At 53.7% G+C, this 57671-nt stretch carries 43 protein-coding genes, 1 pseudogene and 1 riboswitch (2 of these 45 cut by a window edge); of the genes and pseudogenes, 32 read left to right on the forward strand and 12 right to left on the reverse strand.

Annotated elements, in window-relative coordinates; genetic code table 11:
* On the reverse strand, nt 1-552 hold the 5' portion of the coding sequence (locus KQI79_RS06510) for an AraC family transcriptional regulator (RefSeq protein WP_216537418.1). The gene continues 285 nt to the left of window position 1, outside the view; only the first 552 of its 837 coding nucleotides appear in the window; its start codon is at nt 550-552; the stop codon falls past the left edge of the window.
* 356 nt (nt 553-908) lie between these two features.
* On the opposite strand from KQI79_RS06510, the gene KQI79_RS06515 reads away from it, so the two are divergent.
* Complete coding sequence (locus KQI79_RS06515; RefSeq protein WP_253297975.1) at nt 909-6944, forward strand: glycosyl hydrolase family 8; 6036 nt, start codon at nt 909-911, stop codon at nt 6942-6944.
* A 529-nt stretch (nt 6945-7473) separates the two neighbouring features.
* Here KQI79_RS06515 and KQI79_RS06520 read toward each other — a convergent pair.
* Complete coding sequence (locus tag KQI79_RS06520) at nt 7474-8853, reverse strand: DEAD/DEAH box helicase (RefSeq protein ID WP_216537419.1); 1380 nt, start codon at nt 8851-8853, stop codon at nt 7474-7476.
* 276 nt (nt 8854-9129) lie between these two features.
* Here KQI79_RS06520 and KQI79_RS06525 point away from each other — a divergent pair, with 276 nt between their 5' ends.
* From KQI79_RS06525 to KQI79_RS06540, 4 genes are all read left to right on the forward strand, one after another.
* Nucleotides 9130-10419: a sodium-dependent transporter gene (locus tag KQI79_RS06525; RefSeq protein ID WP_216537467.1), complete on the forward strand. Its 1290-nt coding sequence runs from the start codon at nt 9130-9132 to the stop codon at nt 10417-10419.
* A gap of 3 nt (nt 10420-10422) precedes the next feature.
* Nucleotides 10423-11766: a sodium-dependent transporter gene (locus KQI79_RS06530; RefSeq protein WP_216537420.1), complete on the forward strand. Its 1344-nt coding sequence runs from the start codon at nt 10423-10425 to the stop codon at nt 11764-11766.
* A 157-nt stretch (nt 11767-11923) separates the two neighbouring features.
* Nucleotides 11924-12883, forward strand: a complete 960-nt coding sequence (locus KQI79_RS06535) for a hypothetical protein (protein WP_216537421.1) — start codon at nt 11924-11926, stop codon at nt 12881-12883.
* A gap of 107 nt (nt 12884-12990) precedes the next feature.
* Nucleotides 12991-13170, forward strand: a complete 180-nt coding sequence (locus KQI79_RS06540; RefSeq protein ID WP_367398144.1) for a helix-turn-helix domain-containing protein — start codon at nt 12991-12993, stop codon at nt 13168-13170.
* Between the two features lie 78 nt (nt 13171-13248).
* On the opposite strand, the gene KQI79_RS06545 is transcribed toward KQI79_RS06540, so the two are convergent.
* Entirely contained in the window at nt 13249-13989 is a 741-nt protein-coding gene (locus KQI79_RS06545) for a YheC/YheD family protein (protein ID WP_216537468.1), read from the reverse strand.
* Nucleotides 13990-14198: 209 nt separating this feature from the next.
* Here KQI79_RS06545 and KQI79_RS06550 point away from each other — a divergent pair, with 209 nt between their 5' ends.
* From KQI79_RS06550 to KQI79_RS06565, 4 genes are all read left to right on the forward strand, one after another.
* Nucleotides 14199-15257 (forward strand): SIS domain-containing protein, encoded by a 1059-nt coding sequence (locus KQI79_RS06550; protein ID WP_216537423.1) that lies wholly within the window; start codon nt 14199-14201, stop codon nt 15255-15257.
* 23 nt (nt 15258-15280) lie between these two features.
* A complete protein-coding gene (locus tag KQI79_RS06555; RefSeq protein ID WP_216537424.1) occupies nt 15281-16249 on the forward strand; it encodes an ROK family protein in 969 nt (322 codons plus the stop codon).
* A 488-nt stretch (nt 16250-16737) separates the two neighbouring features.
* Nucleotides 16738-18135, forward strand: a complete 1398-nt coding sequence (locus KQI79_RS06560) for a sensor histidine kinase (RefSeq protein ID WP_216537425.1) — start codon at nt 16738-16740, stop codon at nt 18133-18135.
* Nucleotides 18098-18751 carry a response regulator transcription factor gene (locus tag KQI79_RS06565; protein WP_216537426.1) on the forward strand — a complete coding sequence of 218 codons (654 nt, stop codon included), beginning with the start codon at nt 18098-18100 and terminating at the stop codon, nt 18749-18751. The genes KQI79_RS06560 and KQI79_RS06565 overlap by 38 nt, the downstream gene beginning before the upstream one ends.
* 6 nt (nt 18752-18757) lie before the next feature.
* Here the strand turns inward: KQI79_RS06565 and KQI79_RS06570 are convergent, their stop codons facing one another.
* Nucleotides 18758-19660, reverse strand: coding sequence for an MBL fold metallo-hydrolase (locus tag KQI79_RS06570; protein WP_216537427.1), 903 nt, complete (start codon nt 19658-19660; stop codon nt 18758-18760).
* A 178-nt stretch (nt 19661-19838) separates the two neighbouring features.
* On the opposite strand from KQI79_RS06570, the gene KQI79_RS06575 reads away from it, so the two are divergent.
* The gene (locus KQI79_RS06575) at nt 19839-22112 is read left to right on the forward strand and encodes a YcdB/YcdC domain-containing protein (RefSeq protein ID WP_216537428.1); all 2274 of its coding nucleotides are present in this window, start codon (nt 19839-19841) and stop codon (nt 22110-22112) included.
* Nucleotides 22113-22149: 37 nt separating this feature from the next.
* Here the strand turns inward: KQI79_RS06575 and KQI79_RS27460 are convergent.
* A pseudogene (locus KQI79_RS27460) lies at nt 22150-22293 on the reverse strand (IS110 family transposase); the annotation flags it as partial.
* 1115 nt (nt 22294-23408) lie between these two features.
* A complete protein-coding gene (locus KQI79_RS06580) occupies nt 23409-24161 on the reverse strand; it encodes a MerR family transcriptional regulator (protein WP_216537469.1) in 753 nt (250 codons plus the stop codon).
* 317 nt (nt 24162-24478) lie between these two features.
* Between KQI79_RS06580 and KQI79_RS06585 the strand changes: the two genes are divergently transcribed.
* Both KQI79_RS06585 and KQI79_RS06590 read left to right on the forward strand, forming a co-directional pair.
* Nucleotides 24479-26026: a glycoside hydrolase family 76 protein gene (locus KQI79_RS06585; RefSeq protein ID WP_216537429.1), complete on the forward strand. Its 1548-nt coding sequence runs from the start codon at nt 24479-24481 to the stop codon at nt 26024-26026.
* Nucleotides 26027-26056: 30 nt separating this feature from the next.
* Nucleotides 26057-27106, forward strand: a complete 1050-nt coding sequence (locus KQI79_RS06590) for a glycoside hydrolase family 76 protein (protein WP_253297976.1) — start codon at nt 26057-26059, stop codon at nt 27104-27106.
* Nucleotides 27107-27563: 457 nt separating this feature from the next.
* Here the strand turns inward: KQI79_RS06590 and KQI79_RS06595 are convergent, their stop codons facing one another.
* The 3 genes from KQI79_RS06595 to KQI79_RS06605 are packed head-to-tail and all read right to left on the reverse strand — an operon-like array spanning nt 27564 to nt 31383.
* Complete coding sequence (locus KQI79_RS06595) at nt 27564-28577, reverse strand: ABC transporter substrate-binding protein (protein ID WP_216537430.1); 1014 nt, start codon at nt 28575-28577, stop codon at nt 27564-27566.
* 28 nt (nt 28578-28605) lie between these two features.
* On the reverse strand, nt 28606-29673 hold the full coding sequence (locus KQI79_RS06600; protein WP_216537431.1) for an ABC transporter ATP-binding protein: 1068 nt from the start codon (nt 29671-29673) through the stop codon (nt 28606-28608).
* Nucleotides 29674-29724: 51 nt separating this feature from the next.
* Nucleotides 29725-31383: an ABC transporter permease gene (locus tag KQI79_RS06605; protein WP_216537432.1), complete on the reverse strand. Its 1659-nt coding sequence runs from the start codon at nt 31381-31383 to the stop codon at nt 29725-29727.
* Between the two features lie 204 nt (nt 31384-31587).
* Between KQI79_RS06605 and KQI79_RS06610 the strand changes: the two genes are divergently transcribed.
* From KQI79_RS06610 to KQI79_RS06620, 3 genes are read left to right on the forward strand one after another with little or no spacing between them, the layout of a single operon-like run.
* Nucleotides 31588-33666 carry a BglG family transcription antiterminator gene (locus tag KQI79_RS06610; protein ID WP_216537433.1) on the forward strand — a complete coding sequence of 693 codons (2079 nt, stop codon included), beginning with the start codon at nt 31588-31590 and terminating at the stop codon, nt 33664-33666.
* Nucleotides 33663-33971 (forward strand): PTS sugar transporter subunit IIB, encoded by a 309-nt coding sequence (locus KQI79_RS06615; RefSeq protein ID WP_216537434.1) that lies wholly within the window; start codon nt 33663-33665, stop codon nt 33969-33971. The genes KQI79_RS06610 and KQI79_RS06615 overlap by 4 nt, the downstream gene beginning before the upstream one ends.
* On the forward strand, nt 33968-35236 hold the full coding sequence (locus tag KQI79_RS06620; protein WP_216537435.1) for a PTS ascorbate transporter subunit IIC: 1269 nt from the start codon (nt 33968-33970) through the stop codon (nt 35234-35236). Before KQI79_RS06615 ends, KQI79_RS06620 begins: the two co-directional genes overlap by 4 nt.
* A 61-nt stretch (nt 35237-35297) precedes the next feature.
* On the opposite strand, the gene KQI79_RS06625 is transcribed toward KQI79_RS06620, so the two are convergent.
* Nucleotides 35298-36383, reverse strand: coding sequence for an ABC transporter substrate-binding protein (locus tag KQI79_RS06625; RefSeq protein ID WP_253297977.1), 1086 nt, complete (start codon nt 36381-36383; stop codon nt 35298-35300).
* A gap of 268 nt (nt 36384-36651) precedes the next feature.
* Between KQI79_RS06625 and KQI79_RS06630 the strand changes: the two genes are divergently transcribed.
* The 10 genes from KQI79_RS06630 to prmC all read left to right on the forward strand — a co-directional run bounded on the left by KQI79_RS06630 (nt 36652) and on the right by prmC (nt 50057).
* The gene (locus KQI79_RS06630) at nt 36652-38415 is read left to right on the forward strand and encodes a sensor histidine kinase (protein WP_216537436.1); all 1764 of its coding nucleotides are present in this window, start codon (nt 36652-36654) and stop codon (nt 38413-38415) included.
* Entirely contained in the window at nt 38412-39977 is a 1566-nt protein-coding gene (locus KQI79_RS06635; protein WP_216537437.1) for a response regulator transcription factor, read from the forward strand. The genes KQI79_RS06630 and KQI79_RS06635 overlap by 4 nt, the downstream gene beginning before the upstream one ends.
* Nucleotides 39978-40117: 140 nt before the next feature.
* Entirely contained in the window at nt 40118-41395 is a 1278-nt protein-coding gene (locus KQI79_RS06640; RefSeq protein WP_216537438.1) for an ABC transporter substrate-binding protein, read from the forward strand.
* 65 nt (nt 41396-41460) lie between these two features.
* The gene (locus KQI79_RS06645; RefSeq protein WP_216537439.1) at nt 41461-42354 is read left to right on the forward strand and encodes a carbohydrate ABC transporter permease; all 894 of its coding nucleotides are present in this window, start codon (nt 41461-41463) and stop codon (nt 42352-42354) included.
* The gene (locus KQI79_RS06650) at nt 42351-43184 is read left to right on the forward strand and encodes a carbohydrate ABC transporter permease (protein ID WP_356709398.1); all 834 of its coding nucleotides are present in this window, start codon (nt 42351-42353) and stop codon (nt 43182-43184) included. The genes KQI79_RS06645 and KQI79_RS06650 overlap by 4 nt, the downstream gene beginning before the upstream one ends.
* 28 nt (nt 43185-43212) lie before the next feature.
* Nucleotides 43213-45021 (forward strand): metallophosphoesterase family protein, encoded by a 1809-nt coding sequence (locus KQI79_RS06655; RefSeq protein WP_216537440.1) that lies wholly within the window; start codon nt 43213-43215, stop codon nt 45019-45021.
* 364 nt (nt 45022-45385) lie between these two features.
* The gene (locus KQI79_RS06660) at nt 45386-46105 is read left to right on the forward strand and encodes an MgtC/SapB family protein (RefSeq protein WP_216537441.1); all 720 of its coding nucleotides are present in this window, start codon (nt 45386-45388) and stop codon (nt 46103-46105) included.
* Nucleotides 46106-46865: 760 nt separating this feature from the next.
* Complete coding sequence (gene ychF / locus KQI79_RS06665) at nt 46866-47966, forward strand: redox-regulated ATPase YchF (RefSeq protein WP_216537442.1); 1101 nt, start codon at nt 46866-46868, stop codon at nt 47964-47966.
* Between the two features lie 86 nt (nt 47967-48052).
* The gene (prfA, locus tag KQI79_RS06670) at nt 48053-49120 is read left to right on the forward strand and encodes a peptide chain release factor 1 (RefSeq protein ID WP_216537443.1); all 1068 of its coding nucleotides are present in this window, start codon (nt 48053-48055) and stop codon (nt 49118-49120) included.
* A gap of 52 nt (nt 49121-49172) precedes the next feature.
* Nucleotides 49173-50057: a peptide chain release factor N(5)-glutamine methyltransferase gene (prmC, locus tag KQI79_RS06675; RefSeq protein WP_216537473.1), complete on the forward strand. Its 885-nt coding sequence runs from the start codon at nt 49173-49175 to the stop codon at nt 50055-50057.
* Nucleotides 50058-50217: 160 nt separating this feature from the next.
* On the opposite strand, the gene KQI79_RS06680 is transcribed toward prmC, so the two are convergent.
* Nucleotides 50218-51153, reverse strand: coding sequence for a dihydroorotate dehydrogenase (locus tag KQI79_RS06680; protein WP_216537444.1), 936 nt, complete (start codon nt 51151-51153; stop codon nt 50218-50220).
* Complete coding sequence (locus KQI79_RS06685; RefSeq protein WP_216537445.1) at nt 51134-51835, reverse strand: dihydroorotate dehydrogenase electron transfer subunit; 702 nt, start codon at nt 51833-51835, stop codon at nt 51134-51136. Before KQI79_RS06685 ends, KQI79_RS06680 begins: the two co-directional genes overlap by 20 nt.
* 259 nt (nt 51836-52094) lie before the next feature.
* Between KQI79_RS06685 and KQI79_RS06690 the strand changes: the two genes are divergently transcribed.
* The 7 genes from KQI79_RS06690 to KQI79_RS06720 all read left to right on the forward strand — a co-directional run.
* On the forward strand, nt 52095-52616 hold the full coding sequence (locus KQI79_RS06690) for a hemerythrin domain-containing protein (RefSeq protein ID WP_230190899.1): 522 nt from the start codon (nt 52095-52097) through the stop codon (nt 52614-52616).
* A 242-nt stretch (nt 52617-52858) separates the two neighbouring features.
* The gene (spoIIR, locus tag KQI79_RS06695; protein WP_216537446.1) at nt 52859-53587 is read left to right on the forward strand and encodes a stage II sporulation protein R; all 729 of its coding nucleotides are present in this window, start codon (nt 52859-52861) and stop codon (nt 53585-53587) included.
* Between the two features lie 217 nt (nt 53588-53804).
* On the forward strand, nt 53805-55010 hold the full coding sequence (locus KQI79_RS06700; RefSeq protein ID WP_216537447.1) for an L-threonylcarbamoyladenylate synthase: 1206 nt from the start codon (nt 53805-53807) through the stop codon (nt 55008-55010).
* A 102-nt stretch (nt 55011-55112) separates the two neighbouring features.
* A complete protein-coding gene (locus KQI79_RS06705) occupies nt 55113-55673 on the forward strand; it encodes a manganese efflux pump MntP (RefSeq protein ID WP_216537448.1) in 561 nt (186 codons plus the stop codon).
* A 37-nt stretch (nt 55674-55710) separates the two neighbouring features.
* Entirely contained in the window at nt 55711-56295 is a 585-nt protein-coding gene (locus KQI79_RS06710) for a low molecular weight protein arginine phosphatase (RefSeq protein ID WP_216537449.1), read from the forward strand.
* Between the two features lie 85 nt (nt 56296-56380).
* Nucleotides 56381-56463, forward strand: a riboswitch (ZMP/ZTP riboswitch).
* A gap of 170 nt (nt 56464-56633) precedes the next feature.
* Complete coding sequence (gene rpiB / locus KQI79_RS06715; protein ID WP_216537450.1) at nt 56634-57092, forward strand: ribose 5-phosphate isomerase B; 459 nt, start codon at nt 56634-56636, stop codon at nt 57090-57092.
* Nucleotides 57093-57128: 36 nt separating this feature from the next.
* Nucleotides 57129-57671, forward strand: partial view of a TIGR01440 family protein gene (locus KQI79_RS06720; protein WP_216537451.1) — the 5' portion only. It continues 27 nt past the right edge of the window; the window shows 543 of its 570 coding nt (coding positions 1-543); its start codon is at nt 57129-57131; the stop codon falls past the right edge of the window.

Consider the following 57671-nt stretch of genomic DNA (forward strand, 5'->3'; position numbering starts at 1 on the left):
ATGATTGATATAATTGACGATGCGGGAAATTTGTTTATGCGTGCGGTTCGATTCGATGTAAAGGCCGCGATGCCCGCTATGTTGTTTGCGCCCGATGAAAATGAGCAGCTCGATGAGGAGCAATTTCAGGTAAAGATCGGACTGCGGCGATTGGTTCGTATGTTCGGCAATCATTTTATGAAACAGCCCTTCGACAAAACCTTGCTCTTGAGCCCGCAGCTTGATCGCACTCGATCCGGATTGGAAGCAGGAACAAGGATCGAAAGCTTCCTCCGCCGGCAAGAAACCTTCGAGAAACTCCTTCTTGAACTGCAGCGTCACTCTCTCGTACATTGAACCGTTCGAATTGATTAGTTTATGGATATCGTTCATATTAATCAGCAGGAGAACGCCGCCAACGACCTGGTACGTTCGATCCCCGATAAAATAATAGAGCTCGCCGGAAATGATATATAGAATTTCGTAAGCGTCATGATAATGATCGGAAGGGATGCTGGAATGCGTTTTCCGTTCGCGGCTAATGCCAAAAAGATCCGATTTGTAAAATTTCATTGCCCAAACAACCCCCTGTAATACAAGAATGCGCTTTCATTGATCATATCATGCGGCATGATGGATTGAATACTGTTTTACAATCTTTTACTTGGCGTTTATATCTAGCTAACATTCGCAACGGATAATGGAGGGGCATCATTTTCGCAATAAACGTTGAAAATCGAAGTTTTTGAGAAAATATGTAGAGAATGTTTGCGAATGATTGCGCTATAGTAAACTCAGATTCGGCTGGTTGGTTGACCGAATACTTCGGCAAAGGGGGAGATCGACGTTCGGCGATTGAAAATGAGCGTTTTTTGCACTACAAAAGTTTAAGCGCTTTAATTAATGAGAAAGCGAGGTACGAAGTTCAAATGAAAAGCAAAGTAACGAAGAAATGGCAGCGAACGATATCTCTATTGCTCATCCTGATGTTGTTGCCGTTCCAAACGGCGGGAATCGTATCCGCCAACGAGCCCGACGGCGGGGGGGAGGCATCCGGTCCGGAAGTCATTGCGGAATGGGGCTTCGGCCGGGACTACGCTTACGATGAAGGGGTCGTGTCCGCTACATACGGAGCTTACCGAACAGCCTCGACGATTCGGGCGATAGGCGGTCCGCAGAAAGAATATGTGAGCGGCGACGGACTTCAATATCAAGGTTGGGACAAAGGAACAGGCGCCAAATATTGGCTGGCGGCAATCTCGACCAAAGGCTTCAAGCATATTACGTTATCGTCCCAGCAGAAATCTTCGGGATCGGGACCGCGCGATTTCAAACTCGAAATCAGCAGCGACGGACAGAATTGGGTAACGGTCGAAAATCTAGTGCTGGAAAAAGGAAGCTATACCTGTAATGAATGCAAGCTAGACGAAACGCCGCTTCCAGAGGCTGCCGATAATCAGGATTTGCTGTTTATCCGCTGGATCGTCGCTTCCACGACTGCAACCGACTCCAACGCGAACGCCGAAGTGGGACCGTACGGTTCCAGCTATTTAAAGGACATTCGCGTGCAAGGCGAGAGACAGGCCGGCGCGATCATCGAAGCTCCGACGGCGGCAATTTCGACAACGCCGCGGGACGGGGAAGAAGTAGCCGTCCATACGGCAATCCATGTAGAGTTCAATAAAGCGATCAAGACGGTTCCGGGCTACAAAGCGAAGATCGTCGATAGCGGCGGTCGCGAGGTGGAGGGTGTTACGGTTGCGCCGAACCGTAGGACGCTCCAAATCGGCCATCCCGGCTTGGAAAGCGAGGAAACCTATACCGTAACCGTACCGCGAGGGCTTGCGGCCGGCGAAGACGATGTTGCGCTCGCCCATGATATCGTCTGGAGTTTTAAGACCAAGAAGCAAGATCAATCCGTCATTGCGGAATGGGTATTTCAGAACGAGGGGGACAACGGAACGTTTGTCGCTACGGGCGGACAATATCAAGCGGCGTCGATCTTGAGCAATGTAGGCGGCGTATTCGAAAGCTATAACAGCGGCAAGAAAGAAATCAGCTATCAAGGTTGGGACGAAGGCGAAGGCAAGAAATATTGGCTCGCAGCGGTCTCCACGGCCGGTTACCGGAACATCGCGTTATCTTCCGAGCAAAATTCGTCGGGATCGGGCCCGAACGATTTCAAGGTGCAGATCAGCACCGATTATCGGCAAACGTGGTCCGATGTCGAGGGCGGCATTGTGCAAATGAACGTCACCTCCAGTTACGATTGTCCGGACAATAGCTGCAAGCTGATCAATGTGCCGCTTGCGGGTGCGGACGATAAAGACTTGATCTACATTCGCTGGATCGTAAATTCCAATAAGGCGACGAACACGAAGGATAATCCATCCGGCATCGGCGGGGGAGGCTCCAGCAGAATACGGGACATTCGCGTAACAGGGGACCGCATCGCCGGGACCAATCCCGTGATGCCTACAATTGACCTCGTCCGGCTGCCTAAGGATGGCGCGGAAGAAGTTTCGGTCGCCGCGCCTGTGACGGTGAAGTTCAATAAACCGATCTCGGTTGCCGAAGAACAAGCCATCGCGATGATCGATAACGAGAATCGTAAGTTGGACAATGTAACAACGAAAATCGTTAACGGCAATACGTTGCAATTGGACCATCCGGCATTCGCCTACGGCAAGACGTATACGGTCACGATTCCGAAAACGGCGATCCAAGGCGACGATAACGTTGCGCTCGTGCGGGATATTTCCTGGAGCTTTACCGTTCAGGACTCGCCTTACACGCCGAAATTAATCAATATGAGCTTTAACGCGGATCCTAGAACGGGCATTGCGTTTGCCTGGTATACGGATGCGATGACCGATACGAAAGTGCAAGTTGCCCAAGCTGCCAAGGCCGCCGGAGCGGCATTCCCGGAGCAAGAAGCGCTGGAGTTCACAGGTACCGGGGAAGAGATCGAGACGTTTATGGCGAAAGCCGACCGCTCGACCGGGAAGAAGGCGAAATTCATCAGCCATAAAGCGATAGCGGATGGGTTGACGCCGGGCACGAAATATCTATTCCGCGTCGGCAACGGCCAAGAGTGGAGCAACATCGGTTCCTTCACCACCGATGCGGCGGAACATCAGCCTTATCGTTTTATTGTCGGATCGGATTCGCAAGCGTCGAGCAAGGCGAATTTCGAGCCTTGGGCGGATACGTTCAAGAAAGCGCGCGATTATATCGGCGATCCGAAGTTTCTGATCAGCGCCGGGGACTTGGTCGATAACGGCGATTTGGAGGAACAATGGCAATGGATGCTGGGCCTGGCGCAGGATGAGCTTCTGCACGTTCCGTTCGTGCCTGTGCTCGGAGGGCATGAAGTTCAAGATTACGACGGGGACGAAACGACCCCTAACAACAATTTCTACAATCATTTCAACTTGCCGAAGCAAGTCGTGGAGAACACCCATGAAGGATCCGTCTATTCTTTCGAATACGGCGACGCGCTTTATATGGTATTCAATTCGCAATATGAGGGCGGCCTTGCCGAGAACGGAACGGATGTCGAATGGGCGGACAAACAATTTTGGGATCAAGTGGCCTGGATGAAGAACACCGTTGCGAAAAGCGACAAGAAGTGGAAGTTCGTTACCTTTCACAAAGCTCCGTATGCGGCGGGCGACAATTCGGCGCAATGGGAAGACGAACGAGTTCAATTTTACAAAAAATATTTAATTCCCGCCTTCGACGAAATGGGCATCGATATGGTGTTCGAGGCGCATGATCATATGTACATGAGATCGTTCCAAATGTACGGGGACGAAATCGTACCCGCGGATCGGTTGTCGAAGGACGAGGACGGCAACGTTCTCAATCCGAAAGGTACAGTCTACCTGATGTCCAATGCGTTCGGAAATAAATTTTATACAAAAAACAATCAATACTACTTGGATGAAAACTGGGAGCCGCATGAAGTATTGGACGAAAACGGAAATCCGATTCCGTACGACGATTATTTCGCCGCGGTGGACGAACAGCCGTTCAAAAAAATGTTTACCGATGTGTCCGTCTCGGATCAAGTGATGAAGTTTACCGCTTATACGGCGGCGGTTGAAGACGAAGGCAAACAAGAAGCGGTCGGCAACGGATTAATCGCTTACGATCGCTACGGCATTAAGAGAACGGATACCAAACCGGCCAAGGTGGAGCAAGCGAAGGTGGAACTGAACGGCAATCAGGCGGTTCTCGCCTGGAAAGCTCCCACCGATAGCGAGGAACCGGTAAGAGGTTTCCGGATCTATGAGAAAAACGACAAAGTAAAAACGCACTGGAGCGAATATATCCCGGTTGTCGAAGGGGCGCAGGAGTATCGTTATATTGTTGAAGGCATCAATCCCGGCAAAAATTATGACTTTATTATTAAGGCCGTAGGAAGAAGGGATAATTCCGCGCCGATCGAAGTCAGTACGCTGGGAGGACCTGTCGAGCATGAACCGCCTTCCGCGCCGACGGATTTGCAAGGAACGGGAGTATCGGCTTTCCAAATTAATTTGACCTGGACTGCGTCGCCGGGCGCGATCGCGCCTTCGGGATACCATGTCTACCGCAACGGCGCCAGAATCGGAACGACAACCGGGACATCCTATAACGATCTCGGTTTGCAGCCGGATACGTCGTACCGGTATGTCGTGAAAGCCTTTAATGCCGAGGACATCGAATCGCTGGCAAGCAATGAAGCCGTCGTGAGGACGAAACAGGCGCCGGCGGGCGAAGGCCCTCATAAAGCGTTCCCGCAGCATACCGCCTATGCCGGAGGTTCGATTAAACCGAACCATGTGACGCAGGAACAAATGGATCGGACCGTCGCCCGGTTGTACGATGAGTGGAAAGCGAAATATTTGAAAAAGCACCCGTATCTTCCGGAGTCGGAACCCGATCAATACTATGTATGGTATGCCGACGGAGATTGGTTTGAAGAAGAGTATGACGAAGACTTGGGCGTGAACTATTGGGCCACCACCGTATCCGAAGCGCATGGCTACGGAATGCTGATCACCGCCTTGATGGCCGGGCACGACCCGGACGCGAAGCAATATTTTGACGGCATGTTCCGTTATTTCAAAGCGCATCCGAGCGAGATCAATCCGAATTTGATGGCATGGAGGCAAGGCGATACAGGCACGGCCATCATCGATGTTTCCGGCGTCGATTCGGCTACCGACGGAGATATGGATATCGCTTATGCGTTATTGCTGGCCGACAGCCAATGGGGCAGCGGCGGAGAGATCGATTATTTGGCGGAAGCCAAAAAAGTGATTATTGCAATTATGGAAAGCGAAGTGAACCGCAGCGATTGGATGCTTAGAATCGCCGATTGGGCTTCGAGCGGGAAATGGGCTTCCGCAACCCGCCCTTCCGACTTCATGCTGCAGCATATGAAGGACTACCGCAATGTGACGGGCGACAGCAATTGGGATCGGGTCGTCGATACGACGTATACGATCATTAACGATTTGTATCGTAATTACAGCCCGAATGCGGGCTTGCTGCCCGATTTCGTCTTGAAGAGCGGCGGCAAGTTCGTTCCTGCGGAACCGTATTTCCTGGAATCGGAATATGACGGGGATTATAACTACAACTCTTCCCGCACGCCTTGGCGAATCGGCACCGATTATCTCGTGACGGGAGATGCGCGGGCGAAGGAACAGCTTCGTACGCTGAACGGCTGGATTCGCGGCATCACGGGGGGCGAACCGAATCGGATTCGGGCCGGATATAAGCTGGACGGTTCGGAAGCGATTGCGGATTACGAGGATATTACCTTCTCCGCTCCGCTCATGGTGAGCGCGATGATCGATTCGTCCAATCAGGAATGGCTGAACAAATTATGGGATTACAATGCGGCGGTGCCGACGGAAGAAGACGTCTATTTCGGCAACAACCTGCGTTTGCTCAGCATGATTGTCGTATCCGGCAACTGGTGGTCGCCGACGGTTGTGGATACCGAGGCGCCTACGGAACCGACCATCGAAAGAGCGGAGGCGGTATCCGGTACGGCGGTCGATTTGAAGTGGACCCCGGCCACCGACAATTTGGGCGTCGCGGGCTACAAGATCTACCGCAACGACGTTGAGATCGCATCGACGTCGAAGACGGAATATCGAGACACGGGACTGACCCCTGGCACAACGTATAGATATTTTGTCGTCGCGTACGATGCGGCGGGCAACATGTCGAAAATAAGCAATGTGAGAATCGTGACGACATGGAAGTCTTCTAGCGGTGGAGGCGGAGGCAGCGGAAGCAGCGGCGGAACCGGCGGCGGAAGCGGGTCGGCGCCGAAACCGTCCGATCCCGGGAAAAAGCCGGAAGTAACGCCGGAGCCGGGTACGAAACCGGAAACGCCGAACCCGGCGAAGAAAAGCTTCCATGATGTAGGCGATCGATACGCATGGGCGAAAGAAGCGATCGAAGAACTGGCTGCCGCAGGGATTATCAAAGGAACGTCGGACACCACCTTCGAGCCCGGCAAACGCATTACGAGAGCCGACTTTATTTTGCTGCTGGTGCGACTTTTCGGTCTCGAGGCCGATTTCGACAGCAATTTCGATGATGTCGGTTCGGACTCATATTATTACGATGCATTAGGCATCGCCAAGAAACTGGGCATTGCCAAAGGAGTCGGCGGCAACAATTTCAATCCGAACGCGGAAATTTCCAGGCAGGATATGATGGTGCTGACCGCAAGATTGTTGAAGCAAGCCGGGGAATTGACCGGCAGCGGATCCGCCGCCGACTTGGGCCAATTTGCGGATGCCGCCAAGGTGGCGGAATATGCCGCGGATAGTGTGGCGGCTCTAGTCAAGGAAGGCATCGTCGAGGGCGACGGCAACGCCATTCGTCCGAAAGAAACGGCAACGAGAGCGGAAGTGGCGGTCTTCATTTATAGAATCTATAAAAAATATCTTTAAATCCAAAGGACCCGGGACTTGATCTCGGGTCCTCAGTCTGTTGATATACGCGGACGGGCTAAACGTATGATGTACAAAATACAACATTTCCTCCTCTTTTCGCTCAGTGAATGCGCCTATGTTGTACCAAATACAACATTTTGGAGAAAAACAAAGGGAAAGGGGCCTCCCTGTTGCGATTATGTTGTATAAAATGCAGGATACTCCCCTGTTCCGGCTGTTCAACCCCATTAATGTTGCACTTTATACAACTTAGCCATCCGGATTCAGGTTGTTCGGAGAACGGAAAGCGTCTCATAGTCGGGTTTTAGGCTTTTTTGTAACTTGGTCTTCCTTCCGCTAAGATTCACTTTTTATCCGACCCTTGCTATTGTTGTTGCATCCCTTCCCTTCTGTCGATATCCCTCTCGTTCAGATCATCCTGATTGACCGGGATATCGACAGAAGGGGGGAGAAAGAAGATGCCGGGAACGTCAAAAAGAGCCCCGAGAGGCTCTTTCCTTGTCCGGGCTGCACGGCATGCGCGTGCCTAGCGCCGTCCGCCGCGCTCGCCGCCTCGGCTGCGGCTGCGGCGCTCGCTTGCGCGCGGCATTCCGCCGCCGCGCGCATCCCCGCGGGCAGCGCCGCGCTTGCCCGCGCCCCGGCCCGGCGCGGCGCCTGCGGCATCCCGCGCCCGCGCCGTTTGCGTCAGCGCCTGCGGCCGCTGACGCACCGTCTTGCGCCCGGCCGCAGGACCGGGCGCATTCGCGCGCCCCGCCTTCGGCGCAGGGGCGCCGTCCCGCTCGGCCGCGTCCGGGCCGAGCTTGCGCCGCGGCAGCGTCATGCGGATGCCGCGCTCGATCGTCTCGAGCGCTGCCCGGTCTTTCGCTGCCGCGAACGTTACCGCCATGCCGGTTTGCCCGGCACGGCCCGTGCGCCCGATGCGGTGTATGTAGCTTTCCGCATCCGGCGGAATATCGTAGTTGAAGACATGCGTTACGCCTTCAACGTCAAGTCCCCGTGCCGCCACATCGGTGGCGACCAATAATTGCAGTTTCGCTTCGCGAAACCGCTTCATCACCTGTTCGCGCTTCGCCTGCGACAGATCGCCGTGCAATTCGTCCGCGGCGTAGCCCCGCTCCTGCAGCGCCTGATTCAGCGTGCTCGCGCGCCGCTTCGTCCGGCAAAACACGACCGCCAGATACGGCCGGTACTGGTCGATCAGCTTGCACAAATCGTCTTGCTTCGCCCGATCCGTTGTCTGGACGACGATTTGTTTAATTTCCGAGAGCGTCACCTGCTTCGCGCGGATTCGCACCTCCTGCGGGTTGCGCAGCACTTGCTGCGCCAATTGGCGCACCTGCTGCGGCATCGTCGCCGAGAACAGCAGCGTCTGCCGCTTGGCGGGCGTCTGGGCGAGAATCGCCTCCACTTCGGGGAGGAAGCCCATATGCAGCATCTGATCCGCTTCATCGAGCACCAGCACTTTCAGCTTGCCGAGCGAGATCGATCCGCGGCGCAAATGGTCGAGCAGACGGCCCGGCGTCGCCACGACGAGATGGACTGCGCCTTCAAGCTTGCGCAGCTGCCGCTCCACATCTTGGCCGCCGTATGCGGCCAGAACGCGCGCGCCAACGGCCGGGGCAAGCTTCTTCAGCTCTGCCGTAATCTGAATGGCCAATTCCCGCGTCGGCGTCAGAATAAGGCCTTGCACCGCATCGCTTCCCGGATTGATTCGCTCCAGCATCGGCAGCGCGAAGGCAAGCGTTTTCACCGTTCCGGTCTGCGCTTCCGCGATCAAATCGGTGCCGGCAGCGGCGTAAGGTATGGCCTCCCGCTGAATCGGCGTCGGCTGCACGATGCCGTTCGCGCGCAGAACCTCCGCCAATTCATCGCGGACTCCCAAAGATTGAAAAGTTGTACTACTCATGAATTAGCTCCCTCATTAGGTTATTTGTTCGTTGTTCATCAAGAAGTCCTTTCGCATCGCAAGCACATTCTATTTTATCATTGTACCATGAAGGGGCGAAAAACATGACGGCAAGTCAATGTGAAGTGATTCACAGACTATTTTTAGCCGGAAAGGGCACAATGAAACAAAAACCGAACGCAAAGGGAAGAATACAACGTGGCGACCGACTCTACGAATCAAGCCAGGAAGAAACAGGCTCAAGGTGCGGACACCTTCAGTTCATTCGGATTTATTATGGCGGCCATCGGCAGTGCCGTCGGGTTGGGCAATATGTGGAAATTCCCCTATATTACCGGCATGTACGGAGGGGGCGCTTTTCTCGTTTTATTTATCGTTTGCCTGCTGCTGATCGGCCTTCCGATTTTGCTGGCGGAAATGGCGCTCGGCCGCGCAGGGCGAGGAGATGCCGTCACCTCATATCATGCGCTTGCCAAGAAAGGACAGAAGATTTGGGGAGTGTTCGGACTTCTCTCCGTCATCGCTTCCTTCCTCATTCTTTGCTATTATTCCGTCGTAACCGGGTGGACGATGCATTATGCGGTCGCTTCGCTTACAGGCAATTTATTTCGGGGCGGCCAGCAGTATGCCGAGCATTTCGCCTCGTTCACCGCGGGAACGAGTCCCCTGTTGTATCAGCTCCTTGCCGTTGCGGGAACCGGATGGGTCATCGCCAGAGGGGTCACGAGCGGGATCGAGAAATTCAATAAAATTATGATACCGAGCCTGGGCATCATTTTACTATTATTAATGCTTCGAGCGTTATGGCTGCCGAATGCCGGCGCAGGCGCATCCTTCTTCCTGCAGCCCGATTTCTCGAAATTATCGGTAATATCGGCGCTTGTTGCGCTCGGACAAGCTTTCTATTCGTTATCGCTCGGCATGGGAGCGATGGTGACGTACGGCAGCTATGTCGATGCGAAGCAATCGCTCGGCAGAGCGGCGATTGCGGTCGGAGCCGGGAATATCGTCTATGGGCTGATCGCGGGCCTAATCATATTTCCGACAACGTATGCGTTTGGCCTGCAAGCGGCCCAAGGGCCCGGGCTTGTTTTCATCGTTTTGCCTTCCGCCTTTTCCGGCATGCCCTTCGGCTATCTATTCGGCGGATTGTTTTTCATATTACTTGCCACCGCAGCTTTCACTTCGCTCGTATCGCTGCTTGAGGTCCCCGTCGCCTTTACGATCAAGCATTGGGGCTGGAGCAGGAAGACGTCCGTACTCGTGCTATGCGTCACGATTTATGCGATCAGCGTTCCAACCTCCTTATCGGTCGGCGGGGCGCTCTCGAACTGGATGCTTGCAGGCAAGCCGCTGTTCGATTTCCTCGATTTCTTCGCCTCCAATTTGCTGCTGCCGATTGCCGGCTTGGCGGTCACTTTATTTATCGGCTATGCCGCCCGCAAAGGCGCGGAGGAGCCAAGGCTCGGGCCCGGAACGTTCCGGCTGTGGATGTTTCTCCTCCGGTATATCGTTCCGGTCTTCGTGACACTCATTTTCCTTTATTCGATGGGAGTGTTTGGGTAACCCGTGGGACATTCGAAGAAGCAACATAAAGGATCGGCCGGCGAGCGTTTCAGCTCGGCCGGATTTATATTGGCGGCGATCGGAAGCGCGGTCGGCCTCGGCAACATGTGGAAATTCCCTTATATTACCGGGCAGAACGGAGGAGCCGCCTTTTTCCTCATTTTTCTTGCGTTCCTTGCCATCATCGGGCTTCCGGTCTTGCTCGCGGAGCTGACGATCGGCCGCGGAGGCCGCGGGGATGCCGCCGCATCGTTCCGCAATTTGAGCAACCGTCCCTTTTGGCATTCCATCGGCCTTTTGCTTGTGCTCGGGTCGTTTTTCATTTTGACGTTTTATAGCGTCGTCGCAGGCTGGACCATTCATTACGCCGTACAATCGCTCGGCGGCGGGCTGTACCGCAGCGCGGATTACGGCGCCGTATTCGAACGGTTTACAGGCGGAGCGATGCCTGTCGTCTGGCTTGTCGTCGTCCTTGCAGGAACATGCTGGATCGTCATGCGCGGCGTGTCGGGCGGGATCGAAAAATTCAACAATGTCGTCATCCCCGGCCTATTCATACTTTTGCTGCTGTTAATGGGGTACGCGCTGACGCTTCCCGGGGCGGGCGCGGGGATCCGTTTTTTTCTAAAGCCGGAATTTTCCGAATTGACAGTTCAATCCGTTCTGATGGCGCTCGGGCAAGCGTTCTTCTCGCTCTCCGTCGGATCGGGGGCGATGATGACCTACGGATCCTATACGGACCAGAGGCAGTCATTGGGCGGGGCGGCGATCGCTATCGGAAGCGGGAATGCGCTGTACGCTCTCATGGCGGGGCTCATTATTTTTCCGACGACGTTCTCCTTCGGCATCGAGCCGGCTTCCGGACCGGGGCTCGTCTTTATAGCGCTGCCGGCCGCGTTCTCGTCGATGCCCTTCGGCAGCTTGTTCGGCGGTTTATTTTTTGTTTTGCTCGCGATCGCAGCGCTGACATCTGCCGTTTCGCTGTTGGAAGTGCCGGTCGCATATGCGATGAACCGGTGGGGCCGGACCCGCGGCAAAACGGCGGTGGCCGTTACCGCCGCTTGCTTTGCCGTTGCGCTGCCTTGCGCTTTGTCGGCCGGGGGAGTCTGGAGCGGGGTCAAGGCGGGAGGAAGAACGATATTCGAGTGGGTCGATTTTATTACCTCGAATATAATGCTGCCGGCAGGAGGCCTCATCATTACCGTGTTCGCCGGCTACGTCTGGGACCAAGCGGGCAAAGAGGCGGGATTGACCGCCGTATGGTACCGGCTTTGGATTGTTACGCTTCGTTATATCGCGCCGGTGCTGATCCTTCTTATTTTTTTATATTCCACCGGAATCATATAATCGTCGCTTCTTCTCCTTTGGTTCACTTCCGGATTCGTATAAGCTGCAACTTTTCCCGAAACGATTTCGTTTAATAGATTGGGTAAGGACAGAACAACATAGAGAGGCCGTTTCCTTGGCGGAAGCGGGCATAGCAAACAACGAAGGAGGTTTCATCATGAAGAAAGTGAACAAAGTACTTACGTTAGGCGCGCTGCTGGCGATGACAGCGATTCCTATGGCCGCGCAAGCTCAAGGGCCGGTTCAAGCGCCGGCCAATCAGGCGGCGAGCCAGGCGATTGTGGATACGAAGCTATCCGGAACCGAAGGGAAGATTTCGGACGTTAACTTTACGAAAGACGGCAAACGCATCACGGTCAAAGGCCAAGGCTTAACGCCGCAGGATCCGGGCGAAATTATACTTAACATTACGAAAGACACCGTGATTGTAGACGAGAACGGGAAGAAAATATCTTTGCAGAAAATCGTGAAAAAAGATATGAAAGTGAAAGCATACTATGGGCCGAAAATGACGAGAAGCCTTCCGCCGATCGGTACGGCGGACAAAATCGTAGCGGTCAAGGATAAGAAGGAAGAAGATAAAGACTTGGGAACGAAAGGCGTCATCGTGAACGCGAACAACGGCCGTTTGACGGTGATGGGTTCCGGTTTGACGGAGTCGAGTCAGGAGGTCATCATCCTGGGCGTTACGGACCAAACGAAAATCGTCGACCGCGACGGCAAAGAATTGCCGAAAGAAGCTTTGAAAGAAAATACGAAAATCAAAGCGTACTACGGTCCGATGCTGGCGCTGAGCATGCCGCCGATGGGAACGGCCGAGAAAATCGTCGTGCTGGACGAAACGGATAAAGTCGAAGGAAACGTCGTTTTCGCCGCGCAAAACGAGAAACACGCCATCGTGCATGTCGATGCCAAAGCGGACGGCAAAATCGACAACGACGTTGTGTTGAACGTAACCGGCAAAACGAATATTTTCAAAGTGAACGGCGAAAAAGTGGAATTGTCCGACTTGAAGCCCGGAACGAAAGTCGTCGGCTACTACGCTCCTGTTTCCGACAAAGCGACGAAACCAGCGCTAAGCAAGGCCGAAGTGATCATCGTGCAAGAGAACAATTAACTCGTATGCGCAAACTGCCTCAGGTCCGAACAGGACTTGGGGCTGTTTTTTTACCTGCTTGCAGCATCGCAATCGGGTGAAGAGCGAAAGACGGAAGTGCTTGAGGAATTTTACCAGAGCGGGTGACAACGGCTGAAAAAATGAAAATCGTCTGGGACCTTGCTAATCAGGGGATTCCTCGTATGAAAGGGGCCATTGCGGAAATTGCAGAGCGGCTGAAGTTGTCAGATTTCACGGTGTACCGCTATATTAGCCTGTGGGAGAAAGCCTCGGATAAGAAATCATAATCTTAATGCGATGCGTAATACACAAACAAAAACCCGCTCCATAAGCGAGTTTTCTTTATTGTCTTTTTAAATATCAGCTTAAATGGGATATTGTACGGCCATTTTTCGTTTGTTTTCTATAATGGTTGAGTACATTGTCTGATCGGCGAGTTGAGTGAACAATCTATGGCCGGGATGCGAATTCGCTTCAAGGATCCAAATATATCCGTTCTTGTCCAAGGCAAGATCAATCCCTAGTTCACGAGTTGAACTCCATTTACTAACCGTATGGGCAATTGTCATTGATAGCTGTTCAATTTTACGATGACATGCGTCCACTTTGGCTTGGTTATTCTTGAACTGATTTAAAAGAACCTTCTGCAAGGGTTCTGCATGCCCTCCTTGATGATAGTTGGTTAGAAATTTATGAGGCGCAGCCACACGGGCGACCATACCGGCAATCACCCATTTGTGCTCCGGCTTCTGCATGTATACTCGGATATCAAAAATTTTCCCTTGATACCTTGCGATTTGCAGTCCCTTTTGCATTAAATACCGATTGTTTGATCTTCTAGATGAACGGACTGTTCTCAAGACAGACCCGGCTCCAACAATCTTCCGGCTTGGGCCGCTGCGAACCTCATATCCCCTGCTTAATTTCCTGACACGGATAATTCCGTTACCTCCGCTTCCGAGATCAGGTTTTATAAAGACAGATGAATGGGCTCCTAGCATCCGCAATGTTCCCGCATCTGTCATCCAACGAGTTTCAGGTAAATGCGGACGCAAGTTACGGTTCTGCAACATTACCCTATAATTCCCCATTTTCCCCATAGTCAATGAACCCTCTTCTCTTGTTTTAGTTCCAGTTACAAAGAGCATATTCATCAAGCAACTCTGCTGTATAGACTGAACTCTAAAGCAAGAAAAACAGATTGATTACCCATGATATCTCCTTATGACGGATAATGCGTACAATTTTGATTGAAAAAATCATTAAAATGATTTAAACTATCATTATCATGAATATTAAGGAGGATTTACAACTCATGTCAAACAACTTCGGACAATTGACGTATCCGGAAATCAGTGCGCAGCCGGAAGCGCTCGCGGCCGCATGGGAGCGGTTGCAGGCACAAAACGATTGGGTTGAACGTTATATAGGAAACAAGCAATACGATGAAGTGATCTTTATCGGTTCAGGCTCTTCATATTATCAAGCTCTTACGATGGCAACGACATACCGGAAGTGGCTCGGCCGCCCGGCATCGGCCTATCCGTCCTCGGAGATCTACTTGTTCCGCGACCAGAGCGTCGTTCCGGGCCGCAAAGTGCTGCTCGTCGGCGTATCGCGTTCCGGCGAATCGACGGAAGTCGTGCTTGCGCTCCAATCGGTCGCAGACCTTGCGAACTGGGATATTTGCGGCATTACATGCTATGAAGATTGCACGATGGCGAAGCTTGCGCCTTGCCTCGTATCCCCGTTAGGCGGCGAGAAGAGCACCGTCATGACGAAATCGCTCAGCAGCATGACGTTTATGATGCAGGCGGCGATCGCGGTCGCGTCCGGCAATCAAGCCTTGCAAGACGAGATGAAAGCGGTGCTCGATGCGGATAGCGAAGTCGTGAAGCGGGCCGACGCATTCATGAAAGAATGGCTGCCGAAACAGACGGTCGGCAAAACGATCTATTTAGGCATGGGCGCATACAACGGATTGGCGATGGAAGCTTGCTTGAAGTTGAAGGAAATGACCTACACATGGACGGAAAACTTCGGCACGTTGGAATTCCGCCACGGACCGAAGAGCATCGTCGAGCCGGGAACGCTCATTTGCCTGCTGTTGTCGGAAACCGCACGCAGCTATGAGCTGAAAGTAGCGGAGGAGATGAAGGCGTACGGGGCAACCGTCCTGATCATCGCCGCGGAGAAGGGCGAAGATACTTCGTTTGCGGACGCCGTGTTCGAGATCGGCGGCAAAGGGATCAGCGACGAGGCGAGAAGCGCGCTATACTTGCCTTTGCTGCAATATTTAGGATTGTACATGGCGCTTCATATCGGCGTCGATCCGGACCAACCGCGCAATTTGACGCAAGTGGTGAAAATCTAATCCTTGTTGAAGGGGCAGCGAATATGAGCTTAACGATCGGATTCGATATCGGCGGAACGAACATCGTCTGCGGGCTGTTGGACGAAAACGGCCAATTTCTCGCAAAGGTGAAGCAAGGAACGGAGAGGGAGCGCGGCAGCGATTATATTATCGGCAAGCTGGCGGCCATGATCGACGAAGTGCTCGCCGAGGCGGGCGAAGACCGGAGCCGCGTGGCGGCGGTCGGCGTCGGGACGCCGGGCTTTGTCGACCCGATTCGGGGCGTCTCCGTCTTTGCCGGCAATTTGCAATGGCGGAACGTGCCGCTGGCCCGGCTGCTGGAAGAACGGATCGGCATTCCGGTATTTATCGACAATGACGTGCGCATGTACGTCTACGGCGAATCCATTCGCGGAGCCGGACGCGGGTTCGACTGCGTGTTCGGCATTACGCTCGGCACCGGTCTGGCCGCGGCGCTGGTGGACCGGGGCGAATTGTATTATGGCGGGGCGTTTATGGCCGGCGAGCTCGGACATATCCGCATCGAGGGCGAAGACGCGCAGTGCGGATGCGGAATGAGAGGCTGCCTGGAAACGGTCGCTTCGGCGACGGGAATCGCCCGGCTGGCCAAAGAAGCGATTCGGGAAGGCAGGAAGAGCGTTCTCCAGCAATGGTGCGCCGATCCCGACATGCAATCGCTCACGGCCCATCAAGTATCGCAAGCTTACGATGCGGGCGACGACGTGGCGGTCGAAGTGATGAATTATGTCGGCAAACAATTGGCCAAGGGGCTGTCTTATGCCGTTTCCTTGCTCAGTCCCGACGTTATCGTCATCGGCGGAGGCGCGGCGCTGGCGGGCGAGCGATTGTTCAAGCCGATGCGGCAGGAGCTCTCAAAGCATGTGTATCACGGCTATTGGGAACGGCTGCAAATCCGGCAAGGCCAACTGATCGACGACGGAGGCGTCATCGGCAGCGCTGCCTTTGCGCGCAAGCGGCTTGCGGAGAGATAAATCATCGCATGAATTCATGATAAACTTTTCAAACTGTAGCGGATTAGTTCCTCTGCAGTTTTTTCGTTTGCGGTATGGCTGTCGATTATACAACGCGCAGGAACTGCGTACGGCGAAGCTTTATCGCGAGGTGATCTAAGCGCTTTCGAACGAATGAGGCTTGCCGGTCCGATCGCATGAACGGTAAAAACCGGCGTTAATTGGACCCTGAATGCTCTTATGTTACAATTAGAGGGAATTTCTGCCGCTCATTTTGCCAAGCATCGCTCCTAAATCGGATATGCGTAAAATTAGAGGTGGAAATTGGAGGTAATCCGGATACAGGCATTGAATCAAGCAAATTAGAGGCAGTTTTTACCGTTACTTGCTTCAAAGCATCCCGTTTCACCCTTACGGTGGGGCGGGATGTTGACGTTTTGACGTTCCATATCCGCCTTTCCGCGATATAATAGGAATATCACATTAACGAACGGATAGGAGATGCACCGTTGATTTTTGTACTGATTGTGCTATGGCTCGCCGCGATCATATTGCTTGCGACCAACTTCGGCGATCCCGCCGTGCGCTGGCTTGCGGCGGTGGCGTTTTGCGGCGGTTCCGGCGCGATGGCGTCGGTGATCGAAGATTTCGTGCGTCCGTTTGCGGCGCGGCACGAGCTGGGACTAACGGCGGACTGGGCGCTATATATTACGCTCACCATATTTTCGTTACTAAGCTATTACGGCTTGCCATATTGCTATGTACGGTTTGCCGGACATTACCATCCCGGCAGGCTGAAGCCGCGCGTTTGGCGGATGTTGCGCTACGCGTTATTGCTGCCGCCCGTACTCATGCTGTTGTTCACGCAATATTACCCGCCCAATTATACCGTATTGACGCTTTGGGCCGCGCCTTATATCTTATTCGGAACGGTTCTTCTGTTAAGCAAGCGGGAATGGGAGCCTTGGCGCAAGCAGGCGCATTGGATGGTTACGCTCGTCGTCGTGCCGGCCGTCGTATTCGCGCTCGTAATGAACTATATGTTACCGGGGATATTCGGCATTTACGATATGTGGCGCTATAATATATGGACGATACTGCTTGCATTCAGCCTGTTTGTCGTCGCTTTGTTCAAATACGGCTTTCTCGGAGTGCAACTGCTGATCGAACGGCGGAAATTGGATATGACGATGCGCGCGATTACGTCGGGAACGGCGATTTTGAACCATGCGATCAAGAACGATTTGGCCAAAGTCCGGTTGTTTTGCGATAAAATACAGACGTCCGCGCTGCAGAGCGGCCAGGGCGAGTTGGCAAGCGACGTCGCGGTCATCGAGAGAGCGGCCGATCACGTTCAGGAATTGCTGGACCGCGTCCATCACCGGACGCAGGACATTGCGCTGAAGAAAGAGCGGCATTCGCTGAAAGAGCTTGTGGAAGAGGCGCTGCGCATGCTTGAGCCGATGATGGCGCAAATTCGTATTCTATGGAAGGAAGACGATGGCGCCGCGGCTGAAGTATATTGTGACCGCGCGCAAACGCTGGAAGTTCTGAACAATATTATAACGAATGCGGTCGAGGCGATGCCGCGGGGCGGTACGCTAACCGTTGCCGTTACGCAAACGAAAAAAACATGGACCATCGAAATTCGGGATACCGGGACCGGCATCGAAAAAGACAAGCTAAGAAAAGTTCTGGAGCCGTTCTATACGACTAAAACGGGCAGCAAGCGGAACTTCGGCCTCGGCCTCGCTTACTGCTACCAAGTGATGAAAAAACACGGAGGGACGCTTGAGATCGACAGCGTGCCGAAACAAGGAACGGGCGTATATTTGCATTTTCCGAAAGGGAAAGGAGGAGCGAAGCCGCATGAACGAGATTCGAGTCATGATCGTAGAAGACGATGACGATTGGCGCCGGGGATTGAAAGCCTATTTGGAACAGCAGCCCGATCTTGCCGTCGTAGCCCAAGCCGCCGCGGCCGAAGAAGCGCGCACGGCAGCCAGGGAAGCGCAGCCGGACATTGTGCTGATGGATATTATGCTGGTTGACAGCCTGGAAGGAATCGCCTTGACGGCGGACATTAGCCAATCCTGCAATGCGCGGGTCATTATGCTGTCCTCGCTCGAGGAGAAGGAAGTTATCTTCGAAGCGTTTCAGGCCGGGGCCGTCAATTATATCGTGAAATCCGATTTCACGAACATTCCCGAGGCGATTCGCCAAGCCTATGCCGACAGCTCGCCGATTGACGCGGGGGTCGCCGAGCGGATTCGGGAAGAGTTCCGCCGATTGCAGCAGGTGGAGCGGGAATATGAAATCCGGAAAGCGCGGGAACTCATTACGCCGACGGAACGCGAGGTGCTCGCCATGATCCATGAAGGGTATACGCAGCCGCAAATTGCGGACAAATTCGTCGTATCCCTCCGCACCGTCAAAAACCATGTCAACAGCATATTGAAAAAACTGAACGGCAAAAGCAGCAAGGAAGCCGCGCAAAAGGCGAAAGATATGGGGATTTTGTAAGAGGCTTTATCGCTCCCTCTTCGATGCGGAAGCAGCCTCGCTCGGCGCCGGGCTTTTCACGAATTGCTCGTAAGCCTCGGGGTCGTGCGACGGGATCAACGCCATATTCGGGTTCGCCTGTTCCAACGCATGCAGCATCGAAAACCATCCCTCGTATCGGCGGACATCGTAATGCGCGATTCTGCCGATGAAGCTCCCGCCTTTTCCTTCCCGATAATTTCTGCGGAAATAGGCGGCATCCGCCATAAGGAAATACTTCTCCTCATTCGATACATTCACAATCATGCCGAATTGGCCGATGGAATGGCCAGGCAGCGGAACCAAAACCATCGAACCGTCGCGAAACAGATCGATCGATTTCGGGAACGGGCCGTAAGGGACCCCGTCGCCGTCGAAGTCCAATAAGCGCAAGGCGGAACGATCGATGCGTCGGTATAGATCTTTCAAGTATCCGTTCGTTAACAGCTTGAATTTCGATTGCTGTCCGAACTCCCATTCCTGCCGATCGACGTAAATACGGGAATGGGGAAAGTCGTGAACCCCGCCGGCATGATCGGCATGCAAATGGGATAGAATCACGGTTTTGATATCCTCCGGATGGATCCCCAGCTTGCGCAATTGGGAAACCGCATTGTCTTCCGGCGCAATGCGCGCCGGCGTCGCCAACCGCATGAGCGAATAGGGCAGCTTGGACGTCGAATCGTAATAACGGGTAGAATACCCGGTATCGAACAGAATCAATCCGTGTTCGGGATGTTCGATCAGCGCGAACAAGGCCGGTCCCCAAAATTTCCCTTGCTTGTCCCCTTTCAACATCGCCGATTTGGGCGCACGGTAGAAGCCTGCATTCATGATTGTAACGCGGCATGCCGGCATATGCTGCGGCACATCGGGCAGTTTGTAGTCCATCGCGAATCTCCTCCCTATTCTTCTGCCATTATATCCGTATGCCGCAACAAATGCGAGGCTGCCGGGGAAGCGGGATCTTTTTTTTCAGGCCGGTCCGAATATCAGCAACTTTATGGAAGCCATCTCCGTTTAAAAACATGAAATACCATTTTTCAATGTTGAGGGGGATGATAGCGATATGAAATGGATTCGAACAAGCGGAATTGCCGCGCTGGCGGCTACATTGCTCGTTTCCGTAACCGTTCCTGCGGCGGCGAAGGAGGCTGTGACCGTGGTCGAAAAAACGATGCCGGCATTTGACGATTCCACTCCGGTTCAAGCGAAAATATCGAAGGAGCAGGCCATCGAAATCGCCAAGAAAAATTTGCGGATTCCAAGCGATTATAAGCTATCGAACGTGAATCTGCGCAGCAGAAACACGAACGGCGTTGCCAAAGGGATTTGGTACCTGAATTTCCAGAAAACCGACAAAGACCGTTATGACGCCAGCATTTCCGCCGGCATCGACGCGGATAGCGGACAGATCATACAATTTTATTCCTATGTGTACGACCCGAACAAAAAGCCGAGCTACCCGCCGAAGGTCGATCGGGCCGCGGCCAAAACAATCGCAGTCGATTTTATGAACAAAATCGATCCCGGCCTTGCGGCGAAGGTGAAATACAACGACAAATACGACGTCTCGGAGAAAACCCCGTTGGGCGGGGAAGTGCAGTACGTTTTGCAATTCGACCGCATGGAACAAGGTTTGCCGGTATATGAGAACGAAGTGCGGATCTCTGTGGACGGCGAGGGGCATGTGCTAAGCTACGACAACAATTGGAACGATGCGCTGAAGTTCGAACCGAACAAACCTGCTGTCGATATGAAAGGAGCGGAAGCGGCTTACCGGGAATTGCTGAAGCTTGTGCCCCATTATGTCATTCCTTACCAAGCGGAACAGAAGAAGGGGCCGTATGTCAGCTATGAAATGATCCCTTATATGATCGACGCCGCAAGCGGAAAGATATGGAGCCCGACTCCGCAGCCCGCGATCAACCATACGGTGCCGATCAGCGACAAGCCGCTTGGCGATAAACCGCAAGCCGTGCTCAATATAACGAAGGAGCAGGCGGTGAAGACAGCGACCGAACAGCTCCCGATTCCGCAAGAAGCCAAGCTGACGGGCGCCGATTACAACGAGTATGCCGATGAAATGAGCGGCACGATGTCCTCCCAATGGAGCTTGGAATGGCGGATTGGCGACGATGAGCGGAAATCGCCTTATATCGCGGCAGGGGTCAATACGAAGACGGGAGAAATTTTATATTATTCGTACAGCACCGCCGGCGAAGCAAGCCGTTCGGAGGGAGCGAAGCTGTCGGACGAACAAGCGAAAGCGAAAGCCGTCGATTTCGTGAAAAGATTAATTCCGTACGCGGCGCATGAACTGTATTTGCAGGACGGACGCTCGGGATGGGTTGACGAAGACCGCGGAACCTACTCCTTTACTCGCGTCATTAACGGCATTTACGCCGACAATGAACGGGTGGAGGTCAGCATTAACAAACAAACCGGCAATGTGGACAATTACTATAACCATTTGTCCGACATGAACTACGGTTCGGCGAAACCGCAGTTGATCGGCGAACAGGAAGCGCTCGAGAAGCTCCTTGCGACGTATTCGATTGAACTCGGGTACGTCTCGGGCAACGTCAATCAAGCTTGGGATCCGCGCCCGCTTGCCGCGTCGGGGAAACCGGCCGGAGACGCGAACGAAGCGAAGCTTGTGTACCAATTGATCAAGAAGGCGCAAACCGACGAGGCCGTATTCCTGGATGCGACTTCAGGGAAGTGGCGGAACCGCGGAACGGGAGAAGAGACGTCGCTGGAACCGATCAAAGCGACCGACATCGACAATCATCCGGCCAAACGCGAATTGGAGCTGATGATCGAATATAGAGCCATTGACGTCAAGGACGGCAAAGTGAATCCGGATGCGATCGTAACCCGCGGCGAATTGATCAAGATGCTTGTCATGGCGATGAGCGGCGGCGTGCGGCCGTTTGCGGCCGAATCGAAGGCGAAGGCGTCGTTCAGCGATGTCGGCGTCAAATCGGAATATTTCGCATATGTCGAATCGGCGCTCGACCAGAAGCTGATCGATCCGGGCGACGGCAAATTCAATCCGGAAGGCAAAATAACCCGCGAAGAAATGGCCGAACTGATTACGCGCGCGTTAGGGTACAATTCGTTAGCCGAGCGCGGCAATCTGTTCCAGACCGCTTTCCAGGATGCGGATGCGGTGGCCAAGAAAGGACAGGCGGCGATCGTCGTCGCTCTGGGCATCATGGATTTGCAGGGCGGCAAGTTTGAACCGAAGCGTGAAGTGACGCGGGCCGAAGGGGCGACAGCCTTCTACCGCTACTTGCAAGAACGCGCCCAATTGAAAGAAGCGCCGCTGCGGTACTGATTGATTGCAATTTCATATCAATACCAGTTAGTATAAGGTCAATTTGCGAACCTTTTTCGGAAATGATTGTTGCCGGAATCTTATCTCCGATTCCGGGAATCGATCGAATGAACTCATATTCTTCAAAAGTCTCGGCCAGGGCATCTATCTCCTCTTCTAGTTTAGATAGGTGCCTTTGGTATGCTCGAAATGCCCGTGTGGACAACAGCACGGATACAATCCCAAAAACGAGGACAAGTGTTGCATCGAGAAGTTGATAGCTTCGAAAACCCGCAATTGGAGTCTGCTTCACCATTCGCCACCGTTGATGGTACTGGCTTCATTGCGCATATACAAGGGGATACCTCTTTGCATATCGAGTGCGATCGGGGACCTACGCTCCCTTGTTTGGCGCAAACGAAACTGGCAATTCTTATTAGGCTCAAAATGAAGACGTCCCCATTCTAGCGAAAGTACGCATCGTTATTCATTGGAAATCGGCGATTGTACCGCCTTTTTCCCCACATTAGCGTGTTTGAGTTTCGTTAGACATTGCAACATGATGATTTACAGGCGATTAGCGTGTATCAGTTTCGTTAGCCCGCTCGGGCGAATCGTCAGCCGCCAGCGGTATGATGAAGTGGACTCTGATCGCAGGTTTTACCTTTTTACCCCACGGGACTTGCTTACCAGCACGCTATACATTTTCATAACCTCTGCGGCAAATGATCGTTCAGGACTGCATGCAGCAATCCAATCCCGCTCCGTAGGTAATAAACCCTGGCTTTCTAGCACCTGAACGAGGGGGATTTTCACAGAAGAGGGCCGACAAAACGCTTCCTCGGGCTTGAAGAGCAGCAATACGCTCGATGCAACGCCAGTGAAAAACGAGGACAAGAATCCCGTTCAGGAGCACAACTCCCCAGTCGGCATCGGTACTGAAAGCGTTCCGTCCTGTTAGCACAGCCCAATTAATTAAGGCGACACCCAACAAAACAGCGCTTGCAATGACGATGAGAATACCAGATATCGGACCGGAGAATTTGGCACCGATCGCGAGTGAAAGCACTGAATCTTACCAAGAATGAATGAGACTCGCTTTACCGGTGCGATCAGAAAACGGTCAATGACACCGTTGTTCAAATCTATCATAGCCATCGTCATACCACTCCCTTCTGAGTTTCTTTGAGTGATTGTCCGGTGTATCGTAAATAAACGTCGTCAAGCGACGGACGGGCCAACACTGCGGAGGCTGCCTTGATCCCTGCGGCTTTCAGTCTGGTCAAAGCGGTTGGCAAGGTCGATGAACCGTCCAGGTTATTTCTTTGTAGATTCAAATGTCTCGGCGGCGATACATAAATAATAGGAAAGACCTGGTTGTTGACTTTCAAGCATTTTAAGATGAAAATCGTCATTCAAAAAGAATCTTGTTTGCTTTGCAAAGTCCGCAGCCGTTGTTTCATGTCCATGTTCATTCAAGAAATCAAGATGCTGATGAATCAACTGTTGTACTTTTTTATCATCAACTCTTAATCCGTCCTTCAGTGACTGAGCCATCCCACCCATAAAACGTTTTGCTTCCAAAGCGGATTCGTTCATGGATTGTACGTCAATTGGAGTTTCCGCATGTAAATCGTAGCCGTATTTTTCGTTCAGATACTCATATTGTTCGGACAATGCCTCCTTCCATTCCTTTTCGCTTTCAAATCCTTTAAACAGTGCCGATTTGTCCATAACTGTTCCTTTCCTGGTGTGCTCGATCGATACATCCAATGTCTGAACAAGCTGTTCCAGCCTTTGCTTACGTGCAAGAATCAGCTTTCTCTGCTCAGACAAAACCGATAGCCGGTCGGGCTTCCCATCAAGAATTTGTTTGATTTTTTTAAGGGGGAAATCCAGTTCACGATAGAACAGAATTTCTTGCAGACGTTCAAGCTCTTTCATTCCATAAAGGCGATAGCCGGTTTCACTCACCTTGCATGGCAACAAAAGGCCGATCTTGTGATAGTGATGCAACGTCTTGATCGTCACATTCGCCAATTCCGACATTTCCTTTACCGTGTACCGCATTTCAACCACCTCATTCATCACTTTAAAGGCTCCTCCAAGAGGAGAGTCAATAGTTAACTCTAACTTTTTTATTTCATCATACCTTATAATACGAAGGGCCTGGTGCAGATCATTCTATGACCAGGCCCTTTTTGGATTCCGCACATCATGGATATTACTTTAACGCAGACATCCAGCTCTATATGGCATATTGTTATTATACTATTTATTTATCTATATATATTGACATATCAATAATATGACATTATATTTGGCGTAAGCGCTTTTATGTAAGAGTGAAAAGGAAAAAACAAGTAAAGAGAGGAGAATGAATACGAATGATAGGTTGGCGCAAGGGGAAGCGGTGGTTGGTCGCGACGCTGATGTCGGCGATGTTGTCGGTGTCGCTGTTCGGTCCGATCGGAGGCGGTAAGGCGGAAGCGTTCACAGAAGCGAACGCGGTCCAGGCGATGGATGACTTTTTGAACACGTTTTACGATCCTGCGAAGAAATATTTCTATACCAACAGCGACCGGCAGATCCACTCGCATGCTTCCGGTCCGGAGAACGGGCTGTACACCGACTATTGGTGGGAAGCCCAGCTGTGGGAGACGGTCATGGACGCTTACGAGCGGACGGCAAACGCGGAATACTACAATTTGATCGGCGATATTTACGACGGGTTTAGGGCCGCTTATCCCGATTGGGAGAGCAATCCCTTCAATGACGATATCGGCTGGTGGGCGCTAGGGGCGCTGCGGGCGTACGACCTTACGGGAGAGTCGCGCTATAAGGACATGGCCAAAGACATGTTCGATTTCATCTGGCAGTCGTGGAGCAGCGATTTCGGCGGCGGCATCTGGTGGAACAGGATCGGTTTCCTGCCTCAGAAGAATGTGGCCACGAACGCCACGGCTGCCGTGATCGCCATGAAACTTTACCGCGTCCTGAATGATAACGATTATTTGGAGAAAGCGAATCAATTGTACGATTGGGTAGAGACAACGCTGTATGCGGGCGATGGGTATATTTACGATCAATACCGTCAGGGCGAAGGAGTGAAGGATTGGGAATTCACTTACGATTTCGGGTTGTTCGCCGGGGCTTCGGTTGAAATGTATAAGGAAACCCTGGACACCACCTATCTGGCCCATGCTACGGATTCCGTCGATTGGGTCTTCCGCAATATGACGACGGACGGCAAGACGCTGTTGTATGAAGGGCCTGACGACGCGCCCCTCTTCAAAATGATTTTTGCGCGTAACGTGCGAAAGCTCATCAATGAAGCGGGGCAGACGCAATACGAAGATTTTCTCGCTTTCAACGCTTCTCAGGCCTGGAACCATCGCCGCGACGCTGACGGCATTATCGGTCCCGACTGGTCGATCGCCCCGGACGACGGTTACATTCAGAGCGGTGCGGCGGCGGCGGGCGTCTCGATCCTGTTCCTTGCCGTTCCGGATAACACGACGGGAACGGTCGTCGCACCCGGACCTTACGAAGCCGAGAACGCGTTCAAAAGCGGCGTGAACAACGAACCGAATTCATTGGAAAGAGCGGGCTACAGCGGACGCGGGTATGTCGCCGGGTGGAACGCCGACAACACATATGTAACGTTCGCCGTAAATGCGCTCGCGGCGGGCAATTACGATTTGACGTTCCATTACAGCGCAGGGGCTGGCCATGCGGTCCGGGAACTTCAGGTGAACGGCGCAGCGGTCCGTCCGGCGCTTAGCTTCGGCGGTACCGGCAATTGGTCGGCCTGGGACACGGTGACGGTCAATACCGCTCTTTCCGCGGGAACGAACTTGATTCGTTTGGCTTTCAACTCCGGCACCGGCAGTTCCAACTATTTGAATCTGGATTATTTGCAAGTAACACAATAATACGTTGGCGGATAGAGAGGGGTTTTATTTTTGGCACAGCAAATGATATGGGGGATCCGAGCGGAAACGGCGCAGGAGGAATGGATCTACAACTTTTGGAACGAACAGCTTGGCATCATGAATCAGATGGAGCCTTGCGAAGGAACATGCAACGATCATTTTGTCTACTGGTGGCATGCCCATGTCATCGATGCGTTGGCGGACGGCTTCGAACGGTCGCGCAATCCGCGTTATCTCGCGCGAATCGACCGGGTGATCGAGGGGGTAAAGCGCTTGAACGGAGATACGCTGCTGCATAACTACTATGACGACATGGAATGGATGGCTCTGGCGCTGCTGCGGGTATACGACGCGACGAAGCTGGCCGTGTACAAGGATCATGTGATGAATCTGTGGGAAAGCATCAAAACCGCCTGGAACGGCCATTGCGGGGGAGGCATGGCGTGGAAGAAGGATCAGTTGGACTATAAAAATACGCCGGCCAATGCGCCTGCCTCTATTTTGGCAGCCCGGCTGTACCAGCGTTTTGGGGATACCGAAGATTTCGAGTGGGCCGTTCGCATCTATCGGTGGACGAAGGAGAATCTGGTCGATCCGCAAACCGGTTTCGTCTGGGACGGCATGAACCGGCTCGGCGACGGGAAGATCGATTACGATTGGGAGTATACGTACTGCCAAGGCGTCTGGATCGGCGCGGGACTCGAATTGTTCGCCATTACCGGAGACACTGCGTACTTGTCCGATGCCGTAAGGACGGCCGAGACGGCGACTGCGCGGTTTGCGCCCGATCCGGGGGGCATTATGGCGGACGAGGGCGAAGACGATTGCGGTCTCTTCAAGGGCATTTTCGTGCGATATTTGCGGGACTTGCTCCGTATCCGGCCGGATCTGCATCCTATTCGCCGCATGTTGTTCCGCAATGCCGAAGCGCTCTGGAACCGATCCCGCAACGAGCGCGGATTAATCGGCCGCTCCTGGCAAGGACCGGTGGAGCCGAAGGTCCAATTGAGCGCGCAGCTAAGCGGGCTGATGCTGCTGGAGATGGTCGCCTCGCTTCCGAATGCTGCGCCTTCGGATTGAGGGGTTCCAAACCGAACCGTTCGCGTCATTAGCGGGAAAATCTACCGTTAAAATGCAAGATTGGCTGCGGATATAGAGACTAGCGGTAATTGTTGGAGCTAATTTCGGAGAGATTGGGCAAAATGCCGATTTCGGATAAATTAGATCCAGGTTTTACCTTTAATTTAGGAAAAGAGGGGACAACGGGGAAATTAACGGTATGAATTGACGTTAAGCTGTCGGCGGGGCATTCCCGCTTGTCTGCGGCGGGGCGTTCCCGCTTATTCTGGCGGCATGGCGTCCCCGGTATTACGATGGCAAGGCATTCCCGCTTGTCTGCAGCATGGCATTTCCGCCTTCCCGGCGGTATCGCGAGCGACGGGCCGCGACAGGAGGGCGACAGGCTGCGGGCAGCGAGCGGAAGATGTCAGGACAAGCGGACGGAGGGACGCACTCTGTCCGCCGTCTCCGCTCGGGCCTACGGGTTCAACACTTCCTGCGTCCATTTCTCCAGCAGCCGCTCCCGGTTCGTGCCCGCCCAATCGTGATCGTACGGGACCGTGTTCAAATCGTCCAGCGGAAACGCCTCTTCCGGCGAGACGGCATCGCGGTTTGTCAGCAATTGGAAGTTGCCCGCAAACTTGCCCAATTCCTGGGCTTCTTTCGTCAGCGCCCAATCGACGAACAATCGCGCTTCCCGCATATTCGGGGCGCCGTCTATTATGCCGACGGCTCCGATCTCGTACCCGGTTCCTTCGCTCGGAAAACCGATGACGATGTTGCGAAAGCCTTCTTTATAGAATTTCACGGCGTCATGGGAGAACATGATGGCCGTGCCGACTTCGCCCATGCCGACGTTCCGGCCGAGGACGCTGCCTGTAGAGGTGTAAGCGCCGGTCTGCTGGTTAAGCTGCTTGAAATACGCAAACGCACGGTCCTCGCCCCACAATTGCACCAATGTGGCGAGGACCGTATATCCCGTTCCGGACGAACGGGGGTCGGGCATCGCGATCATCCCTTTATATTTCGGATTCAGCAGGTCATCCCACGATTGAGGCGGATTGAGGCCGACTTCCTGCAGCCATGCCTTGTTCGACACAAACGCGACCGAGCCGGCGTAAATGCCTGTCCAGTAGCCTTCGCTGTCTTTGTACTTGTCGTCGATCAGTTGGGCGTTGTCCGACACATACGGGGCGAGCAGCCCTTCGTTCTTCGCTTGTACGAACGTGTCCGCAGGGCCGCCGAACCAGATGCTCGTGCGGGGGTGATCCCGCTCGGCGCGGATTCTCGCCAGAATTTCCCCGTTCGACATGCGGACATATGAAACTTTAATGCCCGTTTCTTTCTGGAACGTTTCAATCGCTTTAATCGCGTGATCCTCGTACAGACCCGCATAGATGGTCAATTCGCCTGTGCGTTCGGGCGAGCATGCGGTCAGGAAGAGCAAACACGCGGAGAGTAGCGGCAGCGCCCGTCGATATCCTCGTCTCATCTTCCATCCCCGCTTTCCCGCTATCTTTTTATATTACATGCAACGAATGTTCGGAAAACTGCAACGATACGAATTCGCCCACCCGGTGAACGCTTTCCTCCGACGGATTGTTTTCCGTAATTTGCAACGTTGTGCCTTCAAACTCCACTTCATATTCTTGCGTTTGGCCCATAAAGACGCTTTTCGTCACGACGGCGACATTCTCTGTGCCTTTCGTAAGCCGAACGGCTTCCGGACGGATCACGACCGACACTTCGTCGTTTACCCGGTGAACGCCGGTATTTCTCGCCATCATTATACCAGTTTGGGTGCGGATATGCAGTCGATCCTCCGCTGCCTCGACTACGCGGCCGTCGATGAAGTTGGCGGTTCCGATAAAATCGGCGACGAATTTCGTGGCCGGCCGCTGATATACTTGTTGCGGCGTGCCGATCTGCTCGATTTGCCCTTTATTCATGACGATGACCCGATCGCTCATGCTCATCGCCTCGCTCTGATCATGGGTGACATATATGGCGGTAATGCCGATCTGCTGCTGGATGCGGCGGATTTCGTCCCGCATGACGAGGCGCAGCTTGGCGTCCAGATTGGATAACGGCTCGTCGAACAGCAGTACGCCCGGCTCCATCACCAGCGCCCGCGCCAAAGCGACGCGCTGCTGCTGGCCGCCCGAAAGCTGCGAAGGCATACGGTCTTTATACTCCGTTAAGTTCATGATGTCCAGCACGCCATGAACTTTCTTCATAATCTCGGTTTTGGACAGTTTCTTAATTTTCAGGCCGTAAGCAATATTATCGAATACGCTCAGATGCGGGAAGAGCGCGTACGATTGGAATACCATCGTGCAATCCCGTTTATTCGGAGGAATCGTATTGACTTTCTCCTCTCCGAAGTAAATATCTCCCGCTGTAATATCTTCAAAACCGGCGATCATGCGCAGCGTTGTCGTTTTGCCGCAGCCGGAAGGGCCGAGCAGCGTCACGAACTCCCCCGCTTCGATTTGGACGTTCACATCGGATACGGCGTATACGGTTTGATTTTTTTCGTCTTTAAAAGCTTTGGCAACATTGCGCAAAGAAACAGATTTCGCATTCATGGGAATACCCTCCTTGACTTGCTTTGGAAGTTGTACGTCTTGGCATTGTCTTTACATGAGGGAAGAATCGTTCGTTCCGCCCCCTACAAATTTGAGCGCCGTATTCAGCAGCAGCAGGGCCACGATCATAATCACGATCAGGATCGTACAGTAAGCGCTGGCTACGCCGATTCGGCCCGTCTCCACCTGGCTTAGAATCGATGCCGTGATCAGGTTGAATTTGGCCGAGATGAGGAAGATGACAGCGCTCATCGCGGTCATGCTTTTCACAAATCCGTAGACCAGCCCGCTGAAAAAGGCCGGCTTAATGAGCGGCAGCACGACGCTCGTAAACGTCTTGGACTGGCTGGCGCCAAGGTCGGTCGCCGCTTCCTCGATCGACGGGTCGATCTGCTGGAGCGAGGCGATACCCGAACGGATCCCGACCGGAATCGCCCGGACGACGAACGCGGCGATAATGATGGCGGCCGTGCCTGTGAGCGCAAGCGGCGCCTTGTTGAAAGACAGAACATATGAAATACCGATAACCGTTCCCGGAACGGCGAGCAAGAGCATGCTGACCATTTCCAACACTCTTTTGCCGAAAAATTGCTTGCGTACGATCAGGAACGCGATGATCATGCCTAGCAATCCGGCGATCGGCGTAGCGATGATCGACAGAGTCAGCGTGTCGCGCATCGCTTTCTGTCCGATCGAGAATACATATTTATAGTGATCGAGCGTAAAGCTGTTGTTGATGCCCCATAATTTGATGAACGAGCCGATCGGCACCAGCACGTAGAAAGCGATAACCGCAAGGGACAAGATGAAGCAAGCGCCGAACAGAATATTTTTGCCGACTCCTTTTTCGATCATCTTGCGTCCGTGCGTCGGTTTCCCCGTCACGGTGACGTAGCTTTTCTTGCCGACCCAAAACTTCTGCAGGACGTATACGATAAAGGTGATCATCAGCAGCATCATGGCGAGCGAGGCGCCGGCTTGCATATCGTAGCTGCCGACCGCTTGCAAATAGATCTCGCGCGCGACGGTCGTATAGTTGCCGCCGATCGTCATCGGGTTGCCGAAATCGGCCAGCGATTGCACGAACACGAGCAAGAAAGCGTTGGCGATGCCGGGAACCGACAACGGAAGCGTGACCGTCAGAAACGTTTTTAATTTGCCCGCTCCCATGTTGGAGCTCGCTTCTTCCAGCGAAGGGCTGATCGAACGGAGCAAACCGGCCAAGGTGAGAAACGCGACCGGAAAGTATGTCAGCGTCTGAACGAGTACCAACCCGTGCAGTCCGTAGATGTCGGCATTCGTCATTCCCAGCAGATGCTTCGTAATAAAACCTTGCTTGCCGAACAATAAAATGGCCGATAACGAGATGACGAACGGCGGCGATATGACCGGCAAGATAGCGATTCCGTTAAACAGCTTTTTGAAGGGAACCTTTACGTAAGCGAACGTATAGGCGAACAGGTATGCGATAACGGTCGACAGCGTCCCAACGATGAAGGCGAGAAGCAGCGAGTTGCGCAGCGCTTCGAACAGCCGGCCTCCCGAGAACACTCTGCGGTAGCCGCCGAGATCCAATTGTCCGTTTGTTGTGATAAAGCTCGTCTTTAAAATTTGGAATAATGGATAGACGATAAAAACACACAAACTAAGCATAACGAGCACGATACAAAGCATAAGCAGCGGATCGCGCGATATTTTGGAGCGTTTCATTCCGTATCTCCTTTCAAGTGATGTATCGATTTCCTCCATTTTCATCGTAGCGGATACGCTTACAAAGGGACAGTCCAACGTTTTGCCGCTTCTGGCGGCAGAAAAACGTGCGCAATTGGCAAGTTTGGGCGTTGCCTCTTTACAGGATGGCGCAAAAGGTTTACCATTTATGAAAGCGGTTTACTACGGAAGGGTGAGACAACAATGCTGACAAGCCGCCAACAACAAATGCTGTTGCAACTGATTGAAGAAGATTCCTATATATCCGCTAACAGATTTGGGCAGGAATACGGCATTTCTCCGCGAACCGTACGCCACGATCTGCTCATGCTGGAAGAATGGCTGCGCGATTACGGCGTCAGCCTGGAACGCGACCGCAAGCTGGGCGTCAGAATTGAACTCGAACCGGAGCAATGGGAACATATCGATAAGGAACTGGCGCGCAGACCCGAATATGTGGACGGAAAGCTGCGCGTCCTCTTAATGCTGAAACGGCTGCTTGCGGAAACGAAGCTGCGGACCGAAGACGTGCTTGATGAGTTCAAGATTAGCCGCAACACGTTGCTGCTTGACATTGCTGAAGCGAAGGCATGGCTGGCGGAACGGGGGCTTGAGCTGGTGCGGGAACGCGGCTGGATGAAAATCGGCGGCAGCGAACGCTGCCAAAGGAATGCTTATCTGGAACTGCTCCGGACGGAAATGACGGATGAGAAAATATTGCAGTTCGTGCTGGACGGCGCGGCGCCGCTTGGCAACCAGCCCTGGAATTCATGGTTTCGCACCGAGGACGCGCATTTTCTGTTCCATGCCGTCAAACGGCTGGAACGGCGCTTGTCCATCGAATTTTCCGATGCGGGCTGCTCGGCTCTGATCTTGCATTTGCTAATGGCGATGGAGCGTCTCAAGGGAAATCATGCGATTCTAATGGACCGCGAACTGCTGCTGGAACTGCAGGACACAGAGGAGTTCGGCGTCGTGCGCGATACGCTGGCCGGACAAGTCGGGCGTTACTTTGGCGTCGAGATGCCGCTGGAGGAGATCGGGTATATTACGCAGCATGTGCTTGGGGCGCAGAAGAAGAGCGGGCAGTCGGCCGGCGATTCGCAATATGTGCAACTGGCCAAGCGCATCGTCATCGGCGTCGAGCGCGAGCTCGGACATCCGTTGCAGCGAATGGAGCAAATCGTGCAGGGGCTTGCCGTCCATTTGAAGCCGGCGATTTATCGTTCGAAGTTCGGGCTGCATACCAAGAATCCGCTCATAGAACAACTGGAGCAAGAATACGGCGCGCTGCTCGGCATTCTCGAGCGGGTAGCGGCCGAAGAGATGAAGCCGTTTGACGTTTCGCTCGACCGGGATGAAATCGGCTATATTGTCATGCATATCGGCAGCGGCCTGAACCAACGGACCGTCGCCCGGAAGAAGCGGGTGGCGATCGTCTGCAGCTCCGGTCTCGGCACGTCTTCGATTCTCCACAGACGGATGGACGCGCTCTTCCCCCATGTAGATGTTGTGGGAGAATATTCGTACCAGGATGCGAAGCATATTACCGTATTCGACGCGGACGCGATTCTGACGATGATCGACATCGGCCATGCCGTACCGGTGCCTTGGCTGAAAGTGTCGCCGCTGCTGCCGGAAGAAGACCGGGAGCGGGTGGCGGCTTTTCTCGGCGTCGCGCCTCCGGCGCGGCAGGTCGAGGCCGAAACGATTCAGACGGTGAACCGTATTCTGCGTATTACGGAGAAGTACGCCCAAATTACCGATCGCGGCAAATTGCTGGAAGAATTGCTGCAAATGTTCCAAGGCAGCCCGAAGTTTCTGCAGGGGCGGGAACTGACCGCGCTGCTGCCCGTTCATTCCATTCGGCTCCAACTGCGCGAAACGGATTGGGAGACGGCTGTTCGTCTGGGAAACAGGCTGCTGTGCGAACGGGGATTGACCGGATTGCAATATGAGGAGAAACTCGTCGACATGGTACGGTCGCAGCAGCATCATTTCATTATCCACGAAGGCATCGCTTTCCCGCACGCCTCGATGCTGGACGGCGTCTGGGATACCGGCTTCAGCCTGCTGACGTTCCGCGAACCGCTGCCGTTCGGGCCTGCGCGGCAGCCGGTCTGGCTCATCGTCACCCTGGCCGCGGCCGACAAGGAGCAGCATGTCAAGGCGTTGTCCACGCTGCTCGCTGCGTTGAACGACGAGGCGTTCATGATGCGGCTGAAAGAGACGGCGAGCGCGGAAGAAGTATGGAACGGATTGAGACAGAGGGAGGGCCTATGAACACGATTGTTGTCGTATGCTCGAGCGGCCTTGGGACGAGCTTGATGATTCGTATGAACCTAGTTTCCCTGTTGCAGGAATACGGCATTGCGGCGCATATCGAGCAATGCGACTCTTCATCCGTCAATATGTACGACGCCGAGCTGGTCATCGGCGCAAGACAAGTCGTCGAAGCTTTACCGCTTCGTCCGGGCCTTCGAACGATTGCGCTCGACAGCATTACGGATAAGGAACATTTAAGGCAGCGGCTCGCGTCGAGCGGTTGGTTTGACAGGCGGGCAGGGGAAGACGTGATCGAAGAATGAATTTGACGCAAACGATCAACAAAGGACTGTTCGGGGAACCGGCGTTTCTGCTGGGGATGATCGCCCTGATCGGCTTGCTGCTTCAGCGGCAAAAGCCCGTACGGGTCGTCGGGGGAACGGTAAAAACGATGCTCGGCTACACGTTGCTGCAAATCGGCGCCTCGGCGGCCGGTTCCTCGCTGTCGAACCTGTCGGCGATTATTCAGAACGGGTTTCAGATTATCGGTATTATTCCGCATAACGAGACGATTACGGCCCTGGCTCAGATCAACTACGGACAGGAAATCGCCTTTATTATGCTGATCGGCATGGCGATGCATCTCGCCATCGCGAGATGGACGAGCTGCAAATATATATTTTTGACGGGCCATCATATTTTGTTCATGGCTTCGATGCTGGCGAGCATACTATCGGCCTTCCCTTTGCGCCATTGGGAACAATACGCGATCGGCGGCTGTGTGCTGGCTTTAACCATGTCGTTCGGTCCGGCCCTCGCCCAGCCGTTCGTGCGCCGAACAGTGGGCAGCGGCGACTTTGCGATCGGCCATTTCAACAGCGTCGGATTCGCGGTGACGGGATTGATCGCCTTCCTGTTCAAGTCCAAGACGGAAAAACCGGTCCCGGAGACGTTCAAGAAGATGCAGCCTTTCTTCCAAGACAATATGATCGTCATCGCCGTGTTCACGTTTATTCTGTTCCTGTCCTCCAGCTTGTTCGCAACTTCCAGATCGATCAGCGAAATATTCGCAGGCCGCAATTTATTGATCGTATCCGTCATCCAATCGATATGGTTTGCCGGGGGCGTATATATAATTTTGCACGGGGTGCGCATGATGCTGTCGGAGATTATTCCCGCATTCCAGGGGATCGCGCAGCGGCTCGTACCCGGTTCCATTCCGGCGCTCGATTGCCCGGTGCTGTTTACGTATGCGCCTGTGGCGGCAATACTGGGGTTTTTGCTGAGTTTTGCCGGGGGGCTTGCGGCCATGCTGCTGACGTTGAACGTACAATATACCGTCATTATTCCCGGCATCATCCCGCATTTTTTCTCCGGAGGAGCTTCGGGCGTCATCGCGTATAAAATCGGGGGCAGGAGAGGGCTTGTCGTCGCGACGTTGTGCCACGGGTTTCTGATTACGATGCTGCCTCTCTTTCTGACGCCGTTGCTATCGGGGCTCGGCTTTATACGCGCTACGTTCGCCGACAGCGATTATTCGGTAGTCGGCATTATCGTTCACGATATTATCGAGGTTTTGTTGCGTTAAGAGTTCCATCTATACATGAAACCTGCCGGACGCATGCCGCCGGCAGGTTTTTGCGTGAGCCTTACTTTTTCACTTCGTTGTTCCATTTGTCGATCAGGCTTTGCCGCATCTTGCCGGCCTCGGCCAGATCGTAATCGATCAGGTTGAGTTTGGAGAAATCGATGCCTTTCTCCGGCTGTTTCGCATCCGGATTCGTCAACGTTTGGTAGCTGCCCGTACGTTGTCCCACTTCCTGAGCGTCTTTGTCGAGCGCCCAATCGATGAATTTTTTGGCCAATTCCTGATTTTTGCTGTTCTTGATCATGGCAATGGCGCCCGTTTCATAACCTGTTCCGTCTTCCGGGAAAGACAGCTCGAGCGAATCGAAGCCTTCCTCTTGGTATTTCACGATATCATGCGCGAACAGGACGCTGACCGCCGCTTCGCCCATGCCGACCATTCTGCCCGTAGCCGTTCCGCTCGTCGTATATTGCGAAACTTGGCTGTGCAGCTGCTTGAGATAATCGAATCCTTGCTCTTCGCCTCCCATTACTTTCAGAATCGTGTACATAATCGTATAGGCGGTGCTGGAGGAGCTTGGATCTCCCATAACGACATTTCCTTTGTAAACCGGGTTCAACAAGTCTTCCCATTTCGTCGGCGGCTGCAAATTATGCTCTTTCAGAAAGTCCTTGTTGGACGCGAATCCGACCGCTCCGACGTAGATGCCGGTCCAGTATCCGTCCGGATCCTTATACTTGGCGTCGATTTTATCCGCTACCGGCGATTTGTAAGGCTCCAGCAGGCCGTCCCCCTGCGCCGTCAGGAACGTATCGGCCGCACCGCCGTACCAAATGTCGGCTTGCGGATTGTCTTTCTCCGCCCGGATTTTGGCGAGAATTTCGCCGCCGGACATCCGGATCATCTCCGCCTCAATGCCGGTATCTTGCGTAAATTGCTTCATCGCTTCAATCGCATGGTCTTCCTGGAAACCGACATACACCGTCAATTTGCCTTTCGGCTTATCGTCCGTTTGGCCCGAAGATTCGTTCTGCGTTCCCGAAGACGAATCCCCCGTTCCGCCCGCCGACTGCGACCCGCCGCCGCATGCGGTAAGCAGAGCCGTAACCATAGCGAAGATCGTAAGTGCGCTGAACCATTTTTTCATCGTTCGTAACTTCCCCCTTCTGGTGACTTCTTAATTCGTTTCAGTACCATCTTAATGGTTGCGCTTTCAGTTCACCAGTCCAACTTCCTGCCGTTTCATGCGGCAAAAAATAGAGCATCTTTGTCCGTACATCGCTATGCCGCCGGTAAGGGAACCGCCATTCCAGAAAGCTTTCCTTGAATTTGAGCCGCCGCAAACTTACAATAATCAACGAAGCGCGGCCTTGCCGCCGAGACTTGATATCGTAATCATCCAGAGGAGAATACAAATGTGGATCAAGCGCAGTTTATTTGCGAAATTGCTTGTCGGAATGCTGCTGGCCTCTATCATTCCTTTTTCATTATCCAACATCGTTTCGCATCGGACGACATCGAAATGGGTCGAACAGGAAGTCATTTCCCTCAATCGGCAATCGATGGATTTAAGCATGGAAAATATTAAACGTTACCTGCAAGAGTTACGAGTCGTTTCCGCGTCCTATTATCAGGACAACGAGCTTATGAACAATTTGCGCAGAACGGAAGCGACGCCTCTCCTGCTCATTCAAATAACCGACCAGTTGAACAAGTTGTATGCGAGCCGTTCCGAGATGCGCGCCGTTCGCTATATCAGCGCCATGAACCATCACACATACACCCGTCTTGGCGACGGAAGGTTCGGGGCGGACCGAGGCAATGCCGACATCGATTTGCCGGCATCCCCGGAAGCATGGGATGAAGCGAACGAATTCGAAGCGACGGAGCTTGGCAACGAGCGGGTGTTGGCCCTGCATCGGTTGCTTGTCGATTATCCCGAATCTACCGTGTTGGGATTGACATCGCTTTATGTCGGGATGGACGAGCTGGCGAGATTGATGGAGTCTTTATCCAAGCCGGATAAAGGAGAGGCAACCTTTTTATACATCCAGGACGATTTGAGGCTGTTATGGGCTTCGGAAGAGGAAGATGCCGGCACGGTTGCGATGACCGAGCCGGATTTCGGGCAGAAGGGCGGATTTGCGACCGGAGAGTTCAAGGACAAGCCCGGGATCTTTATTTATACGAGAGACCAATTTAAAGAGATCCCGCTCACGATGGTGAAATTCGTCCCGAAGGATACGATTAACGAATCGGCAGACAAGACGTTGAATCGGATGCTGATCGTTCAATTGGTAGCCATCGCGTTCGTTATCTTGTTCGCCTCGATTTTATCTTTCATGACCATTGCCCCGATCAAGCGGCTTTTGCGATCGATCAGCAAGGTTCAGTCCGGCAACTTCGACGTGGAGCCGGCAGGGGGAAACAAAGATGAATTGGGCGTGTTGGAGCAGCGGTTTCAGACGATGGTCCGCAATTTGGACGATTTTGTCGACCGGGAATACCGCAGCCAATTGGAATTGTCCACAGCTCGTTTGAAAATGCTTCAAGCCCAAATCAATCCGCATTTTTTATACAATACGCTGCAATCGATCGGCACGTTGGCTTTGCGTCACGGAGTCGAGGAAATAAGCGATAAAATCGCCGAATTGGGCTCCATTCTTCGTTACAGTATGGATTTGAAGACGGAAAACGTGCCTTTATACAAGGAAATTCAGCATGTGGAGCATTATTTGTCATTGCAGATCGGCAGATTCAAAAATAAACTATCTTACACGCTATCCTGTCCGGACGAAGCGCTCGGCTTGATCGTACCGAAGATGATTCTGCAGCCGTTGGTGGAGAACAGCATCATTCACGGGATCGAGAAGGGGAGCGGGAAAGGCGATTTGCATATCGGAATCGAGTTGAACGGAAGCGAGCTTTGCCTGCGTATTATCGACAACGGCAAAGGCTTCGAACCGGCGACGATCGCGCGAATCGAACAGGAATACGCGAGCCGCCAAGCGCCCGGCCGGCGGAAAGGCGGGATCGGGCTGGCGAATGTGCTGCAGCGTTTGCGCATTTGTTACGGTTCGGCTTTTGTATGGGGAATACAAAGCCGTCCCTATGAATCAACGATCATTACTCTTCAGTTTCCGGTGCATGATCAACAACAGGGAGGAGACCAATCGTGAAAGTATTGTTAGTAGACGACGAAGAGCATGTAAGAGAAGGAATTACCTTGGCGGTCGATTGGCGGAAATTCGGCGTTACTGAAGTATTGGAAGCGGAAGACGGGCGGCAGGCGTTGGCGCTTGCCCGCGAGCATAAACCTGCGGTAATGTTCTGCGACATGAACATGCCCGGCATGGATGGGGTAGCGCTGCTCCGATCGCTGCGCCGGGAAAGCTTGAAGACGCAAGTGATCGTCGTAAGCGGGTACGATCATTTTGCTTATACGCATGCGGCGCTGATGGCCAAAGGGGTCGATTATTTGCTGAAGCCTTTTCGCAAAAAGGATTTGGAGCAAGCTTTGACAAGGGCGGTCACCGCCTGGAGGGAGCAGGAAAGCAGCGAAGAGGAAGAGATCCATTCAGGTTACCGGATACGTCAAGCGGAAGACTTGTTGGACGAGCATAAGCTGGCCGGCTATTTGAAAGGGGAATTCGCTTTTCATGAGGGGATACGCCATATTTTCGCGAGGAGGGGGCTTCCCGCAGGTTCCGTAACGGCGGCGATGCTGCTGCCATCCAACCGTTCGGATATTCAATACCGGCGTTTTCAAGGCGATGTCGAACTGTTTGCGTTCGCCTTGCATAATATCGCCCATGAGGTTTTGGAGCCGTACAACCCTTATTACTTATGCAGACTGGACGATGAGCAGTGGGTACTTTTAACCTTTTGGGGCTCGTCCGGCATGATGCCGTCCAAACAAAAATTTTATATTGAGAAATTAGCCCAATGCTGGTTGGATACGTTGGGACTGAAGATGTTGATCGGGATTCACGAGGGGGAGGCCGGCGCGGAGACGCTGCCGCAGGCGATCGCCGGCGCGCGCGCGGCGCTCTTGATGTGCGACGTCATATCGGGCGTCTCGCAACATAAAGACGATGCGACGAAATTGCCGAGCTTGGCGGAACGCCGGATTTTCCTGGAGACCGCATTGCAGAGAAAGGATAAGGCGTACGTCGCCGAGATTGTCCGGTCCTTTGCGCAGGAGCTGAAGGATCGGGGAACATTGCGGTTGAAAGATCTGCAGGGCTATACCTATGAAGCGAATCTGCTTTTGGAAAAGGCGTACCGCGATCGGCCGTCGGACAACAATGCCGCCGTTTCGTTTATGCCGTTATGGATCGCGGATATCGACGAATGGCAGCGGCTGTTTGCCGAAGCATGGTGCTCGCTGATCGACCGCAGCGGCGGCGGGTTCCCGATCCGCAGCATCGAAGCGATCCATGAATATATAACCCTCCATTTTCAGGAGGATATATCCTTGGCGATGCTATCCCGGAAATTCAATTTCAATCCGTGGTATATCGCGCGCAAGTTCAAGGAGACGTACGGCACGACCATCATTACCTATTTGACGGAGCTTAGGGTAGAGCGCGCCAAATCGCTCCTCGTCGGCACGAATATTTCCGTGTCGGAGATGGCCGGGCTGCTCGGTTATACGGATGAAAATTATTTCGGCAAAGTATTCAAGAAACAGACAGGCCAATCTCCGCTTCAATTCCGGAAAGAAAATAGGCATGTCTAAGCGGGTCCTTGCCTTTGAACCGAAGAAGTCCCGATATTCCCTTTTTGGGTCAATATATTCTCTGCCGTCAACCTCTGGCAGTCTATTAGAATAAAGAGCATAGGAAACATAATCAACGAAAACTACAGGGGGAACGAGTTGTGAAGAAAAAGTTATTCGCGATGCTCACGGTTTTCACGATGCTTGGCGCGCTTGTAGCGGGCTGCGGCGGCGGCACCGAGAAAAACGCCGACGTTAAGGAAGCCGCGGGGGACAACGGCGGGGAGAAAGTAACGATCAAGCTGCTCCAAAACAAAATCGAAATTACGGATAAAGTAAAGGCGATGGTCGAGGACTATATGGCCGAGAACCCGAATGTGATCATCGAAGCGCAAGTCGTCAAAGATTATAATACGATTCTGAAAACGCGCTTCGCTTCCGGGGACGAGCCCGATATTTTTTATTCGAACGGATACAGCATCATGGAATCCTGGTCGGAAAATTTGCTTGACCTGTCCAATGAACCGTGGATGGAGAAAGCCTCTCCGTTATCGATCGAGGGCATGACGGTAGACGGCAAAAAGCTGGGCTTCCCGCTTGCTTTCGAAGGTTTCGGCGTCATCTATAACAAGGATTTGTTCGCGCAGGCGGGTATTGAGCAATTGCCTGTCACGTTTACGGAACTGAAGGAAACGGCCGAGAAGCTGAAAGCGGCCGGCATCGAGCCTTACACGGAAGCTTATCAGGAATCCTTCCCGTTATACCATTTGTTCAACTTGCCGTTCGCCTATGAGAGCGACCCGGCCGCATCCTTGGACAAATTGAAAAACGGCGAGATGAAAATCGGCGACCTGAAATATATCGACAATTTCTTCGACGTACTGGGACTTGGAGCCGATTACGGAAAAGGTCTCGAATCGTTAGGCGTCAACTACGATAACCAAATTTCCAACTTCGCCACGGGCAAAACGGCGATGATGCATCAAGGCGTTTGGACGATCGATCCGATCCAGAAAGTCAATCCCGATTTGAATATGGGGATGTTCGCTCTTCCGCTTACCGACAATCCGGAAGAAACGAGAATGCCGGTTTCGGTACCCGGATACTATGTTGTGAACAAAAATTCCAAACATGTCGACGAAGTGTTGAAGTTTTTGGAATGGCTTCATCAGAACGGGCAGAAATATATTGTAGATTCCTTTAAATTTATTCCTGCTTTCACCGATTTGCAAACGACTCCGGAACTTGGTCCGCTCGCAATGGATATGTCCGCTTATGTCGAGAACGGAAAAACCGTTCCTTGGGCGTTTAGCGCATGGCCGGTCGGCATCAAGGAAGATTCGCCTAAAATTTTGCAGGCATATATCGGAGGCCAAACGAACAAAGAACAGACGCTTCAAGAATTGCAAAACGCTTGGGACCTTCGGGTAAAAAAATAAAGTCATTGGCAGGTTCCTGGTTGACAATTAACGGCCAGAAACCTTTTACATTCCTATAACTGTAAATGAAAGGAGAGAATGACGTGAAGTCGAAAACAAGACAATATTTGGTCTATTCCGTTTTCGTAGCTCCGGCCGTGCTGTTTTTCTGCTTGATTATTCTGCTTCCGTTCGTACGAGGCGTCATTTATTCGTTTCAAGATTGGAACGGGATCAGCAGCAACGTTGGCTGGGCGGGTCTGGACAACTATCGCATGTTGTTCGAAGACCGCTACTTCTGGAAATCATTCGGATTTACCATTAAGTATGTCGCCGTCACGGCGATCCTGTTTAACATTTTCGGGTTCCTTATCGCTTTGGCTTTAAACGTAGCGCTCAAAACGAAAAACTTGCTGCGCACCGGCTTTTTCTTGCCGCATGTCATCGGAGGCGTCATCATCGGGTTTATTTGGCAATTTATCATTGTCCAGCTCTTCGGGGAAATCGGCCAAATGACCGGCTGGGCCTTATTTCAGAAAAACTGGCTCAGCTTGCCCGGTCCGGCGTTCTGGTCCATCGTCATCGTCGCGGTATGGCATTCGGCCGGTTACTACATGATCATTTACTTGGCGGCGCTGCAAGGGGTGCCGAAGGATTTGCTGGAAGCGGCGGAAATCGACGGCGCCGGACGGCTGCGCCGATTGTGGAATGTCGTCGTGCCGATGATCCGCCCGGCCATGACCGTATGCGTATTTTTGGCGATTTCCAGCAGCTTTAAAGCGTTCGATCTGAACTTTTCTTTGACGAAAGGCGGTCCGTTCGGGTCGACGGAGTCGCTCGCTTTGCAAATTTATACCGATGCGTTCATGAAAAACCTGTTTACTTACGCATCGACGAAAGCCGTTTTCTTCTTCGTCATTCTGGCGTCGATTACATTGATTCAAACGGCGGTTATGAAACGCAAGGAGGTGGAAATGTGAAGCAGCATCGTTACGGCGCGGGGAAATTCCTGCTGGAACTAATCATGATCGTATTGGCGCTTCTCTTTCTTTTTCCGATCTACATTACCTTTATAAGCGGATTTAAATCGTTTAGCGAAATTATCGAATCGGCATTGGCGCTCCCGAGCAAGTTTCAATTCGATAACTTTATCACCGTATGGAAACAGCTCGATTTCTTGAAGGTGTTCACCAACTCATTGCTCGTTACGGTCGTGTCCGTCATACTGATCTTGCTGATCAGTTCGGCTGCCGCCTATCAATTGGTAAGGCGTCCGGGCGTTGTAAGCCAAATTATTTTTTTCGCTATCCTGTCTTCGCTGGTCATTCCGTTTCAAACGCTGATGATTCCGCTCGTCAAGGTGGCGAAAGATATGAGCCTGATCGATTCCTTGTACGGCTTGATTCTTATGTATTGCGGGTTCGGCTTGCCTTTGGCCGTCTTTTTATACCACGGCTTTATCAAATCGGTGCCGCATGAGCTCGAAGAGGCGGCCCATATCGACGGAAGCGGGCCATTCGGCGTCTATTTCCGCATTCTGCTCCCGCTCTTGAAGCCGATCACGACGACGATCGCCATCCTGCATACATTATGGATTTGGAACGACTTCTTGTTGCCGTTGATCACTTTGACCTCGGAGAAGAATAAAACGATTCCGCTGGCGTCGTCGGTATATTTCGGCGAGTACAATAACGAATATCATCTGGCTATGGCTGCGATGACGCTGGCCATTATTCCGATGGTCATCTTCTTTCTGCTCATGCAGAAGCATATTATCGCAGGGATTACATCCGGTGCGGTAAAGGGTTAGGAAGAAACGGACGAAAGGACGAATCACGATGAGAGTTGTCATTTTGGGAGATTTCCATTTGCATTCCGACCAATACGACGCGACGCGATCGGCAATGGAGGATATCGCAAATTGCAATCCGGATTTGGTTATACCGCTGGGAGACTTCGGCAGTCAGGGGATGATCGGGCGGATCGAAGGCCTTGAAGAAGCGTTCGAATTTTTGAAGCAAACGGGAGCGCCGTTAAGGCCGATCCTCGGCAATCACGATTTGGAACTGGAATCGGGCAACGGCGTTCAGGCAAAAGGCACGGTTCAGCGGCGTTTTATGGAGATGTTCGATCTGGACAAGCCTTACGGGGTGCTGGAATACGACGATTTCCGCTTCTTCTTCGCTTCCACCGAACCGCAAATGCCGAATTCTTGTTACGACGTGCAGGAATGCTTCGTATCCGACGAACAATTCGATTGGTTGGCGCGGAAATTGAAGGAGCGTCCGAACGTGCCGGTCGTCTTCTTTACGCATGCTCCGCCGATCGGATGCGGGCTGCGTACGGTGCCGAAAGTGCATGTGCGTTCGACGAACGCTTATTTGGATCAAAATCACCAACCGCATCGCTGGCATGAATTAGTTAAAAATACGCCGGAAATCGTCATGTGGTTCTCGGCCCATTATCATCTGAGCCATATTCATACGGATTCGCATACGTACCGGCACGGCACTCATTTCTTTATTACCGGAGTGCACGGGCCGACGTTCACGCGCGACGGAGGACGGCAATCGAGAATTTTGGATATCGATGCCAATGCGGTGCGAGTGCTAACCTTGGATCATACGAAGCGCGCGATCACGGACGAAGGCGGGTGGGAGCATGCCGGCAATGCGAAAGAGCTGATTGCTCCGACCGAAGTTTCGCTCGCTCCCGTTCATTCCTGTTCGGTAGGCGAGGAGCCGGCCATTCGGAACGGTATCGTGCCGCTGTCTTCCAAACGGTATTTGGTTTCGACAGAGGACGGTTTTACGTGGGAGGCGGAGCCGGAAACCGAGTCCGTACTCGGTACGCTTCATATCGGCGCGCCTTTGAAAGGGATTGCCGTGACGCCGGGCCATGTATGGATGGCTTGGGACCGTTTCGTCGGCCGGACGGATCTCCGCAGCCCATGGCGGTTCGTCCGCGATGCGGATGGAGCATGGCCGTTCGAGAAAGTGCGGTTCGAGAGCGAAGCGACCGCGATGGCGGAACGCGATTCCGGGGGAATCTGGGCGGCGGTCGGCACGGAGCTTTGGAGCATTGACGATTCGTCCGGTCCCGGCAAGCTGACGATCGAGCGGACTGCGGCATTGCCGGAATCATGTTTGCAACTGTACGCGGAAGGAACGAAATTATGGATGCTTGCCCATTCGGGCACATTGTACCGTTACGACGACGAGACGCGCGGATTCGTATCGGAGCATACAGGCGTTGCGGCATGGGATGCCTGGCGGGATCAGGAAGCGGCGATCGTGAAAGAGAACGGAGATTTGTCTATCGTTTCGACGGACGGATGCAATCGTTATGTCCTTCCTTTGATGGGTTTGCACCCGGAAGGGGACGAGGGGAACATGCAGATCGTCTGTCTCGGCAATCACCGCATCGCGTTTCTGATTGGCGGGCAAGCTTACTTTGCCGCAGTAAACGAACGAATATTGCGCAAGTTCGATACGGCGGAAGGACGGGCGGTCGCCATTACGCGTTCGTATCCTGACGGAGACGCCTGGATTTGCTCTTCGATCGCCATCGCTATGAACGCGGTCAATGAGGCAAAGCGCCCGAAGCTTCAAGTATGGCGCATCGAGACGAACCGGGAGCGCCTGTAGCTACGTTCTTGGCGATGACGAACCGGTATAGACCAAGCCGGTTAACAGGGACGGATTCGAGGACATCATGTCAGACAATACCGCTCCAGCGGAAAATGGATAGGCAGCCGTTGAAGGACCTTTAAATCAGCAAGCCTGCAAAAATACATCTTTTTTCTCGCGACAATGGAGTATGGGGTGATTTGGTAGGGAATTCCTGTATAATCGCAGGCTTTTTTACCTACCCTCCTGTTTCGATGAGAAATACCTGGATGATTGCAGGAATTTGTAATCGTCACGGGAAATCTTCATGGCGCAACCGGCTGGATACGCGGGAAATCGCTTAGCGCAACGTTATCGTGGGAAGGGGGAGTCGTTTGGAACAATGGGACAAAGCGTTTGGCATATTACCCAGTGGGAATTGGTTCTCAGGCTGATCATGGCCGCCGCCGTGGGCGGTCTCATCGGCATCGAGCGGGAGAGGAACAATCATGCGGCCGGTTTCCGTACGCATATTCTCGTCTGCTTGGGATCCGCGATGATTATGTTATTGTCGATTTACGGTTTTGCCGAATTTGCCGCCGAGCCGAACGTACGGATGGATCCCGCCCGCCTGGCCGCGCAAGTCGTCAGCGGCATCGGGTTTCTCGGCGCAGGCGCCATTTTGCGGAACGGCAATGTCATTAAAGGCTTGACGACGGCCGCATCGGTATGGGTTGTCGCCGCCCTCGGTTTATGCGTGGGAGCAGGCTTCTATACCGGCGCGCTCGTTTGTACGCTATTGGCGCTAATCAGCTTGCATTTATTGAACAAATGGGAAAAAACATGGGGAAAAGAACGTAGAAATCGGGAATTGGACATTGAATTGATCGATTACGCGGGCGTACTCGCCGAGCTCCATGCCGCCTTGCGCGAGAAAGGCATCCATATTGTCAATATGCGGATCGTTCCGGGCAAAGCGGCATCCCGTCCCGCAGGGGAAGCGCCGGCAATCGCCGTCAAGCTGGTGCTGCGGGTCAAGTCGCCGGACAAATTGCTGGCGGCGATCGAAGAAATATCGAAATGGGAGCATGTCGTTTCCGTGCAATCGGAACAGCTGCCATAAATGCGCAAGAAGCAGCGGTGCAGAGAGAGGGGCCCGCTGCTTTTTTGTTTGCCGGCGTCTCGGCGACCCGCCTTATATCGGAATATGTGGGGTTCGTTATGATAGATTAATGTGCCGGTGTTAGTTTATCCCGCGTGTTTCGGTTATACCGTTTCTGGCTCTCGCCTCGTTCCTCTTGATTTTTTCTCCCTTTTGTCGATATCCCGTTTGGTCAGTAGGTTGTTTATCTTCCCTTTGTCGATATCCCGTTTGGTCAGAAGGTTGTGTTTATCTTCCCTTTTGTCGGTATTCCTTTCGATCAGAAGTGGGGCTCCGCTATTCCGGCCGTTCAGAGAGCCGAATTGATTACGAAATTTAGGCAGGAACGGGAATGGCTCGTTCGTATCGAAGGCATAGGCGGCAAACATTTGCATAATGATCTTGTTTTATTCTCGTCTCCAAATAAAAGTTGTACACCGTTTAGTACCACTGTGTACTACGTTCGTTCACCTTGACCCCAAGGAATTTGCATCATGAGCAAAGGGGATTTCGACAGAAGGCGAAATAAGAGACATAGGGACAGGCCCGACAGACACGGGATACCTAGCAGCCACGGGGTAACTACCAGACACGGAATACCTGGCAGACGCGGATTCAGAGAGGCGAACCGGCCCCTCGATTGCGCCGACGCTTGCGGTACAGCGGGGGCTTTCAGTTTTGCGGATTTTACTATATAATATATTAGTTAAGTTGTTATGATAATTAAGGAGTGTATTGATATATGGCTTTGAAAGCGGGCATCGTAGGTTTGCCGAATGTAGGGAAGTCGACATTGTTCAATGCGATTACGCAAGCGGGGGCGGAATCGGCCAACTATCCGTTTTGCACGATCGACCCGAATGTCGGTGTGGTGGAAGTGCCGGACGAGCGTTTGACCAAGTTGACCGAATTGGTCGTTCCGAATAAGACCGTTCCGACGGCCTTTGAATTTGTCGATATCGCCGGTCTTGTGCGCGGCGCAAGCAAAGGCGAGGGGCTTGGCAATAAGTTCTTGGCCCACATTCGCGAAGTGGATGCGATCGTGCATGTGGTGCGCTGCTTCGAAGACGAGAACATTACGCATGTAGACGGAAAGGTCGATCCGATCAGCGATATCCAGACGATTAATCTGGAATTGATTCTCGCGGATCTGGAAAGCGTGGAGAAACGGATCGAACGTTCCCGTAAAAATATGAAGAGCGGCGACAAAAAATATGCCGCCGAAGTCGAGGTGCTGGAGCGCGTGAAGGAAGCGCTGTATGCCGACAAACCTGCGCGCAGCGTCGAGCTCTCGGAGGAAGAGAAGCTGATTATTCGCGACTTGCATTTGCTGACGATCAAGCCGGTGCTGTACGCAGCCAACGTAAGCGAAGACGAAGCGGGCGATGCGGACAACAACCCCTATGTGCAGAAGGTGCGTGAGTTTGCGGCGGAAGAGGGCGCGGAAGTCGTACCGATCAGCGCAAAGGTTGAATCGGAGATCGCGGAACTGGAAGGCGAAGATAAAGCGATGTTTCTGGAAGAGCTCGGCTTGGAAGAGTCGGGACTTGACCGGTTAATTCGGGCGGCGTATCGCTTGCTGGGCTTATATACGTATTTTACGGCAGGGGTGCAGGAAGTTCGCGCCTGGACGATTCGCAAAGGCACGAAAGCGCCGCAGGCGGCCGGCGTTATCCACAGCGATTTCGAGCGCGGGTTCATCCGTGCGGAAGTGGTGTCTTACGACGATCTGATCGCTGCCGGCTCGATGAACGCAGTCAAGGAGCGGGGCCAGCTTCGTTTGGAAGGCAAGGAATATGTCGTGCAGGACGGCGACGTAATGCATTTCCGTTTCAACGTTTAGCGCGTGCCGAAGCGGAATGAGGGCCAAGCGGTCGATGCGGCCTGCATAAAATACATTATTATTGAAACAGATTGAGGTGAACGAACATGTTGGACAAATTGCAATCCATTGCGGATCGTTATGAGAAATTAAGCGAATTGTTGTGCGATCCGGACGTGGCGAACGATTCCAAAAAATTGCGCGATTATTCGAAAGAACAATCCGATATTCAACCGACGTACGAGGCGTACGTCGAATATAAGAATGTGATAGAAGAACTGGAAGCGGCCAAACAAATGCAGGGCGAAAAGCTGGACGATGAAATGCGCGAAATGGTCAAAATGGAGATTGAAGAGCTGAGCGCCAAGCAGAAGGAATTGGAAGAAAAAATCCGGATCTTGCTTCTTCCGAAAGATCCGAACGACGACAAGAACGTCATTGTGGAAATTCGCGGCGCGGCGGGAGGGGACGAGGCGGCATTGTTCGCGGCGGACCTGTACCGCATGTATACGCGTTATGCGGATGCGCAAGGCTGGCGAGTGGAATTGATGGACGCCAATATTAACGATCTCGGCGGCTTCAAGGAAGTGATCTTCATGATTAACGGCCGTGGCGCTTACAGCAAGTTGAAATACGAGAGCGGCGCACATCGCGTGCAGCGCATTCCGGTAACGGAATCGGGCGGACGCATTCATACGTCCACGTCGACGGTTGCGGTGATGCCGGAAGTCGAGGAAGTCGAAGTGGAAATTCTCGACAAGGACATTCGGGTCGATACGTTCTGTTCCAGCGGAGCGGGCGGGCAATCGGTCAATACGACGAAGTCGGCCGTACGGGTAACGCATATCCCGACCGGAATCGTAGCGACGTGTCAGGACGGAAAGTCGCAAAACGACAATAAAGTCAAAGCGCTGCAAGTGCTGCGCGCGCGCATTTACGATATTATGCGCCAAGAAGAAGAAGCGAAGTACGCCGGCGAGCGGAAGAGCAAAGTCGGTACGGGCGACCGCAGCGAGCGGATTCGCACGTATAATTTTCCGCAAAGCCGTGTGACCGACCATCGGATCGGTTTGACGCTGCATAAGCTTGACGCGGTCATGAACGGCGATATGGAGGAAATTATTGCCGCCTTGACGTTGACCGAACAAGCTGAGCTCATGGAAAAAGCGGAATAATCGGCGGTTGGCGCCGATCATTCGAAGCCTCTGCGGGAAGAGAGTGTGTTCGATGCAAAATAAGACGATACGCGAAGCCTTTGTGGAGGCTTCTTCTTTTTTAAGCGAGCGGGGCGTGGCGGAAGCGCCGCATGTGGCGGAGCTGCTGCTGCGGCATCTGCTCGGCCTGGACCGCGCGGCGTATTTGCTGCGTTGGCACGAGGCTTTTCCGCCGGAGCGGGAGGCGCAGTGGCGGCAAATCGTGGCGCGCAAAGCGGCCGGGGAGCCGGCGCAGTATATTATCGGGGAACAGGAGTTCTACGGTCTCCCGTTCGAGGTGACGCCGGCGGTGCTGATCCCGCGGCCGGAGACGGAGTTGCTCGTCGAGGCCGTCGTGCGGGAAGGGCGGCGGTTGTGGCCGGACGGCGCGGATGCGTCTGCGGCCGCGCCGTCCGTGGCCGACATCGGCACCGGGAGCGGAGCGATTGCGGTGACGCTCGCGGTGCAATGTCCGACATGGCGCGTATGCGCATCGGACATTTCCGCCGCTGCGCTCGAAGTGGCGCAGCGCAATGCGGCGCGCAACGGCGCAGCCGCGCGCATCGCGTGGGCGAACGGCGACCTGCTGGCGCCGTTCGCGGGGGAGCGGTTGGACATCGTCGTGTCCAACCCGCCGTACATCCCCGCGGGAGACATCGCGGGGCTGCAGCCGGAGGTGCGCGACTATGAGCCGCGCACCGCGCTGGACGGAGGTACGGACGGGCTCGACCCGTACCGCCGCATGCTCGCGCAGCTGCCGCTGCTCGCGGGCGCGCCGCGCGTCATGGGCTTCGAGCTTGGCATGGGCCAAGCTCGCGAAGTCGCCGCCATGATGGAGGCGGCGGGACATTGGGACACGGTATACATCGTGCCCGACTTGGCGGGGATCGAACGGCATGTCATCGCCGTCCGCACATAAAACAACGATAATCGCCCGGTTCGCGCTTCGAACCGGGCTTTATTATCGGCAATTTTGCGGTATAGGGAGCTGTTTCGCACCTGTTCTGAGCGAACGGGATTTCGGCAAAAGGAGCGCAGCAGAAGTAATCCGCAATCCCCGAGTGCGTAAATTCAAATCGCTAAATGATGCCGCGGATTTCGTCCAGACTCTCGATGTTCTCCCGTTCCATAAACGCCTCGATGCCGGCAACGATGTCCTCGCCTGCACGGAGATTCGTGAAGTTGGCAGTGCCGATCTGGACGACGGCGGCCCCGGCCATAATGAATTCGATCGCGTCGCTTGCATTGGCGATGCCGCCTATTCCCATGATCGGAATTCGCACTTGTCCGGCGACCTGGTGCACCATGCGCAGCGCGATCGGTTTAATCGCAGGGCCGGACAATCCGGCATAGCCTTGCTCGAAAACGCTTTTTCTGCGGTTAATATCTATCGCCATAGCGGAGAATGTGTTGACAAGCGACAGCGCCTCGGCCCCTTCTTCCTCGCACATTGCCGCCATTTGGACGATATTCTCGGCGTTCGGCGACAGCTTGACCGCAAGCGGAAGCGATGTTGCCGCCCTGACCTCGCGCACGACCGTTCGGGCCATGTCTGTCCTGATTCCGTAAGCCAACCCGCCATCTTTCACATTCGGGCACGAAATGTTTAGTTCGATCATCATATCGACGCCTTGACCCCCTTGCAATCTCCGTTTCATCGTATACTCCGTGATTGCGCGTGCGCCAAGCACATATTCATCGACATCGCTGCCGCCAAGATTAATAATTTTTACCGGCTTGATCGTCTCCATAAATTTCATCTCTCGCTCCAGGAAAGCGGGAATGCCCGGATTTTCCAGCCCGACGCTGTTCATCATTCCCGACGCGGTTTCCCATGCTCGAAAGCCGACGTTCCCGGTTCTCGGACGGAACGTCAATCCTTTGCCGGCAATGCCGCCAAGCTTATTAATATCGTATATTCGGGCATATTCCATGCCGAAGCCGAACGTTCCCGAAGCCATCACGACCGGATTGGCAAACGGAATGCCCGCCACATTACAAACCATATTCCGCATCAAAGTTCACTTCCCTCGCTAGAAATACCGGACCGTCCGCGCAAGCTTTCCTGTTTCCCTCTTTACAAACTACGCTGCAAACGAGACAAGCCCCGATGCCGCAAGCCATATGCTTCTCCAACGATACATAGACGGCCGTTCCCGTATGCTCCGCTTTTTGCGCGAGCGCTCGCATCATGGCGTTCGGGCCGCAAGCGAAGATCGCATCATATAATCCGATCTCCAGATCATTCACCAGACTTAGCCCGAATTTCGGTATAACGCGTCTTGCTGCCCGGCGAAATTCATCGACCAGATACGGTTCGTGGCTAAAGCCTAAATAAACGTCGGCCGCGGGCAATTGTTTGGCGGCATAATAGAACGGGGCGATCCCCACGCCTCCGCCAACAAGCGCGATTTTTCCTTTCAAATTCGGAAAGCCGTTCCCGAACGGTCCTTCCAGTCCGATCGAATCTCCCGGTTTCAGCCGCGCCAATCTCATTGTGCCTTTCCCGCGCACCTTGTACAAAAATTGAATCATGCCCGGCTTGATATTAAAAATACTAAGAGGACGTGACAGCAGCGGATCATTCTTCCATGCGCGGAGCATATAAAATTGGCCCATCCCGCCTGAAAATTCGCCTTCGACCGTCAGAAGCCATATATTCCCGGCAACTTCGGTGTTTGAAATAACGGTTGGCATACGCAACTCCTTTCAGGCAAAATATCTTCATTCCCTATTGCTAGCATAGCCGAATGCAAGCCCAAATCGAATGATAAGAGTCACAGTGCTGCCAACTCCGGATCGTGCCGAGAGCATAGGTGTCGCGCAATGTGAAAGAAATGTCACAAAAGTGTACCGGGTAATGCGATTGATAAGTGAATTAATTCACATACGATTTTTCCGTATTTCTATACTCTTAATGTAAGGAAGCGACGAAAGCATATTTATGGAGGGATGCATGATGAAAACTTATGCCGGACTGACCATTGGAGAAGAGATATTGAATCACCCGTTGTATCTTTTGGAAGAGGCGGTTGACCGATTGAAGGAAGAGCATGCGGCCCTTCGGAAAGGGCTGATGGAACTGCGCGAGGCTGCACAGACCATCGTGCGGGAGCGGCATGACGAGCAACTGATTCACATCATCACCGGTCTGAAAAAGAAGGTTGTATCCTATATGAGCGAACTGGCCGCCCATGCCAGATGGGAAGATGAAACGCTATTTCCGATGATCGCTTGGTATTTCGGCGAAGAGCCCGAGCAGTTTTGCGCGATGGAGCATGGCCATGAGTTGGCCGAGCAGTACGTATTGGCTTTTCTGGGGGCGCTGGATCGTGCAGTGCTGCCGATTCGGCCGGAAGCTGCGACGGAGATGGCTTCTTATTTGGCACAGGCTTATCTAGTACTGATGAATCACTTTCAGGAAGAGGAAGAAATGATTGTTACGCTTGCCGACCGTTCGAATGCATACGGTTACTAGGCAAAAGCGTTAACAGACGACAATGAGATTGGGTAAATGATGACAAGGGGCGCTGCGGAGTCAGCGGCCCTTTTTTTGATAGAAAATTTAATAGATTGATAGGTTTAAGTTTCACCCGTACGGGCATACTGATCAATAGAACTCATGAGTCTCTTATAGTTTCAGCACTTATACATAGCCGCTCGAACCATCGATAATCGAACGGCGATCCTATGATAGCGCTGCTAGGGAGGCGTTTTGGTATGTTGCGTAAATCGGGACTTTTTGCCGCTTTTATTATATTCGCTTTGGTTACTATGATGATGAGTTGGGAGTTGAACCGCACGGATGCGGCGGTTGTGCAAGGCGCGATTCCGCAAGAATCGATTCGCCTGCGCATTTTGGCGAACTCGGATAGCGCTGCCGATCAGGCAGTGAAAAGGCAAATCCGCGACAAGATTGTCGCGCAAATGAATACATGGGTCGAACAGCTTGAAGAACCGCAAAGTTTGGAAGAAGCGCGCCGGATCGTAACGACGCATTTGTCCGAAATTGAGGCGATTGTGGCGGAGGAATTGGAAGCAAAACAAATCGATTACGGCTATCAGGTCGATTTCGGCAACGTGCCGTTTCCGACAAAAATGTACGGCGATCAAGTATATCCCGCCGGGGATTACGAGGCGGTACGGGTGACTTTGGGCAAAGGCGAGGGACAGAATTGGTGGTGCGTCTTGTTTCCTCCGCTCTGCTTTATCGATGCGGGAACGGGCGAAGCGGTCGCTAAATCCCGCGACGGCCAGGAGCAAGCGGCACAAGGGAATGCCGATGCCAAAACGGATGCGAAGAGCGTCAAAGCGAACGGAAAAGCGGAGCAGGGCGCGGAGAGAATCAATGTCGGCGCGGCCGCTGCGGCGGGCGAGACGGAAGTGCGTTTCTTCTTATGGGATTGGCTCATGCGCTTGTTCGACTTTATCGCCGGCCTGTTCGCATAAAGGCGGCAGGCGCGTCGCCCAGGATGCGATGTTGGGCGATGCGGGACGGTTCATTGCTCGATCCGTTTGCAGCGCGTCCCTTGCCTTGCCGGGAACGTTGTACGTAGAATGCCGGGCAGCTAAAACGGCGGTGGCGATTGTGTTATAATGTACATAATGAGAAGCAGCAACATTCATTAGTACGCACTAGCGAGCGAAGTAAGGAATTGAGAAACGGATGAATAACCATAATACGACCGAAGCGTTTGGAACAGAAAATAGGAAGAAAGATACCCGCTTATGGAGCGTTGCAAGCGGAGCTTCCGCCGACAGCGAATCGGCGATTCGGGAAGCGGCGGCCATGATCGAGGCGGGCGGGACGGTCGCTTTTCCGACCGAGACGGTGTACGGTTTAGGAGCCGACGCCCGCAATACGCAGGCGGTGGAGCGGATTTTCCAGGCCAAAGGAAGGCCTTCGGACAATCCGCTTATCGTTCATATCGCTGACAGAGAGCAGCTGGACGAATTGGTGCTGCCGTACGGCGAGACGGCGCGCCGATTGATGGCGCGCTTCTGGCCGGGCCCGCTAACGCTTGTCTTGCCGGCGCGCCCCGGCGCCGTCTCGCCTCGCGTCACCGCGGGGCTGCCGACCGTCGCCGTGCGGATGCCGGCGCATGACGTCGCGCTGCGGCTGATTGCGGCCGCGGGATGTCCCGTAGCGGCGCCGAGCGCGAACCGCTCCGGACGCCCGAGCCCGACGCTCGCCGCGCATGTGCGCGAAGACCTCGCCGGCTGCATTGACGGCATCGTCGACGGCGGGCCGACCGGCGTCGGCCTCGAATCGACCGTCGTCGAGCTGATCGGCGAGCGCGTCAATGTGCTGCGCCCGGGCGGCGTGACGCCGGCCGAGCTGCGGGAAGTCGCGGGCGAGGTCACGCTCGAGCCCGCGCTGGACGCCGCGTCCGATACGCGCCCGGAAGAGGCGGTCGCCCGGGAACGCACAGGCCGGGACGGCGACGCCGTCCAAAGCCGGAACGCGCCGCGGGCGGACAACCAAACGGCGGAGCCCGCACCGCGCTCCCCCGGTATGAAATATGCGCATTACGCGCCTCGCGGCGCCATGCGCATCGTGAAAGGGGCCGCGCCCGAGCGCGTATCGGCTTGGATCCAAGCCGAACTGGACGCGGCCCGGCGGCGCGGGGAACGCACCGGCGTACTCGCCTTCGACGAGCACGCGGGCGCCTATCGCGCCGACCTGGTCGTCTCCTGCGGCAGCTTGCGCGCCTTGGAGACGGCCGCGCAGCGGCTATACGCCGCGCTGCGCAGCTTCGACGAGCATGGCATCGGCTTCATCCTCGCCGAAGCGTGCCCCGAAGAGGGGATCGGACTTGCCGTCATGAATCGGCTCGTCAAAGCGGCGGGGCACCGAATCGTCGAAGTATAGGACTTTAATGAACTCGCCTTCTTATATTTTTCTCACGCCGAGTAATCTTTCCACACTTGTCCGCATATGGTGTACAAGACGCTATGGACAAGGGGAGAGATTATGTTGGACGGACCGGCTCAATGGGGTGAATTGTTTACCATCTTTATTATGGCGGTGGCGCTGGGATTGGACGCGTTCTCGCTGGGCATCGGCATCGGATTGAAGGGCATCCGCCTGCGCGATATCGCCACCATCGGCTCCGTTGTAGCGTTGTTCCATATGATGATGCCTTTGATGGGCTTGTTTACGGGACAGTATGTCGGCTATTTGCTCGGCCACGTGGCAACCGCCGCAGCCGGGGTGCTGCTGCTTTTGCTTGGAGGACATATGATTTACAGTTCCATGCGGGGCGAGGAGAAACGCTCTTTCGATCACCGCAGCGCCGTCGGCGTGCTGCTTTTTTCGTTAAGCGTGAGCATCGATTCCTTCTCCGTGGGCGTGTCTTTGGGCATGTTCAAAGTCGATCCGATTGTCGCCGTTCTCTCGTTCGGCATTTGCGGGGGCATCATGTCGATGATCGGCCTGTTCCTCGGCAGACAAGCCAGCCGCCGGCTCAGCGAATACGGGGAGACGGTCGGAGGCGCTATTTTATTCACTTTCGGACTTCTTTTTTTATTTTGATAAGGTACAAATCTGTTGGACATAAAGGAGAACGCACGTGAAAAACATTTTATTCGTATGCACCGGCAATACATGCCGCAGCCCGATCGCGGAAGTTATATTGCGCCACAAGGCGGCTGAGCGCGGATTGGAGCTGGACGTTCGTTCCGCCGGCGTCTCCGCCCTCAAAGGGGCGAAGATGTCGCCGAATACGGCGGAGACGTTGCGAAGCTATGAGATTGCCGAAGACTGGGCTTCTACGCCGCTCACAAAAGAGGAAGTCGGCTGGGCCGAATTGATCTTGACGATGACGAACGGCCATAAGCGGTATGTGGTGCAAAGCTATCCCGAAGCGGTCGATAAGACATTCACTTTGAAAGAATATATCGAATCGGACGAACGCGTTCTATCCGGCTTGAAAGAGTTTGAGGAACTCGTCGCCGAGTATCATTTGAAAAAAATGATCGGAGAATCGGTCTCGGAGCAAGATCACGCCCGAATGGCCGAACTGCAGCGGAACATCCCGAATTTCGACATTTCCGATCCGTTCGGCGGCTCGCTCGAGACGTATCGCGCCTGCGCGGCGGAGATCGAGGAGGCGCTTCACAAGCTGCTGGACAAGCTGGCACAGGAGGAGGCGTGACGGCCGCCGGCCTTCTGTTTGCTTCGCGGTCGATTAGCGGATTGCTTTTCGATAGGAAATGCGTTATGATACCTATATCAAAAAGGAATTCCGATGTAACTGGCGACAAATGTGGGGGAAACCACGGTGGAGCATCGGAATATACGGCCGGTCGCCTGGGCAAAGAGCAATGCGTGTTTTCGACACGTCGTGCTCTTTTTTTCGTTTTTCTCCGCACATTTAGGTATAATAATGGCTAGACGTATTGCTTACAAAACAAGCGTATGCTTCCGAAGCAAGTTTTTAGTACGAAGTCGTTTCGAGAAGCAGCGCTCACAAAACTTTTAGGAGGAACTGCTATGAAAATTGCAATTGGTGCGGATCATGCGGGGGTCCGTTTGAAAGACGGTATTATTGCGGTTATTCGTTCGTTAGGTCATGAAGTGGAGGATTTCGGCTGCCATTGCTCCGATTCGGTAGATTATCCGGATTACGCGCTGCCGGTATGCGAGAAAGTGGCTTCCGGCGAAGCCGATCGCGGCGTACTTATATGCGGGACGGGAATCGGGATGAGCATCGCGGCCAACAAAATTCCCGGCATCCGCTGCGCGTTGGTCCATGATTTGTTCTCCGCCAAAGCGACGCGCGAACATAACGATTCGAACGTGCTCGCGATGGGAGAGCGCGTCATCGGCCCCGGCGTCGCCGAGGACATTGTGCGCATCTGGCTTGAAACCGAATTTAGCGGCGGCGAGAGACATGTCGGCCGGGTAAGCAAAGTACAGGCGCTTGAAGAAAAATACAGCCTGCATCCATAATCGGGAACGATACGATTCGAAAAAGGGGTGTTCGGTGTGAGTGAATTCGATGCGTATGCCGGTCAAGCGGAAACGGTGGCAAGGGAACTTGCGTCGGCCGGCAACTTGCGGGCAGGGCAGCTGGTCGTGATCGGCGCGAGCACGAGCGAAGTGCTGGGCCGGCATATCGGCACGTCCGGGACGGAGGAGGTTGCCGCCGCGCTTTATACGGGGCTTGCGCGGGCGCAAGCCGACATCGGCTTTCATCTGGCGTTTCAATGCTGCGAGCATTTGAACCGCGCTTTGGTGGTGGAACGCGCCGTACTGGGCGCTTACGGGCTTGACGAAGTGTCCGCCGTGCCGGTGGCGAAAGCGGGCGGGTCGATGGCCGCCTACGCTTTCCGTCGGATGGCCGATCCGTGTTTGGCCGAGACGATTCAGGCCCATGCCGGCATCGATATCGGCGAGACGCTGATCGGCATGCACTTGCGGCGCGTTGCCGTACCGCTGCGGCCTTCCGTTCGCCAGATCGGCGCGGCGCGCGTCACGGCCGCTTATACGCGGCCCAAATTGATCGGCGGCGAGCGGGCCGTGTACCGG

Source organism: Paenibacillus sp. MSJ-34, assembly GCF_018918005.1.
In the GTDB taxonomy this organism is placed as follows: domain Bacteria; phylum Bacillota; class Bacilli; order Paenibacillales; family Paenibacillaceae; genus MSJ-34.

Excerpts from the sequence above, each read along its gene's own strand:
- prfA (WP_216537443.1), top strand. The coding sequence starts at position 48,053 with ATGTTGGACAAATTGCAATCCATTGCGGATCGTTATGAGAAATTAAGC.
- KQI79_RS06570 (WP_216537427.1), bottom strand. The coding sequence starts at position 19,660 with ATGGACTACAAACTGCCCGATGTGCCGCAGCATATGCCGGCATGCCGC.
- KQI79_RS06645 (WP_216537439.1), top strand. The coding sequence starts at position 41,461 with ATGAAAGGAGAGAATGACGTGAAGTCGAAAACAAGACAATATTTGGTC.
- KQI79_RS06655 (WP_216537440.1), top strand. The coding sequence starts at position 43,213 with ATGAGAGTTGTCATTTTGGGAGATTTCCATTTGCATTCCGACCAATAC.
- KQI79_RS06580 (WP_216537469.1), bottom strand. The coding sequence starts at position 24,161 with ATGCGGTACACGGTAAAGGAAATGTCGGAATTGGCGAATGTGACGATC.
- KQI79_RS06680 (WP_216537444.1), bottom strand. The coding sequence starts at position 51,153 with ATGCGGAATATGGTTTGTAATGTGGCGGGCATTCCGTTTGCCAATCCG.
- KQI79_RS06575 (WP_216537428.1), top strand. The coding sequence starts at position 19,839 with ATGAAATGGATTCGAACAAGCGGAATTGCCGCGCTGGCGGCTACATTG.
- KQI79_RS06605 (WP_216537432.1), bottom strand. The coding sequence starts at position 31,383 with ATGAAACGCTCCAAAATATCGCGCGATCCGCTGCTTATGCTTTGTATC.
- rpiB (WP_216537450.1), top strand. The coding sequence starts at position 56,634 with ATGAAAATTGCAATTGGTGCGGATCATGCGGGGGTCCGTTTGAAAGAC.
- KQI79_RS06565 (WP_216537426.1), top strand. The coding sequence starts at position 18,098 with ATGAACGAGATTCGAGTCATGATCGTAGAAGACGATGACGATTGGCGC.
- KQI79_RS06520 (WP_216537419.1), bottom strand. The coding sequence starts at position 8,853 with ATGAGTAGTACAACTTTTCAATCTTTGGGAGTCCGCGATGAATTGGCG.
- ychF (WP_216537442.1), top strand. The coding sequence starts at position 46,866 with ATGGCTTTGAAAGCGGGCATCGTAGGTTTGCCGAATGTAGGGAAGTCG.
- KQI79_RS06585 (WP_216537429.1), top strand. The coding sequence starts at position 24,479 with ATGATAGGTTGGCGCAAGGGGAAGCGGTGGTTGGTCGCGACGCTGATG.
- KQI79_RS06690 (WP_230190899.1), top strand. The coding sequence starts at position 52,095 with ATGATGAAAACTTATGCCGGACTGACCATTGGAGAAGAGATATTGAAT.
- KQI79_RS06660 (WP_216537441.1), top strand. The coding sequence starts at position 45,386 with ATGGGACAAAGCGTTTGGCATATTACCCAGTGGGAATTGGTTCTCAGG.
- KQI79_RS06620 (WP_216537435.1), top strand. The coding sequence starts at position 33,968 with ATGAATTTGACGCAAACGATCAACAAAGGACTGTTCGGGGAACCGGCG.
- KQI79_RS06685 (WP_216537445.1), bottom strand. The coding sequence starts at position 51,835 with ATGCCAACCGTTATTTCAAACACCGAAGTTGCCGGGAATATATGGCTT.
- KQI79_RS06625 (WP_253297977.1), bottom strand. The coding sequence starts at position 36,383 with ATGAAAAAATGGTTCAGCGCACTTACGATCTTCGCTATGGTTACGGCT.
- KQI79_RS06550 (WP_216537423.1), top strand. The coding sequence starts at position 14,199 with ATGTCAAACAACTTCGGACAATTGACGTATCCGGAAATCAGTGCGCAG.
- prmC (WP_216537473.1), top strand. The coding sequence starts at position 49,173 with ATGCAAAATAAGACGATACGCGAAGCCTTTGTGGAGGCTTCTTCTTTT.
- KQI79_RS06610 (WP_216537433.1), top strand. The coding sequence starts at position 31,588 with ATGCTGACAAGCCGCCAACAACAAATGCTGTTGCAACTGATTGAAGAA.
- KQI79_RS06555 (WP_216537424.1), top strand. The coding sequence starts at position 15,281 with ATGAGCTTAACGATCGGATTCGATATCGGCGGAACGAACATCGTCTGC.
- KQI79_RS06535 (WP_216537421.1), top strand. The coding sequence starts at position 11,924 with ATGAAGAAAGTGAACAAAGTACTTACGTTAGGCGCGCTGCTGGCGATG.
- KQI79_RS06525 (WP_216537467.1), top strand. The coding sequence starts at position 9,130 with ATGGCGGCCATCGGCAGTGCCGTCGGGTTGGGCAATATGTGGAAATTC.
- KQI79_RS06700 (WP_216537447.1), top strand. The coding sequence starts at position 53,805 with ATGAATAACCATAATACGACCGAAGCGTTTGGAACAGAAAATAGGAAG.
- KQI79_RS06595 (WP_216537430.1), bottom strand. The coding sequence starts at position 28,577 with ATGAGACGAGGATATCGACGGGCGCTGCCGCTACTCTCCGCGTGTTTG.
- KQI79_RS06705 (WP_216537448.1), top strand. The coding sequence starts at position 55,113 with ATGTTGGACGGACCGGCTCAATGGGGTGAATTGTTTACCATCTTTATT.
- KQI79_RS06600 (WP_216537431.1), bottom strand. The coding sequence starts at position 29,673 with ATGAATGCGAAATCTGTTTCTTTGCGCAATGTTGCCAAAGCTTTTAAA.
- KQI79_RS06515 (WP_253297975.1), top strand. The coding sequence starts at position 909 with ATGAAAAGCAAAGTAACGAAGAAATGGCAGCGAACGATATCTCTATTG.
- spoIIR (WP_216537446.1), top strand. The coding sequence starts at position 52,859 with ATGTTGCGTAAATCGGGACTTTTTGCCGCTTTTATTATATTCGCTTTG.
- KQI79_RS06615 (WP_216537434.1), top strand. The coding sequence starts at position 33,663 with ATGAACACGATTGTTGTCGTATGCTCGAGCGGCCTTGGGACGAGCTTG.
- KQI79_RS06630 (WP_216537436.1), top strand. The coding sequence starts at position 36,652 with ATGTGGATCAAGCGCAGTTTATTTGCGAAATTGCTTGTCGGAATGCTG.